This window comes from Microbacterium xerophyticum, from assembly GCF_053543555.1.
Genome location: NZ_JBLVOB010000006.1, coordinates 304,505 through 348,670 on the forward strand (window position 1 = coordinate 304,505; position 44,166 = coordinate 348,670).

37 protein-coding genes are annotated in these 44,166 nt (G+C 68.2%); all 37 read right to left on the reverse strand.

Going from position 1 to position 44,166, the window contains the following annotated elements:
- Positions 1–33: 33 nt before the first annotated feature.
- Positions 34–1,482, reverse strand: coding sequence for a pyruvate kinase (gene pyk, locus ACNPNP_RS08120; protein ID WP_448965540.1), 1,449 nt, complete (start codon positions 1,480–1,482; stop codon positions 34–36).
- Positions 1,483–1,542: 60 nt separating this feature from the next.
- The gene (locus tag ACNPNP_RS08125) at positions 1,543–3,012 is read right to left on the reverse strand and encodes a glutamate synthase subunit beta (RefSeq protein ID WP_448965541.1); all 1,470 of its coding nucleotides are present in this window, start codon (positions 3,010–3,012) and stop codon (positions 1,543–1,545) included.
- Positions 3,005–7,573 (reverse strand): glutamate synthase large subunit, encoded by a 4,569-nt coding sequence (gene gltB / locus ACNPNP_RS08130; protein WP_448965542.1) that lies wholly within the window; start codon positions 7,571–7,573, stop codon positions 3,005–3,007. The genes ACNPNP_RS08125 and gltB overlap by 8 nt, the downstream gene beginning before the upstream one ends.
- A gap of 89 nt (positions 7,574–7,662) precedes the next feature.
- Positions 7,663–8,688, reverse strand: a complete 1,026-nt coding sequence (gene lgt, locus ACNPNP_RS08135) for a prolipoprotein diacylglyceryl transferase (protein WP_448965543.1) — start codon at positions 8,686–8,688, stop codon at positions 7,663–7,665.
- Between the two features lie 10 nt (positions 8,689–8,698).
- Positions 8,699–9,502, reverse strand: a complete 804-nt coding sequence (trpA, locus tag ACNPNP_RS08140) for a tryptophan synthase subunit alpha (RefSeq protein WP_448965544.1) — start codon at positions 9,500–9,502, stop codon at positions 8,699–8,701.
- Positions 9,499–10,767 (reverse strand): tryptophan synthase subunit beta, encoded by a 1,269-nt coding sequence (trpB, locus tag ACNPNP_RS08145; RefSeq protein WP_448965545.1) that lies wholly within the window; start codon positions 10,765–10,767, stop codon positions 9,499–9,501. The genes trpA and trpB overlap by 4 nt, the downstream gene beginning before the upstream one ends.
- Entirely contained in the window at positions 10,764–11,543 is a 780-nt protein-coding gene (gene trpC / locus ACNPNP_RS08150; RefSeq protein WP_448965546.1) for an indole-3-glycerol phosphate synthase TrpC, read from the reverse strand. Before trpC ends, trpB begins: the two co-directional genes overlap by 4 nt.
- On the reverse strand, positions 11,543–11,788 hold the full coding sequence (locus ACNPNP_RS08155) for a DUF6704 family protein (protein WP_448965547.1): 246 nt from the start codon (positions 11,786–11,788) through the stop codon (positions 11,543–11,545). The genes trpC and ACNPNP_RS08155 overlap by 1 nt, the downstream gene beginning before the upstream one ends.
- Positions 11,789–11,835: 47 nt before the next feature.
- Complete coding sequence (locus ACNPNP_RS08160; protein WP_448965548.1) at positions 11,836–12,426, reverse strand: Trp biosynthesis-associated membrane protein; 591 nt, start codon at positions 12,424–12,426, stop codon at positions 11,836–11,838.
- A complete protein-coding gene (gene hisI / locus ACNPNP_RS08165) occupies positions 12,423–12,797 on the reverse strand; it encodes a phosphoribosyl-AMP cyclohydrolase (protein WP_448965549.1) in 375 nt (124 codons plus the stop codon). Before hisI ends, ACNPNP_RS08160 begins: the two co-directional genes overlap by 4 nt.
- The gene (gene hisF / locus ACNPNP_RS08170) at positions 12,794–13,555 is read right to left on the reverse strand and encodes an imidazole glycerol phosphate synthase subunit HisF (RefSeq protein ID WP_448965550.1); all 762 of its coding nucleotides are present in this window, start codon (positions 13,553–13,555) and stop codon (positions 12,794–12,796) included. Before hisF ends, hisI begins: the two co-directional genes overlap by 4 nt.
- A gap of 13 nt (positions 13,556–13,568) precedes the next feature.
- The gene (hisG, locus tag ACNPNP_RS08175) at positions 13,569–14,408 is read right to left on the reverse strand and encodes an ATP phosphoribosyltransferase (protein ID WP_448965551.1); all 840 of its coding nucleotides are present in this window, start codon (positions 14,406–14,408) and stop codon (positions 13,569–13,571) included.
- A gap of 37 nt (positions 14,409–14,445) precedes the next feature.
- Entirely contained in the window at positions 14,446–14,709 is a 264-nt protein-coding gene (locus ACNPNP_RS08180; protein ID WP_448965552.1) for a phosphoribosyl-ATP diphosphatase, read from the reverse strand.
- Positions 14,706–15,386 carry a ribulose-phosphate 3-epimerase gene (rpe, locus tag ACNPNP_RS08185; protein ID WP_448965553.1) on the reverse strand — a complete coding sequence of 227 codons (681 nt, stop codon included), beginning with the start codon at positions 15,384–15,386 and terminating at the stop codon, positions 14,706–14,708. Before rpe ends, ACNPNP_RS08180 begins: the two co-directional genes overlap by 4 nt.
- Before the next feature lie 4 nt (positions 15,387–15,390).
- A complete protein-coding gene (locus ACNPNP_RS08190) occupies positions 15,391–16,860 on the reverse strand; it encodes an RsmB/NOP family class I SAM-dependent RNA methyltransferase (RefSeq protein WP_448965554.1) in 1,470 nt (489 codons plus the stop codon).
- Positions 16,857–17,792, reverse strand: coding sequence for a methionyl-tRNA formyltransferase (gene fmt / locus ACNPNP_RS08195; protein WP_448965555.1), 936 nt, complete (start codon positions 17,790–17,792; stop codon positions 16,857–16,859). The genes ACNPNP_RS08190 and fmt overlap by 4 nt, the downstream gene beginning before the upstream one ends.
- Before the next feature lie 26 nt (positions 17,793–17,818).
- Positions 17,819–19,759 (reverse strand): primosomal protein N' family DNA-binding protein, encoded by a 1,941-nt coding sequence (locus tag ACNPNP_RS08200; protein ID WP_448965556.1) that lies wholly within the window; start codon positions 19,757–19,759, stop codon positions 17,819–17,821.
- A gap of 43 nt (positions 19,760–19,802) precedes the next feature.
- Positions 19,803–20,999: a methionine adenosyltransferase gene (gene metK, locus ACNPNP_RS08205; protein WP_448965557.1), complete on the reverse strand. Its 1,197-nt coding sequence runs from the start codon at positions 20,997–20,999 to the stop codon at positions 19,803–19,805.
- A 14-nt stretch (positions 21,000–21,013) separates the two neighbouring features.
- Positions 21,014–21,271 (reverse strand): DNA-directed RNA polymerase subunit omega, encoded by a 258-nt coding sequence (rpoZ, locus tag ACNPNP_RS08210; RefSeq protein ID WP_033107065.1) that lies wholly within the window; start codon positions 21,269–21,271, stop codon positions 21,014–21,016.
- A 65-nt stretch (positions 21,272–21,336) separates the two neighbouring features.
- On the reverse strand, positions 21,337–22,242 hold the full coding sequence (gene gmk / locus ACNPNP_RS08215; RefSeq protein ID WP_448965558.1) for a guanylate kinase: 906 nt from the start codon (positions 22,240–22,242) through the stop codon (positions 21,337–21,339).
- Positions 22,235–23,080, reverse strand: a complete 846-nt coding sequence (pyrF, locus tag ACNPNP_RS08220; RefSeq protein WP_448965559.1) for an orotidine-5'-phosphate decarboxylase — start codon at positions 23,078–23,080, stop codon at positions 22,235–22,237. The genes gmk and pyrF overlap by 8 nt, the downstream gene beginning before the upstream one ends.
- On the reverse strand, positions 23,077–26,364 hold the full coding sequence (gene carB, locus ACNPNP_RS08225) for a carbamoyl-phosphate synthase large subunit (RefSeq protein ID WP_448965560.1): 3,288 nt from the start codon (positions 26,362–26,364) through the stop codon (positions 23,077–23,079). The genes pyrF and carB overlap by 4 nt, the downstream gene beginning before the upstream one ends.
- Positions 26,364–27,506, reverse strand: a complete 1,143-nt coding sequence (gene carA / locus ACNPNP_RS08230) for a glutamine-hydrolyzing carbamoyl-phosphate synthase small subunit (protein WP_448965561.1) — start codon at positions 27,504–27,506, stop codon at positions 26,364–26,366. The genes carB and carA overlap by 1 nt, the downstream gene beginning before the upstream one ends.
- Positions 27,503–28,012: a PH-like domain-containing protein gene (locus tag ACNPNP_RS08235; RefSeq protein WP_448965562.1), complete on the reverse strand. Its 510-nt coding sequence runs from the start codon at positions 28,010–28,012 to the stop codon at positions 27,503–27,505. Before ACNPNP_RS08235 ends, carA begins: the two co-directional genes overlap by 4 nt.
- Complete coding sequence (locus ACNPNP_RS08240) at positions 28,009–29,310, reverse strand: dihydroorotase (RefSeq protein WP_448965563.1); 1,302 nt, start codon at positions 29,308–29,310, stop codon at positions 28,009–28,011. The genes ACNPNP_RS08235 and ACNPNP_RS08240 overlap by 4 nt, the downstream gene beginning before the upstream one ends.
- A complete protein-coding gene (locus ACNPNP_RS08245) occupies positions 29,310–30,275 on the reverse strand; it encodes an aspartate carbamoyltransferase catalytic subunit (RefSeq protein ID WP_448965564.1) in 966 nt (321 codons plus the stop codon). The genes ACNPNP_RS08240 and ACNPNP_RS08245 overlap by 1 nt, the downstream gene beginning before the upstream one ends.
- Positions 30,272–30,802: a bifunctional pyr operon transcriptional regulator/uracil phosphoribosyltransferase PyrR gene (pyrR, locus tag ACNPNP_RS08250; protein WP_448965565.1), complete on the reverse strand. Its 531-nt coding sequence runs from the start codon at positions 30,800–30,802 to the stop codon at positions 30,272–30,274. Before pyrR ends, ACNPNP_RS08245 begins: the two co-directional genes overlap by 4 nt.
- Before the next feature lie 70 nt (positions 30,803–30,872).
- Positions 30,873–32,450, reverse strand: a complete 1,578-nt coding sequence (locus tag ACNPNP_RS08255) for a Rieske 2Fe-2S domain-containing protein (RefSeq protein ID WP_448965566.1) — start codon at positions 32,448–32,450, stop codon at positions 30,873–30,875.
- A 93-nt stretch (positions 32,451–32,543) separates the two neighbouring features.
- Entirely contained in the window at positions 32,544–34,646 is a 2,103-nt protein-coding gene (locus tag ACNPNP_RS08260) for a molybdopterin oxidoreductase family protein (RefSeq protein ID WP_448965567.1), read from the reverse strand.
- On the reverse strand, positions 34,643–36,262 hold the full coding sequence (locus ACNPNP_RS08265) for an FAD-dependent oxidoreductase (protein WP_448965568.1): 1,620 nt from the start codon (positions 36,260–36,262) through the stop codon (positions 34,643–34,645). Before ACNPNP_RS08265 ends, ACNPNP_RS08260 begins: the two co-directional genes overlap by 4 nt.
- A 2-nt stretch (positions 36,263–36,264) precedes the next feature.
- A complete protein-coding gene (locus ACNPNP_RS08270) occupies positions 36,265–37,659 on the reverse strand; it encodes an MFS transporter (RefSeq protein ID WP_448965569.1) in 1,395 nt (464 codons plus the stop codon).
- A gap of 208 nt (positions 37,660–37,867) precedes the next feature.
- Positions 37,868–41,122, reverse strand: coding sequence for a DEAD/DEAH box helicase (locus ACNPNP_RS08275; RefSeq protein WP_448965570.1), 3,255 nt, complete (start codon positions 41,120–41,122; stop codon positions 37,868–37,870).
- A gap of 71 nt (positions 41,123–41,193) precedes the next feature.
- Positions 41,194–41,604 (reverse strand): transcription antitermination factor NusB, encoded by a 411-nt coding sequence (gene nusB / locus ACNPNP_RS08280; protein ID WP_448965571.1) that lies wholly within the window; start codon positions 41,602–41,604, stop codon positions 41,194–41,196.
- A gap of 3 nt (positions 41,605–41,607) precedes the next feature.
- Entirely contained in the window at positions 41,608–42,168 is a 561-nt protein-coding gene (gene efp / locus ACNPNP_RS08285; RefSeq protein WP_259061871.1) for an elongation factor P, read from the reverse strand.
- Between the two features lie 73 nt (positions 42,169–42,241).
- Positions 42,242–42,685: a type II 3-dehydroquinate dehydratase gene (locus ACNPNP_RS08290; RefSeq protein WP_448965572.1), complete on the reverse strand. Its 444-nt coding sequence runs from the start codon at positions 42,683–42,685 to the stop codon at positions 42,242–42,244.
- Positions 42,682–43,233: a GNAT family N-acetyltransferase gene (locus ACNPNP_RS08295; protein WP_448965573.1), complete on the reverse strand. Its 552-nt coding sequence runs from the start codon at positions 43,231–43,233 to the stop codon at positions 42,682–42,684. Before ACNPNP_RS08295 ends, ACNPNP_RS08290 begins: the two co-directional genes overlap by 4 nt.
- A partial coding sequence (gene aroB, locus ACNPNP_RS08300; RefSeq protein WP_448965574.1) for a 3-dehydroquinate synthase occupies positions 43,230–44,166 on the reverse strand: 937 nt, incomplete at its 5' end. The genes ACNPNP_RS08295 and aroB, both read right to left, overlap by 4 nt.

Consider the following 44,166-nt stretch of genomic DNA (forward strand, 5'->3'; position numbering starts at 1 on the left):
GCCCCCGCGGCTCCGCCCCTCTTCATCGTCGTCTCAGACGCCGTCCTTGTAGATCGGCGCTGCGCCGTTGACGGCGTCCCCGACCTTGTGGACGCGGATGTCGTTCGTCGAACCGATGATCCCGGGAGGGGAACCGGAGATCACGACGACCTTGTCCCCTTCCTTGGCCAGGTCATTCTTCAGCAGGTAGTCATCGACCTGCAGGAACATCAGGTCGGTGTGCTGCACGTTCTCGACGAGCTTGGAGCGGATGCCCCAGGTCAGCGCCATGCGACGGCGGATGGTCGGTTCCGGTGTGAACGCGATCATCGGAATGCGCGAGCGCAGACGCGACAGGCGACGAGCGGAGTCACCCGACTGCGTGAAGACGCACAGGAACTTCGCTTCGACGAAGTCGGCGACCTCGAGGGCGGCGAGCGTGATCGCTCCACCCTGGGTGCGCGGCTTGGCCGTGAGCGGCGCGATGCGCTCGAGACCGTGCTCCTCGGTCGACTCCACGATGCGGGCCATGGTCTCGACGACCACGATCGGGTACTCCCCCACACTGGTCTCGCCCGAGAGCATGACGGCGTCCGCGCCGTCGAGCACGGCGTTCGCGACATCGGACGTCTCGGCGCGCGTCGGCACGGGGCTGGAGATCATCGACTCGAGCATCTGCGTCGCGACGATCACGGGCTTGGCGTTGCGACGAGCGAGCTCGACCGCGCGCTTCTGCACGATCGGCACGGCCTCGAGCGGAAGCTCGACGCCCAGGTCGCCACGGGCGACCATGATGCCGTCGAACGCGTCGACGATCTCCTCGAGGGCATCGACGGCCTGCGGCTTCTCGATCTTGGCGATCACGGGCACCTTGACGCCCTCTTCGGCCATGATCTCGTGCACGCGCACGACGTCGGACGCATTGCGCACGAACGAGAGCGCGATGAGGTCGGCGCCGATCTTCAGGCCCCAGCGGAGGTCCGCTTCATCCTTCTCGCTGAGCGCGGGCACGTTGACGGCGACGCCGGGCAGGTTGATGCCCTTGTTGTTCGACACCGCGCCGGCGACGATGACACGGGTGGTGACGACGGTGCCGTCGGTCTCGACCACCTCGACGCGCACCTTTCCGTCGTCGATGAGCAGGAAGTCGCCGGGCTTGACGTCCTGCGGCAGCCCCTTGAAGGTCGTGCCGCAGATCTCACGGTTGCCGATGATGTCTTCCGTGGTGATCTTGAAGATGTCACCGGCGGCCAGCTCGTACGGTCCGTTCTCGAACTTGCCGAGGCGGATCTTCGGTCCCTGCAGGTCGACGAGCACGGCGACGGCCTTGCCCGCGTCATCCGCAGCGCGGCGGACGTTGGCGTAGTTGGCGTCATGGACGGAGTAGTCACCGTGGCTGAGGTTCAGCCGGGCGACGTCGACCCCCGCTTCGATGATCGCTCGAACGTTCTCGTAACTCGAGGTGGCCGGGCCCAGCGTGGCGACGATTTTCGCGCGTCTCAACAGATTCTCCAGGGTGAGAGTGGGGGGTGATACAGAACTGGCGACGATGCCTCCGCCAGCCTACGCGGGCTGCAGGCCGATCGCGACATCGGTGGGACGCACGGGTGCGGGCAGCACCGTCTCTCCCATGAGGAAGCGGTCGACTCCGGCAGCGGCCGCGCGGCCCTCTGCGATCGCCCACACGATGAGCGACTGCCCACGACCGGCATCGCCGGCGACGAAGACGCCCGGCTCGGTCGACTCGTAGGAGTCATCGCGCTGGAACGCGCCGCGGTCGGTGGCCAGCGGGCGCAGGTCGTCGGTGAAACCGTCCTGCTCAGGACCCGTGAAGCCCATCGCGATCAGCACGAGGTCGGCGGGGATCTCGCGCTCGGTGCCGCTCTTGGGCACGCGGCGACGACCGTCGACGTACTCGGTCTCAGCCACGCGCAGCGCACGCACCTCGCCCGCCTCGTTCGAGAGGAACTCGACCGTCGAGGCCAGGTAGTGGCGCTCTCCGCCCTCTTCATGCGCGGAGGAGACCTCGAACACGGTCGGCATCATCGGCCAGGGCTGGTGCTCGGGTCGATCGACACCGGGCTGCGTGCCGATGGCCAGGTTCGTCACGCTCAGCGCGCCCTGGCGGTGCGCGGTGCCGATGCAGTCCGCACCCGTGTCGCCACCGCCGATGACGATGACGTGCTTGCCCTCAGCGGTGATCTGGTTGTGCACGACGTCGCCGGCGACCGCATGGTTCGACTCGACGAGGTACTCCATGGCGAAGTGCACGCCGTCCAGACCGCGACCGGGGATCTTCAGGTCGCGCGGCACCGTGGAACCCGTGCAGATCACGACCGCGTCGTAGCGCGCCCTGAGATCGGCCCAGCTGATGTCCTTGCCGATCTCGACGCCGGCACGGAAGCGCGTTCCCTCTTCCTGCATCTGCCGCAGGCGCGATTCGAGGTGGCTCTTCTCCATCTTGAAATCCGGGATGCCGTAACGCAGCAGTCCGCCGATGCGGTCGTCGCGCTCGAAGACCGCCACCGTGTGCCCCGCGCGCGTCAGCTGCTGCGCGGCGGCGAGCCCGGCAGGCCCTGAGCCCACGACCGCGACGGTCTTGCCGGTGAGCCGCTCGGGCGGTTCCGGCTCGACCCAGCCCTTCGAGAAGGCCTCGTCGATGATCGACACCTCGACCTGCTTGATGGTCACGGCCGGCTGGTTGATACCGAGCACGCACGAACTCTCGCACGGCGCAGGGCACAGTCGCCCGGTGAACTCGGGGAAGTTGTTCGTCGCGTGCAGACGCTCGATCGCCGAACGGTCCTCGCCTCGCCACGTCAGGTCGTTCCATTCCGGGATCAGGTTGCCCAGGGGGCAGCCCTGGTGGCAGAAGGGCACGCCGCAGTCCATGCACCGTCCGGCCTGACGGCGCAGAACGGTCTTGTCCCCCGGCTCGTAGACCTCTTTCCAGTCCATGATCCGCACGGGGACGGGACGGCGAGCGGGAAGCTCGCGCTGCGTCACCTTCAAGAAGCCCTTGGGGTCAGCCACCGGTCACCTCCAGGATCCGGCTCCAGACGACGTCGCCGTCCGGGTCGAGCCCGTCCGCCTCCGCCTCCTGACGCATTGTCTGCACCGCGGCGAAGTCGCGCGGCAGCACCTTCACGAACTCGGACGCGACGGTCTCGAAGTCTTCCAGCATCCCCGCCGCCAGCGGAGACGCGGTGCGCTCCACGTGCTCGGTGAGCAGGCTGCGAAGCACCTCGAGGTCGGCCCGGTCCAATGTCTCCAGTCGCAGTTCGCCGCTGTCGCGGGACTGCAGGTTCACCTTCTCGGTGGACAACGCGTGGACATACGCGATGCCGCCCGACATGCCGGCTCCGAGATTGCGTCCGGTCGAACCGAGGATCACCGCGAGACCGCCCGTCATGTACTCGAGGGCGTGGTCCCCCACTCCCTCCACGACGGCGGTCGCGCCGGAGTTGCGCACCAGGAAGCGCTCTCCGACCACTCCGGAGATGAACATCGTCCCCGATGTCGCGCCGTAGCCGATCACGTTGCCCGCGATCACGTTCTCGTGCGGGGCGATGCTCGAGCCGCGCGCCGGACGGATGGTGATGTCGCCACCCGAGAGGCCCTTGCCGACGTAGTCGTTCGCGTCGCCTTCGAGCCGCAGGACGATGCCCGACGGCAGGAACGCGCCGAGCGACTGGCCGGCGGTGCCGTGCAGTGTGACGTCGATCGTCTCGCGAGCGAGTCCGGCCTCGCCGAATCGCGCGGTGACTTCGTGGCCGAGCATCGTGCCGACCGCCCGTTCCGTGTTGCGGATGGGCAGCTCCACGATGGTCGGGGCCATGTCGTTGAGCGTGCTCTGAGCCATCTCGATCAGAGGCACGTCGAAGTGCTTGTCGAGCTCGTGCTCCTGCTCGCGACCGCTGCGACGCGGCTCGGATGCCGGGAACACCGGACCCTCCAGCACGGGTGTGAGGTCGAGACCGTCTGTCTTCCAGTGCTCGATCGCGTCGTTCGCCTCGATCAGGTCGGCGCGGCCGATGACCTCGTCGAGCGAGCGGAAGCCCAGCTCTGCGAGGATCTCGCGCACCTCCTCGGCGATGAACTCCATGAAGTTCACGACGAACTCCGGCTTGCCGGTGAAGCGCTCGCGCAGGGCGGGGTTCTGCGTCGCGACGCCGACCGGGCAGGTGTCCAGATGGCATACGCGCATCATGATGCAGCCGCTGACGACGAGCGGAGCCGTCGCGAAACCGAACTCCTCGGCTCCGAGCAGCGCGCCGATGATGACGTCGCGCCCGGTCTTGAGCTGGCCGTCGACCTGCACGACCACGCGGTCGCGCATCCCGTTGAGCATGAGCGTCTGCTGCGTCTCGGCGAGGCCGAGCTCCCACGGGGTGCCGGCGTGTTTGAGCGAGTTCAGCGGGCTCGCGCCGGTGCCGCCGTCGTGGCCTGAGACCAGGATGACGTCACTGAGCGCCTTCGCGACACCTGCCGAGACCGCGCCGATCCCTGACTGACTGACGAGCTTGGTGTGGATGCGCGCGGACGGATTGGCCCGCTTGAGGTCGAAGATGAGCTGCTTGAGGTCTTCGATCGAGTAGATGTCGTGGTGCGGCGGCGGCGAGATCAGTCCGACGCCGGCCGTCGCGTGACGGGTCCGTGCAACCCACGGGTAGACCTTGGTCGGCGGCAGCTGGCCGCCCTCCCCCGGTTTCGCGCCCTGGGCGAGCTTGATCTGGATGTCATCCGACTCGGTCAGGTACAGGCTCGTGACGCCGAAACGACCGGAGGCGACCTGCTTGATCGAGCTGCGGCGTTCGGGGTCGAGCAGACGATCGACGTCTTCTCCGCCCTCGCCCGTGTTCGACTTCGCCCCGATGCTGTTCATCGCGATCGCGAGGGTCTCGTGGGCCTCGCGGGAGATCGAGCCGTAGCTCATCGCACCGGTCGAGAAGCGCTTCACGATCGCGCTCACGGGCTCGACCTCGTCGAGCGGGACCGCAGGACGCGTGCCGGTGCGCAGAGTGAACAGTCCGCGCAGGGTCTTCAGCTCCGCAGCCTGATCGTCGACGAGCTTGGTGTACTCGCGGAAGATGTCGTATCGACGGTTGCGGGTGGAGTGCTGCAGACGGAACACCGTCTCAGGGTTGAACAGGTGCGGAGAACCGTCGCGTCGCCACTGGTATTCGCCGCCCGTCCACAGGCGCTCGTGGGCGCGAGCCGCGGCATCCTCGGGATATGCGTAGTCGTGGCGCGCCTGGTTCTCGGCGAAGAGGTCCTCGATGTCGATGCCACCGAGCTTCGTCTCGGTACCGGTGAAGTAGGCGTCGATCAGCTTCTGGCTGAGACCGACGGCCTCGAACACCTGGGCGCCCGCGTACGAGGACACGGTCGAGATGCCCATCTTCGACATGATCTTGAGGACGCCCTTGCCGAGCGCGTAGATCAGGTTCTTGACGGCCTTCTCCGGAGTGATGCCGGTGATGAAACCGGTGCGCACGAGGTGCTCGACGGTCTCCATCGCCAGATAGGGGTTCACCGCGGAAGCGCCGTAGCCGATCAGCGTCGCGACGTGGTGCACCTCGCGGACGTCTCCCGCCTCGACGATCAGGCCGACCTTCATGCGGTTCTCGCGTCGGATCAGGTGGTGGTGGATCGCCGACACCATGAGCAGGGAAGGGATCGGGACGAGGTCCTTGTTGGAATCGCGGTCCGAGAGGATGATGAACTCCGCGCCGTCGGCGATGGCCTCATCGACCTCGGTGCACATCTCCTCCAGACGCTCCTGCATCGTGTGGGCGCCGGCGTCGAAGTGGTACAGCCCGCGGATCGTCACGGATGAGCGCCCTTCGAGCGCCTTGTCGATGTGACGGATCTTCGCCAGTTCGTCGTTGTCGATCACCGGGAAATCGAGGGTCACCGTTCGGGTGTGCTCCGGGCCCCAACTGAGCAGGTTCCGCTCGGGTCCGAGTCCCAGCTTCAGGCTCGTGACGACCTCTTCGCGGATGGAGTCCAGCGGCGGGTTCGTCACCTGCGCGAACTGCTGCGTGAAGTAGTCGAACAGCAGTCGGGGACGCTCACTGAGAACCGCGATCGGCGTGTCGGAGCCCATGGCGCCGAGCGGCTCCGCACCGGTCTGCCCCATCGGGGTCAGCAGGATGCGCACTTCTTCCTCGGTGTACCCGAAGGTGCGCTGACGGCGGGTGATGGATGCCGGCGGATGAACGATGTGCTCGCGCTCGGGCAGATCTGCCAGGCGTACGGCGCCGTCGTCCAGCCACTGCTGCCAGGGGTGCATGGTGGCGAGATCGTGCTTGATCTCCTCATCCTCGACGATGCGTCCGGCGGAGGTGTCGACGAGGAACATCTTGCCGGGCTGCAGGCGTCCGCGGCGCTTGATGCGCTCCGGTGCGAACTCGAGGACGCCGGTCTCGGAGCCGATGACGACGAGTCCGTCGGTGGTCTCGGTCCAGCGGCCGGGGCGCAGTCCGTTGCGGTCCAGCGTCGCGCCGACGAGAGTGCCGTCCGTGAAGATGAGTGCGGCCGGGCCGTCCCACGGCTCCATCTGGTTCGAGTGGTACTCGTAGAACGCGCGGAGCTCGGGCGAGATGTCCGCCTGCTTCTCGTACGCCTCCGGCACCATCATCATGATGGCGTGCGGCAGGCTGCGTCCGGTCAGCGTGAGCAGTTCGAGCACCTCGTCGAACGAGGCCGAGTCGCTGGCGCCCGGCGTGCAGATCGGAAGCAGAGGGCGCACATCGCCGAGCAGCTCCGATTCGAGCTGCGACTGGCGGGCGCGCATCCAGTTGCGGTTGCCGCCGACGGTGTTGATCTCGCCGTTGTGGGCGAGCATGCGCAGCGGCTGCGCGAGCGGCCATGAGGGGAAGGTGTTGGTCGAGTATCGCGAGTGGACCACGGCGAGTTCAGAGGCGAACCGCTCGTCCTGCAGGTCGGGGTAGAACGGCTCCAGCTGCAGCGTGGTGACCATGCCCTTGTAGCCGAGCGTGCGGCTGGACAGCGAAACGAAGTACGCGCCGATCTCGTGTCCTGCGCGCTTGCGCAGGCGGTAGGCGACGCGGTCGAGCGCGATTCCTGAGAGGGCGTCGCGGCCGGGCGCGGAGGCGACGAAGAGCTGTTCGAACGCGGGACGCGCCTCGTCCGCGAGTTTGCCGAGGTTCTCGTTCGCCGTGGGCACGACGCGCCAGCCGAGGACGGTGAGTCCCTCTTCGCGGGCGATCTTCTCGACCCCGGCCTTCTGGGTGCGGCGTTCGGCGGCCTGCAGCGGGAGGAAGGCGAGCCCGGCGGCGTAGTGGCCGGCATCGGGCAGTTCGAATGCGGTGACCTCACGCAGGAACTGGTCTGGCATCTGGGTGAGGATGCCCGCACCGTCTCCGGTGCCGGCATCCGAACCGATCGCACCTCGGTGCTCAAGGTTTCGCAGGGCTTCGAGCGCCAGCTGGATGATGTCATGTCCGGCTGTGCCCCGCAGGGTCGCGACCATGGCGAGGCCGCAGGCATCCTTCTCGAATGCCGGGTTGTACATGCCCTGCTTCGGGGGGTAGGCGCCGGAGGCACCGTACGGAGGCTGGAAGTACATGGGTTACCGTCCTCAGGTAATCACGTGACACCGGGGACGACGTCGGCCCGCTCGTTCAATGCAGTGGATTCCTCACTCGATGAGGAGGCTTATCGGGAGCTGTCCTCACTCGCGGGAGCAGCGGTGCTTGTGGCGGTGGCTCCGGCGGCGACTTCGACCGGAGGCTCGCTCACGTCTACGAAGTCGTCGGTGATGTCCTGCGATTCTACATCAGCGTCGGAGTCCTTCCGCGTGCGCCCTGGCGCGTACGGACCGGCCTCGCGTCCGGTGTGCCTGCGGGTCTGCACGATGAGGATGACGATGCCGACGACGATGCCGAGGATCGATGCCCACACGTTGCTGCGCAGTCCGAAGTAGATCTCGCTCGGATCGATGCGGATCGATTCCCAGACCACACGACCGGCGCTGTACCAGATGAGGTACACGGCGAAGAGCTTGCCCCACTGCAGCTGCAGTCGACGGCCGATCCAGAGCAGGAAGAGCACGCCGAGGCTGTTCCAGACGACCTCGTAGAGGAACGTCGGGTGGAACAGGGTGCCCTCTGCGAGCCCTGGCGGGAAGGCGACGTTGTCGGATTCGATCTCCAGGCCCCACGGCAGATCGGTGGGAAGACCGAACAGCTCGTGGTTGAACCAGTTTCCGAAGCGGCCCAATGCCTGCGCCAGCAGCAGTCCTGGTGCCAGGGCGTCGGCGAAGGTCCAGAATCGGATGCCGGTCCACTTGCAGCCGAGATACGCACCGACGGCGCCGCCGATGAGGGCGCCGAAGATGGCGATGCCGCCCTCCCAGATCGCCCAGACAGAGCCCGGCTCGAAGGGGTTCCAGGTGTTCTTGCCCTCGCCGAAGTAGAAGTTCGGGTGCGTGAGCACGTGGAAGATGCGTGCGCCGATGATCGCGAGCGGCACGGCGAGGATCGCGATGTCGATGACGACCCACGGCTCCGCCCCGCGCTTGGTCAGGCGGTGATTGGTCAGCAGCGTGGCCGCGATGATGCCGGCGATGATGCAGAGCGCGTAGAAGTGGATCCGCAGCGGCCCGAGGTCGATGTAGCTGACGGGAGGGCTCGGGATGCTGGTGAGCACGCCGCTGATGGCGGTGTGAAGCGCGAGGGACATGAGTGCGATTCTAGTTCTCGTGTGAGGTGGCTGCCGACGGCGTGCCTGCGGCAAGGGACTTTGTGACGGCGGCGAGGGCCTCGAGGCCTCCGTCGCGGAGTGCGCGCACCAGCGCGGTGCCGACGATGGCGCCGTCGGCGTACTCGGTGATGCCGGCGATCTGCTCGGCGGTGGAGATGCCGATTCCGACGCACGCGCGCACGGCACCGCGCTCACGCAGGCGCGAGACCAGGGTGCGCGCGGCCTTGTCGAGCTCGGCGCGCTCCCCCGTGATTCCCATCGTGGACACGGTGTAGACGAATCCGGTGGAGGATGCCACGACGAGGTCGAGGCGCTCGTCAGTGGAGGTGGGCGCGGCGAGGAAGATGCGGTCGAGTCCGGTGCGCTCGCTGGCGGCGATCCAGTCCTCGGCGGCATCCGGGGTGATGTCCGGTGTGATGAGACCAGCACCGCCGGCGGCGAGCAGGTCATCGGCGTAGCGGTCGACCCCGTACTGCATCACGGGATTCCAGTACGTCATGACGACCACCGGAACGTCGGTGGCCGCAGTGATCTCCCGAACCGCCGTGAACAGGTCGCGCATCCGGAAACCCGCGGCGAGGGCCGCCTGGGTGGCCTCCTGGATCACCAGGCCGTCCATCACCGGGTCGCTGTAGGGCGGTCCGAGTTCGATGACGTCGACACCGTTCTCGGCGAGCGTGATCGCAGCCTGGATGCTGGTCTGCAGATCGGGGAACCCCACGGGAAGATAGCCGATGAAGGCACCACGGCCCTCGTCGTGCGCCTTCTGGATCGCGGCTTCGACGCGGCTCATCGCGCAGTCCCCGCATCCGCTGCCGCCTGTGTCACGGCGTCTTTGTCGGCGGCATCGCGTTCGGCCGCCTCCCGGTCGTAGAGATCGAAATAGCGCGCTGCCGTGTCCATGTCCTTGTCCCCACGGCCGGACAGGCACACAGCGAGGATGGCTCCCGGTCCCATCTCGCGGCCGATGCGCAATGCGCCGGCGAGTGCGTGAGCGGACTCGATCGCGGGGATGATCCCCTCGGTACGGCTCAGCAGGCGCAGCGCCTGCATGGCCTCGTCGTCCGTGGCGGGTATGTAGTCGGCCCTGCCGATGTCGGCGAGCCAGGAGTGCTCGGGCCCGACGCCGGGATAGTCGAGTCCTGCCGAGATCGAATGCGACTCGATGGTCTGGCCGTCCTCGTCCTGGAGGACGTACGTCTTCGCGCCGTGCAGAACCCCGGGGCGGCCGCGCTCGATCGACGCGGCGTGCTGCTCGGTGTCGACGCCGTCGCCGGCCGCCTCCACTCCGTACAGCTTCACATCGGCATCGTCGAGGAACGCATCGAACATCCCGATCGCGTTGGATCCTCCGCCGACGCACGCGATGACCGCGTCCGGAAGCCGTCCGGTCTCGTCGAGCAGTTGCTGACGGGCCTCTTCGCCGATGATCTTCTGGAAGTCGCGCACCATCGCGGGGAACGGATGAGGGCCGGCGGCTGTTCCGAAGATGTAGTTGGTGCTCTCGACCGTGGCCACCCAGTCGCGGTACGCGTCGTTGATCGCGTCCTTCAGCGTGCGCGAGCCGGTGGTCACCGGAACGACCTCTGCGCCGAGCAACCGCATGCGGGCGACGTTCAGTGCCTGACGCTCCGTGTCGACCTCGCCCATGTAGATGGTGCAGTCCAGACCGAACAGTGCGGCCGCGGTCGCGGTGGCGACGCCGTGCTGCCCCGCGCCGGTCTCCGCGATGACCCGTGTCTTGCCCAGGCGCTTCGTGAGCAGAGCCTGCCCGAGGACATTGTTGATCTTGTGGCTGCCGGTGTGGTTGAGGTCTTCGCGCTTCAGGAAGATTCGTGCGCCTCCTGCATGCGCAGCGAACCGCTGCACCTCGGTGAGTGCGGACGGGCGGCCGGCGTAGGAGCTGAGCAGTCCGGCGAGCTCCGCGCGGAAGTCAGGATCCGCGATGGCCTCCTCGTACGCGACGGTGAGCTCGTCGATCGCCGCGATGAGGGATTCCGGCATGTACCTGCCACCGAACTCGCCGTAGAACGGCCCCGGCTGGTCTCGAAGACTCATGCGTCCACCTCCAGGAAGCTCTTCAACGTGGCGACCGGATCGCCGGTGACCAGCGCTTCGCCGATCAGGACGACGTCGGCGCCCGCCGAACGGTAATGGGCGACATCGGCGGGGCTCAGCACCGCGGACTCGGCGATCTTCACGGCATCGGACGGGATGCGGTCGACGAGCCTGCCGAACAGGTCGCGGTCGAGTTCGAGGGTCTTCAGGTCGCGGGCGTTCACGCCGATCAGTCGTGAACCGAGATCGATCGCAGCCTCCAGTTCATCCGCGGAGTGCGTCTCGACGAGAGCGGTCATGCCGAGCTCTCCGATGAGGACGAACAGTTCCTGGAGCACCTTGGGCTCGAGGCCGGCGACGATCAGCAGCGCGAGGTCGGCTCCCGCCGCACGTGCCTCCAGCACCTGATACGGCGTGGCGATGAAGTCCTTGCGCAGAACGGGCAGCGACACACGTGCGGTGACCGCCTCGAGGTCGGCGAGGCTGCCTCCGAATCGTCGTTCCTCGGTGAGGACGCTGATCGCGGATGCTCCACCGGTCTCGTAGAGCGATGCCTGATGCGCGGGATCGGGGATGTCGGCGAGGGCACCGCGCGAGGGGCTCGCGCGCTTGACCTCTGCGATGATCTTGACGCGCTCGGACGGGGCGAGCGCGGCGAGTGCGTCCTTGGCCGCTGGACGCGCCAGCGCGGCGCGTTCGACCTCGGCGAGCGGGCGCGTCCGCGCACGGCGTTCGGCGTCTTCGACTGCGCCGGCCGTCAGGTCGGCGAGAACCACTAGTGCCCCTTCGGCGAGTACTTGGGGCCCTTCACGCCGTAGCCGGCCTTGGCCAGGATCCAGCCGAGCAGCATGCCGACGACGATGATGCCGACCGAGACCCAGACGATGGGGGGCCAGATCGGGCTGAACTCCGCGAGGCAGAACGCGACGGTGCCCAGCGTGAAGCCGAACAGCATGACCACCACAGCGGTCCACGCCGCAGGTGAGTGTCCGTGGCCGGGGTCAGCGATCGGGTTGGTCATGGTCTCCTCCGAAGCGGTCGTTGATAAGCGCATTCAGTCTATCGGGGTCACCGGGTCGGATCCGTGCCGCGCGACAGGTCGTCCCATGAATCGATCGCATCGACGGTGCCGTCGGTCTCGCCATGCGCGGCCGTATCGGTGCGGAAACGCTTCCCTCCGGTCTTCCAGCGGTTCGCGGTGACGAGCGTGAACCCGGCTGCCACGATCAGCAGCACCCACCCGATCAGTGCCAGCATCGGCCAGAAGGTCACGGTGATGGAGGCGATGACATCTGTCACCGCGGTACCGCCCGCGAGCCCCGTGGTCTCCGTGACGGTCGCGGCGACCGCCGACACGGGCGCTGTGAACACGATCTCCGCTGTCCACCAGGCCAGGAGCGCACCGCCCAGCAGCGCCAGCGTCGCGAACACATGACGCAGAGTCCGCCCGACCAGTGCGAGCGCCGCTCCCAGGGCGAGGACGGCGAGGCTCAACGGGGCGAGCAGGGCCAGGGCATCGGCACCGGGAACCAGGATCGGTTCTCCGGCGTCCGCCCTGGTGACGCTCAACCATGTCTGCGTGGACGAGATGATGCCGATGCCGCCCGCGAGCAGGAATGCGACGACGGCGGTGCTGCGCCCGCGGCGGCGGAACGTCATTGCGCTCCCGACTCCGCGGCGACCACGCCGCCGACGGCCCCGAGATCAGCGGCGTCGAAGCACGTACGGGTCCCGGTGTGGCAGGCGGGGCCGGTCTGATCGACCAGCAGCAGGATCGCGTCGCCGTCGCAGTCCAGCCGCGCTTCGCGGACGCGCTGGATGTTCCCGGAGGTGTCACCCTTGCGCCAGTACTCCTGGCGCGATCGCGACCAGTAGGCCGCCCGACCGGAGGTGAGCGTGCGGCGCAGCGCCTCGGCATCCACCCAGGCGAGCATCAGCACCTCGCGGGTGTCCCATTGCTGCACGATCGCAGGGGTGAGTCCGTCGGCGTTCCAGGCCACCTGTGCGATCCGTGTCTCGACCTCGCTCATCGCACCAGGATCCCTTCTGCACTCATCGCTTGCTTGACCTCGCCGACGGTCAGCGCGCCCGAGTGGAACACACTCGCCGCGAGGACCGCGTCCGCTCCTGCGTGGATCGCAGGTGCGAAGTCGTTCACGTCACCGGCACCGCCTGAGGCGATGACCGGTACGGACGACACTTCCCGCATGAGACGGACGAGTTCGAGGTCGAAGCCGTCGCGTGTGCCGTCGGCGTCGATCGAGTTGACGAGCAGTTCGCCTGCTCCGCGTTCGATCGCCTCCCGCGCCCACTCCACGGCATCGAGCGACGTCTCCGTGCGTCCGCCGTGCGTCGTGACCACGAAGCCGGAGGCCGTGGTCTGCGCGCGTTTGACGTCGAGCGAGAGAACCAGCACCTGGGCGCCGAACCGATCGGCGATCTCCCCGATGAGCTCGGGACGGGCGATCGCCGCGGAGTTCACGCCCACCTTGTCGGCGCCGACGCCCTGCAGCCTCGCGACGTCATCGACGCTGCGCACGCCTCCGCCGACGGTGAGCGGCACGAAGACGTGCTCGGCGGTGCGCTGCACCACGTCGTACGTGGTGGCGCGTGCGTCGACCGTGGCTGTCACATCGAGGAAGGTGATCTCGTCGGCACCTTGGGCGGCGTAGTGCGCCGCCAGCTCGACCGGATCGCCCATGTCTCGGAGGTTCTCGAAGTTCACGCCCTTGACGACGCGTCCTGCGGCGACATCGAGGCACGGGATGACACGACTCGTGAGAGTCATCTGAATCCCCCGATCACAATCTTGCGGCGTGGATGGCGGTGACCAGGAGCGCGCGGGCTCCGATGGCGTACAGGTCGTCCATCACCTGATTGATGCCGGTGCGCGGCAGCATCACGCGCACCGCGACCCACTTCGGATCCTGCAGCGGCGAGATCGTCGGCGACTCACGGCCGGATGCGATCGCCGTCGCCTTGTCGATCAGCTCGACGGGAAGGTCGTAGTCGAGCAGCACGTACTGGCGGGCCACGATGACGCCCCGGAGCCGGCGCAGCAGCCGCTCGGTGCCCTCGGCATCGCCGGGGCGGCTGATCAGCACGGCCTCCGACTCGATGATGACCGGTCCGAAGATCTCGAGGCCGGCCTGCCTGAGCGTGGTGCCGGTCTCGACGACGTCGGCGATCGCGTCGGCGACGCCGAGCTGCACGGCCGACTCCACAGCGCCGTCGAGCGGCACGAGCGTCGCCTCGACGCCGTGCTCACGCAGGAACGCGTCGACGAGGCCGGGGTACGCGGATGCGACCCGCACACCGGCCAGATCCTCGATCGTGCTGTAGCGGCCGGCCGGCGCCGCGAAGCGGAAGGTCGAGCGGGCGAAGCCGAGTGCCTGCACCTCGCGCGCCTGCTCGGGGGCGTCGCGCAGCAGATCACGGCCGGTGATCCCGACGTCGAGAGCGCCGGAGGCGACGTAGATCGCGATGTCGCGCGGGCGGAGGAAGAAGAACTCGACGTCGTTGCCGGCGTCGATCACGTGCAGGGTCTTGGAGTCTCGGCGACCGGCGTATCCGGCTTCGGCGAGCATCTCGGCGGCGGTCTCGGCGAGCGAGCCCTTGTTGGGAACGGCAATGCGCAGCATGGGGAGCTTTCAGATCAGAGGAACAGGACGGCGCGCATCAGAGATGTCGGTACACGTCCTCGAGGCTCAGCCCCTTCGCGATCATCATCACCTGCACGTGGTAGAGCAGCTGGGAGATCTCTTCTGCCGCCTCGGCGTCGGATTCGTATTCGGAGGCCATCCACACTTCGGCGGCCTCCTCCACGATCTTCTTCCCGATCGTGTGCACGCCGGCGTCGAGCTCTGCGACCGTGCCGGAACCTGCGGGGCGGGTCTCGGCTTTGACGCTGAGCTCAGCGAACAGCTCGTCGAAAGTCTTCACGCTTCAAGGCTAGCGGCTCGCGCGCGCTCTCGAAGCCCGACGATCGCGGCTTCGACGTCAGCGGCCCCGTAGACCGCGGAACCTGCGACGAAGGTGTCGGCGCCGGCTGCAGCGGCCTGCGCGATCGTGTCATCTGCGATGCCGCCGTCGACCTGGAACCAGACGTCGGATCCGCGCCGTCGCGCCTCATCGGAGAGTGCACGCAGCTTCGGCATGGTCTCGGTCATGAAGCTCTGGCCGCCGAAGCCCGGCTCGACGGTCATCACGAGTATCTGGTCGAACTCGTCGAACAGCTCGTAAAGGCTCTCCCCCGCCGTGCCCGGCTTGAGCGCCACTCCGGCGCGCGCACCGATCGAGCGCAGACGTCGGGCGAGCGCGACAGGATCGTCGGCGGCCTCCAGGTGGAAGGTGACGCTGGCCACGCCGAGTTCGGCGTAGCCGGGCGCCCACCGATCGGGGTCCGTGATCATCAGATGCACATCGAGCGGTATCGGACTCGTCGCCTGGATGCGCTCGACCATCTGCGGACCGAATGTCAGATTCGGCACGAAGTGGTTGTCCATGACGTCGATGTGCGCGAAGTCCGCGGTCCGGATGCGGGCGAGATCCGCCTGCATGTTGACGAAGTCGGCTGACAGGACGCTCGGGTTGATGCGCGGTGCCGCTGGAAGGCTCATGTGATCATTCTCCCGTCTCAGTGGTGGTCTTCGCCTCGTCCGAGCGCTGGAGCAGAGCGAGGAACATGGCGTCGGTGCCGTGGCGGTGCGGCCACAGCTGCACCCTGCCGCTGCCGTCGGATGCGAGGTCGATGGGGCTCTGCGCGAGCGCCGACAGCACGGCCGCGGCATCCAGTTCGATCACGTCGTCGCGACCGCGCACCACCGTCGACACCACGCCCGACGTCTCGGCGAGGTGCGGCGAGCATGTGACGTAGGCGACGATGCCTCCCGGCGCGAGCGCGTCCAGCGCCCCGGTGAGCAGCTCCTCCTGCAGCGGGACGAGATCGGCGACGTCGGCCGGAGTCTTGCGCCATCGCGCCTCAGGGCGCCTGCGCAGTGCGCCGAGGCCGGTGCACGGCGCATCGACAAGGATGCGGTCGTAACGTCCGTGATTGGCGGCGGTGAGACCGCGGCCGTCCTCTTCGTGGACGGTGACCTCGCCGGGTACCGCCTTCAGGGCGTTGCGCACCAGGCGGGCGCGCGTCGGCACGACCTCGTTCGCCTCGAGGGTCACATCCTGCTGCCGGGCGATCGCGGCGAGCAGCGCCGTCTTGCCGCCTGGGCCGGCGCACAGATCGAGCCACTGCTCACCCGCGCGGATCGGCGCGGCGCCGGCGAGTGCGAGCGCGACGAGCTGAGACCCCTCATCCTGCACGCGGACCGTGCCGCCGGACGCGTCGATGACGGTGTGCGGGTCACCGCCGGGCGAACCGAACGCTGTCGAGGCGTACGGCCTGGCCGGAGTGCCGCGTTCGGACAGGCCTGGCAGCGCGACCAGAGTAACCTCCGGTGACACGTTGTCGGCCTCGAGCAGGGCTTCGAGCTCATCTTCCCTGTCCTCTGCCGCCAGGGCGCGCCGCAGAGCGCGGATGATCCACACCGGATGCGCAGTTCGCAGACCGAGGCGTTCGTCGTCCGAGCGCGCTTCGCGCTCGATGCGCTCCTGCCACTGCCCCGGTGTGTCGCGCGATATGCGACGGAGGACGGCGTTCGCGAACCCCGACGGTCCTCTTCCTGCTTCGGCTGCGACGAGGTTCACCGACTCGTTGACCGCCGCGTGCGATGCGACCCTGGTCGCGAGCAGCTGATGCGTCGCGAGTCGCAGCGCATCGAGCACGGTCTCGTCGATATCGTCGCTCGGTCGTCCAGCGGCCGACGCGATGATCGCGTCGTAGGTGCCACGACGACGCAGCGTGCCGTACGTCAGTTCGGTGGCGAGAGCCGCATCCTGAGGGTTCAGCGCGGCGTCGGCGATCGCGGTCGGCAGCAGCAGGTTCGCGTACGCGTCCGATCCGCTCACCGCGCGCAGAACGTCATAGGCGACCCTGCGTGCCGGCTGCACGTTGCGTGCACCGCGCGCGGAGTTCTGCCGGGGCACGCCGCCGCGGCGCTGAGCCCCGGTGTGCGGCCACGCGCGCCTCTCATCGCTCATGCGCCGGCCCGGATCGTGTCGTCGCCGTTCAGCGCGGCGCCTCTGAATCCGCGCCACCAGTCGGTCGCGCTCATCGCCGCCTTGCCCGCGGGCTGCACGCGCCGCACTTCCAGGGGCGTCGTCGCGGTACCGATCAGCAACGACTGCTTGGTCGCGGTGATCTCCCCCGCGGCCGACGGCTCGGCGCCCTCCGCCGGGCGCGCGTCCAGGATCTTCACCCGCAGTCCCGCGACCGTGGTGTGGGCACCGGGTTCCGGCGTGACTCCGCGGAACCGCGCGTAGACCGACTCGACGGGAAGCGTCCAGTCCAGCACGCCGTCGTCGATCGTGAGCTTCGGCGCCAGCGACACCTCACCCTCTTGTGCCACGGCGACCGCGGTGCCGTCGGCGATGCCCGCGACGACGTCCGCCGTGAGAGCGGCGCCGTCCTGCGCGAGGATCTCGAGCGCGGTGTCCGCCGTGGCGTCCGCCGGGATCGGCACGACCCGCGAGGCGAACACGTCTCCGGCATCCAGCGCAGCGACGAGTCGGAAGACGCTCGCCCCCAGCTCGGGATCTCCGGCCATGAGCGCGCGCTGCACGGGTGCGGCGCCTCGCCAGGCCGGCAGGAGTGAGAAGTGCAGGTTGACCCAGCCATGATCGGGAGTCGACAGCAGGGGCTCCCGGACGAGTCCTCCGTACGCGACGATCACGCCGAGCTCCGGCCGCAGCGCGGCGATCCGGCCGGTGGCCTCGTCGTCCAGGCGTGCGGCCTTGATGGTGGGCAGCCCGAGCTCCGCCGCCGCCTGCGCGACGGGAGACGGCGTCAGGACGCGCTTGCGCCCCAGCGGCGCATCCGGTCGCGTGACGACCGCCACTATCTCGTGGGATTGCGCGAGTGCGCGCAGTGTGGGAATGGCGGCGGCGGGTGTGCCGGCGAAGACGAGTCGCATGAAATGTTCTCCGGATGGAATGGGTGTCACAGCTCAGGATCGAGGATATCGAGGCGAAGCGAGAGCGGGCTGCGGTTGCTCTGCCCTCGGCCACGGCGACGCTTCACGGCCTCCGCGACGACGGCGGCGCGAAGACTCGTCGCGACGGCGTTGCCCGCAGCGTACTCGAAGCGCACCAGGGCACGCACGCGGCCCTCGTCGCTCTCGATGGGAACGGGGCCGAGGATCGCGTCCGTCGGCAACGGCAGCGCGCGAAGATCTGCCATGGCGCGCTCCACGGATGCCGGGAGACCTTCGACCAGCGCGACGCGGGTGGCCGGAGGCATGTGCAACGGCGCGCGCTCCTCGAGCTCCGAGCGGGCATACCCGGCCTGGTTCCACGTCGCCAATGCCCGTCCGACGGGTCCGTCCACACCGACGAGATGCACGGGAGCCCCCGGGGCCGCAAGAGCGGCGGCGTTGGACCACCACCGCAGACATGACTCGCCGACGCGCAGATCGGGTGCCTGCAGCATCCTGGAACCGTCGAGAAGCACGACGGCGCGGTAGCCGCCGTCGGCGACCGGCTCCGCCCCGCGCGTCGCGACCACCAGTGCCGGCTTGTCCGAGACCTGCTCGACCGGGTGAGCGCCGTCCGCGACGATCACGCGCACGCCGGGGAAGGCGCGCCCGAGCTCGTCGGCCGTCCGTTCGCTCCCGGAGGAGGCGAGGCGCAGCTTCGTCGAAGAGCACGCGGGGCACGCCCATGCGCGCGCAGATCGTCCGCACCATCCGCACACCGGCACGGCCCCGCGGTGCCTGGCCCCGAGGGGACCGCCGCACGGTCCGCAGCGCGCCGGCGCACGACAGTCGGCGCAGACGAGCGTCGGTGAGAACCCAGGGCGCGACACCTGCACCAGCACCGGGCCCTCCTCCGTCGCCCTGCGCGCACTCGCGAACGCACTGGAGTGCACGCGCTGCGTGTGCTGCTCCATCTCCTGAGGAGTGCTCAGCACGACCTTGGGCAGTACGCGGCGTGCGGCACGGACATCCTTCAGCCACCCGCGAGCCACGAGCCGCTCGACGTCGGTCGTGCGGGTGTGCCCCGCCAGGATCAGCGCGGAGCCCTCCTGCTCCTGTCGCAGCAGCGCGGCGTCGCGCGAATGCACGTACGGGGCGAGCGGCTCGCCGAGAAGCGGGTCGCCGTCATCCCAGATCGCGACCAGGCCTGCCTGCACCGGCGAGTACACGGCGGATCGATTGCCGACCACGACGCAGGGAGCGTCGTCGAGCGTGCGCAGGAAGGCCCGATAGCGGTCGGGGTTCGTCTGCCGGGAGTCGTGGCGCACGATCGCCTCGGCGGGCAGGAACGATTCCAGCGTCGTCAGCAGCCGGTCGAGGTCTCGGTGATCAGGCACGACGACGATGGTGGAGCGTCCGGAGGCGAGCGTCCGCGTCGCAGCCGCGGCGAGAAGCTCTGTCCATCGCAGCACACCGTCGCGGATGCCGGGGATCGCCTCGACGGCACCGCGCTCACCGTCATCGAGTACGGCCGCGAGGGCGTCGTACTCGGCGAGCACGGCGTCCGCGCGCTCGATCGCATCGGCGGCCGGCATCGGCGCCTCGGCATCGCGCTTCCACGCCTTCTCGACCCGCACCTGCCGCTTGGGGATGACGAGGCGGAGGATGTCGCTCGCCGATCCCGCCGCGCGGTCCGCCGTCCGTCGAGCGAGTCGGTAGAGCCGTTCCGGAAGCACAGAGGCGGTGGAGACGACGGTCTCGACCGTCGAGAGCGGCCGCTCGGCGTCATCCTCCTCGGCCACCTCGACCACGTACGCGTCGATCATCCGACCGGCGGTGCGCAGCGGCACGCGCACGCGCACGCCTACCGGCACGTCGCCGAGCTCGTCGGGCAGCGCGTAGTCGAACAGGCGATCCAGCTGAGGCAGCGGGGAGTCCAGGAGCACCCGAGCGATGCGCCGGCTCACGGTCGCGCTCCGCGCAGGGGCACCCGCGCCCCGCGCCCGCGCATCAGAGTCCGGCTGCGCGGCGGAGCTCGTCGGCGCGGTCCGTGCGCTCCCAGGTGAAGTCCGCGAGTTCGCGTCCGAAGTGGCCGTACGCGGCCGTCTGGCGATAGATCGGGCGCAGCAGGTCGAGCTGCTCGATGATCGCCTGCGGGCGCAGATCGAACACCTGACGGATCGCGTCGGTGATGACCTCGTTCGAGACCTTGCCCGTGCCGAACGTCTCGACGTACAGGCCGACGGGGCGAGCGACGCCGATCGCGTACGCCACCTGCACCTCGAGCCGGTCCGCGAGACCGGCGGCGACGGCGTTCTTGGCCACCCATCGCATCGCATAGGCGCCGGAGCGGTCGACCTTCGAAGGGTCCTTGCCGCTGAATGCGCCTCCGCCGTGCCGTGCGGCGCCGCCGTAGGTGTCGATGATGATCTTGCGGCCGGTCAGACCGGCATCGCCCTTCGGTCCGCCGGTGACGAACGGGCCGGCCGGGTTGATGAAGTAGCGGTCGTCGGCCGGCATCTCGAGTCCTGTGCCCTCGAGCACGGGGTCGATGACGAGGCGCCTGACCTGCTCCTTGAGCTCGTCCTGCGAGATGTCAGGGTGATGCTGCGTCGAGAGCACGACGGCGTCGATGGTCTTGGGCGTGAAGCCCTCGTAGCCGAGCGTCACCTGCGTCTTGCCGTCTGGCCGCAGATACGCCAGCTCGCCGGAGCGACGCACTTCGGTGAGGCGCTCCGCGATGCGGTGCGCTGTATGCCCGGCCATCGGCATGAGCTCGGGCGTCTCGATCGTCGCGAACCCGAACATGATGCCCTGGTCGCCGGCGCCGAGACTGTCGAGCGCATCGACGGAACTGCCGTCGCGCTGCTCCTGGGCCTGGTCGACGCCGTGCGCGATGTCGCTCGACTGCTCCCCCACTGAGACGCTGACGCCGCAGGAGTCGCCGTCGAAGCCCGTCTCACTCGATGTGTAGCCGATCCCGTTGACGACCTGACGGACGATCGTGGGGATGTCGACGTACGCCTCGGTGCGGATCTCACCCGCGACGTGCACGAGTCCCGTCGTGACGAGGGTCTCCACGGCGACGCGGGAACCGGTGTCCTGGGCGATCAGGCCGTCGAGGATGCTGTCCGAGATCTGATCGCAGATCTTGTCGGGGTGCCCCTCGGTGACGGACTCAGAGGTGAAAAGGCGCAGTGCGCTCATCGAGGAAGCCGCCCTCACTCAGCGTGGCGAAGGCGCAGCTTGTCCTCGTTGATCTCGTGGAGCGCGATGGTGAGCGGCTTGTCCTCGACAGACGAGTCCACCAGCGGTCCGACGTTGTCGAACAGGTTGCCCTCGTGGAGGTCTGCGTAGTAGTCGTTGATCTGGCGCGCGCGCTTGGACGCGTAGATGACCAGTTCGTACTTCGACTCGACGCGGTCGAGCAGGTTGTCGATCGGCGGGTCGATGATGCCCTTGGTGTGGTGTCCGGCCATGGTGGGACCTCCAGATCAGGCGACGGGTTCGTCGCGAAGTCGAAACGGCGGGCGCGCGAATACCCTCAGCGCGCAGTCGCCTCAGACAATTCTACGACCTCGCGAGCGGCAGTGGCGACGTCCTCGTTCACAATGCGGTAATCGAACTCGCTCTGGGCGGCCAATTCGACCTTGGCGGTGCGCAGTCTGCGAGCCCGTTCCTCCTCGTCCTCGGTGCCGCGGCCGACCAGCCGGTGGACCAGCTCGTCCCATGAGGGCGGCAGCAGGAAGATGAGCGTGGCCGAGGGCTCGGCGGCGCGCACCTGTCGCGCTCCCTGCAGATCGATCTCGAGGAGCACGGTCCTGCCCTCGGCGAGAGCCTTGTCGATCGGCGCGCGCGGCGTGCCGTAACGCGAACGGTTGTGCACGATCGCGTGCTCCAGCAGTGCGTCCTCGGCGATGAGCCTGTCGAACTCGGCGTCGTCGACGAAGAAGTAGTGCACCCCGTCGATCTCGCCGGGACGCGGCGGACGCGTGGTGGCGGAGATGGACAGATGGATCTCCGGATGATTCTCGCGGATGTGCGCGGCCACAGTGCCCTTGCCCACGGCCGTCGGGCCCGCCAGCACCAGCAGACGGCTGCGTCCTGAACGCGGCCCCTGCACCGGGAACCGCTCGTCGAGCCAGCGCTGAAGGCTGACCCGCTGACGCACGCCGAGGCCGCCGAGGCGCTTCACCGGTGAGATGTCCAGTTCGACGAGGATGCGGTCGCGCTTGCCGACGCCGATCGCGGGCAGCGCCAGCAGGAAGTCGGTGATGCGCATGGATCCTGCGACGGAGTCGGCATCGTCGAACGCGCGCGCCGCGACGTCCTGCGGTGCGACGACGCGCATCGTCAGGTCGCGCTTGAGCGCGGCTCTCGCTCGACGACGTTCGACAGCACGCCGCGCCGCGGCGGCGCGGTCGACCTCTGGCACACGGCGTTCAGACATTCAGGGCCTCCCGGTACTCCGCTGCGCGCGCATCGATCGTGGCGGCGAGTCGGTCAGGACCTGCCGACAGGATGCTGCGGCTCTCGGATGCGATCACCGTGGCGACGTGTCCGCCGAACCGGGCGGGAAGATCTGCGGGACCGGCGCCCTGTGCGCCGAAACCGGGGCCGAGGATGGGAGCAGCCGGCGCGAACGGGGTGATCCCGGCATCCGTCCAGTCGACGGTCGCTCCGATCACGAACCCCAGGCTCGCCCACTGCCCGTCGGGCGTCGAGAGCGCGTTGCGCGCGCTGACCTCGTCGATGACCGACGCGGACACCGTGGCATCGGCACTCGCACGTGCGCGCTGCACGGATGCCGCCTCCGGGTTGCTGGTCGCGGCGAGCACGAAGACGCCCTTGCCGGCATCCTCGGCGAGAGCGAAGGTGCTCTCCAGCGCGCCGACACCGAGGAACGGGTTCACGGTGAGCGCGTCCGCCTCGAGGGACGATCCTGCGGTGAGCCACGCGGCGGCGTACGCGTCCATCGTCGTGCCGATGTCACCGCGCTTCGCGTCGGCGATCACGATCAGCCCGGCCGCGCGCGCAGCTGCGAGCACATCTTCCAGGGCGGCGAATCCCGCCGAGCCGAATCGCTCGAAGAACGACACCTGCGCTTTGACGGTCCCCACTCGTCCTGCCGCGGCATCCACTGTGCGCAGACCGAACTCGCGCACACCGGTCGCGGAGTCGTCCAACCCCCACGAGGCGAGGAGCCCCTGGTGCGGATCGATGCCGACGCAGAGGGGTCCATGGGCGCTGAGCGCCGCCCTGACCCGCTCCCCGAAGCGTTCGCTCATAGGGCGGCCTTCCGGTCGATCGCGTACTCCTGCAGGCTCTTGACCTCGAAGCCCTCGTCGGCGGCGTCCATACCGCTGACCGCGGCGCCGAGCACAGCCATCGTGGTGAACAGCGCCTTGTCCGCGGCGACGGCCGCGGCCCGGATCTCGTAGCCGTCCGCACGTGCGGCCCCGCCCGACGGGGTGTTCACGATGATGTCGATCTCACCGTCGTTGATGAGGTCGACGATGTTCTGCTCGCCGCTGTCGAGCGTCTCACTGTACTTCGACACCACGGTGACGGCGATGCCGTTGCGCGACAGGATCTCGGCGGTGCCCTCGGTGGCCACCAGGTGGAACCCGAGCTGCTGCAGACGGTGCGCCGGTAGGATCACCGCGCGCTTGTCGGCATCGGCGACCGAGATGAACACCGTTCCCGACGTCGGCATGCCGCCGTAGGCTGCGGCCTGGCTCTTCGCGAACGCGGTCGGGAAGTCCTTGTCGATGCCCATGACCTCGCCGGTCGAACGCATCTCAGGGCCGAGGACGGAATCGACGATCTTGCCGTCCCTGGTGCGGAAGCGCTTGAACGGGAGGACGGCCTCCTTGACCGCGACCGGCGCACCCAGGGGCACGCGGGAGCCGTCGGAGACCGGCAGCAGCCCCTCGCGCTTGAGCTCGTCGATCGTCGCACCGACCATGATGCGGCTCGCGGCCTTCGCGAGAGGGATGCCGAGCGCCTTCGACACGAACGGCACCGTACGGCTGGCGCGCGGGTTCGCCTCGATCACGTAGAGCACGCCGGCGCTGATCGCGAACTGCACGTTCAGCAGGCCCCGCACGCCCACGCCCTCGGCGATCGCGAGCGTCGCGATGCGGATGCGGTCGATGTCGCTGCGTCCGAGCGAGATGGGAGGCAGCGTGCAGCTGGAGTCGCCGGAGTGGATGCCCGCCTCCTCCAGGTGCTCCATCACTCCGCCGATGTACAGCTCGTCGCCGTCGTACAGGGCGTCGACGTCGAGCTCGATCGCGTCGTCGAGGAAGCGGTCGACGAGCAGCGGCGTGCCTGGTCCGACGATGACCTCGCCGGCGGTGCGCACGAAGTAGTCGCGCAGGCTCGGCGTGTCGTAGACGATCTCCATGCCGCGTCCGCCGAGCACGAAGCTCGGGCGCACGAGCACGGGGTAGCCGATGTCCTCGGCGATCGCGACGGCGCCCTCGACGTCGACCGCGGTACCGTGACGCGGGGCGACGAGGCCGGCGGAGTTCAGCAGCTGCGAGAACAACTCGCGCTCCTCGGCGATGTCGATCGCCTCGGGGCTCGTGCCGAGCACGGTGTAGCCGGCCGCTTCGATGCCCTTGGCGAGTCCGAGCGGGGTCTGACCGCCGAGCTGGCAGACGACACCGAGGATCGTGCCGCTCGCGGCTTCGGCGTCGAGCACCTCGAGGACATCCTCGAGCGTGAGCGGTTCGAAGTACAGCCGGTCCGAGGTGTCGTAGTCGGTCGAGACCGTCTCGGGGTTGCAGTTGACCATCACGGTCTCGTAGCCGGCGTCCGACAGCGCGAACGACGCGTGCACGCAGGAGTAGTCGAACTCGACGCCCTGACCGATGCGGTTCGGGCCGGAGCCGATGATGACGACCTTGGTGCGCTCGGAGGGTGCGACCTCGGTCTCGAAGTCGTAGCTCGAGTAGTGGTACGGCGTGAGCGCGGGGAACTCCCCCGCGCACGTGTCGACCGTCTTGTACACCGGGCGGATGCCGAGGCCGTGACGGGCGCTGCGCACCTCTGCCTCGCCGGTGCCGCGGATCTCGGCCAGCTGCGCGTCGGAGAAGCCGTGCTCCTTGGCATAGCGGAGCGTATCGGCGTCCAGCTCGTCGGCCGTGCGCACGGTCTCTGCGACCTCGTTGATCAGCACGATCTGGTCGAGGAACCACGGATCGATGGCCGTGGCGTCGAATGCCTGCTCGATCGTCGCGCCCTTGCGCAGCGCCTGCTGAAGCACGACGATGCGTCCGTCGGTCGGGGTCGTCGAGATCTCGAGCAGCTCGTCCACCGTGCGCGTCTCCTCGCCCCAGTGGAAACTGGAGCCGCGCTTCTCGAGCGAGCGGAGAGCCTTCTGCAGGGCGGTGGCGTAGTTGCGGCCGATCGCCATCGCCTCGCCCACCGACTTCATGGTCGTGGTCAGCGTCGGATCCGCCGCCGGGAACTTCTCGAAAGCGAAGCGCGGTACCTTGACGACCACGTAGTCGAGCGTCGGCTCGAAGCTGGCCGGTGTGACGCCGGTGATGTCGTTCGGGATCTCGTCGAGGCGGTAGCCGAGTGCGAGCTTCGCTGCCAGCTTCGCGATCGGGAAGCCGGTGGCCTTCGACGCCAGCGCACTGGAGCGCGAGACACGCGGGTTCATCTCGATCACGATGATGCGGCCGTCCGCCGGATCGATCGCGAACTGGATGTTGCAGCCGCCCGTGTCCACGCCGACGGCACGGATGATGTCGATGCCGATGTCGCGGAGCTTCTGGTACTCGCGGTCGGTGAGGGTCAGCGCCGGCGCGACCGTGATGGAGTCGCCGGTGTGCACTCCGACGGGGTCGACGTTCTCGATCGAGCAGACGACGACCGTGTTGTCGGCGGTGTCGCGCATGAGCTCGAGTTCGTACTCCTTCCAGCCGAGGATCGACTCCTCCAGGAGCACCTCGCTGGTCGGCGAGTCGTGAAGACCCGCTCCCGCCATACGGCGGAGGTCCTTCTCGTCGTAGGCGAAACCGGAACCGAGGCCACCCATCGTGAAGCTCGGACGCACCACCAGCGGGTAGCCGAGCTCGTCCGCCGCGGCGAGCACCTCGTCCATCGTGTGCGCGATGCGGCTCTTCGCCACGTCGGCGCCGGCGTCGAGCACCAGTTGCTTGAAGATCTGGCGGTCCTCGCCCTTGTTGATGGCCTCGAAGCTCGCGCCGATCAGCTCGACGTCGTACTTCTCGAGGATGCCGTGGTTGTGCAGCTCGATCGCGGCGTTGAGCGCCGTCTGGCCACCCAGCGTCGGAAGGATCGCGTCGGGCTTCTCCTTCGCGATGATCGTCTCGATGACCTGCCAGGTGATCGGCTCGATGTAGGTCGCATCGGCGAAGTCCGGGTCGGTCATGATCGTGGCGGGGTTGGAGTTGACGAGGATGACCCGCACGCCCTCCTCGCGCAGCACGCGGCAGGCCTGGGTGCCGGAGTAGTCGAACTCGCAGGCCTGGCCGATGACGATCGGGCCGGATCCGATGACGAGGACGGAATTGATGTCGTCGCGCTTGGGCATTACTTCTTGTCTCCCTGGGTGGCGATGACCAGATCACGGAACCGGTCGAAGAGGTAGTTGGCGTCGTGCGGGCCTGCGGCCGCTTCGGGGTGGTACTGCACCGAGAACGCGGGGATGTCGAGGGCGCGAAGGCCCTCGACGACGTTGTCGTTGAGGCCGATGTGACTGACCTCGACCTTGCCGTAGCCGTTCGGGCTGTCGAAGGCGCCATCCAGCGGCGCCTCGACCGCGAAACCGTGGTTGTGCGCGGTGATCTCGACCTTGCCGGTGCTCTTGTCGAGCACGGGCTGGTTGATGCCGCGGTGGCCGAAGGGCAGCTTGTAGGTGCCGAGACCCAGCGCGCGCCCGAGCAGCTGGTTGCCGAAGCAGATGCCGAAGAAGGGCAATCCCTGGTCGAGCACGTCGCGCAGCAGCGCCACGTGGTCGCCCGACGCGGCCGGGTCACCTGGACCGTTGGAGTAGAACACCGCGACCGGCTCTACCGCGAGGATGTCCTGGATCGTGGCGGACTGCGGCAGAACGTGCACCTCGAAGCCGCGGGCGGCCAGGTTGTCGATCGTTGCCTGCTTCACGCCGAGGTCGAGTACGGCGAGATTGCCGATGCGCTCCCCCACCGCCGTCGTGACCTCGGCGAGCTCGACCGAGACCTGGGCGGACAGGTTCTGACCGCTCATCTCGGGTGCCTGCTGCACGATCCGCAGCTGCTCGTCAGCATCCTTCGCCGCATCCGGACCGGAGAAGATGCCGCCTCGCATGGAACCGTCGGAGCGGATGTGGCGGGTGACCGCACGCGTGTCGATGCCGCTGATGCCGATGATGCCGTCGCGGACGAGGATCTCGTCCAGCGAGGCGTTCGCTCGCCAGTTCGACACGACGCGGGAGGGGTCTCGGACGATGTAGCCGGACACCCAGATGCGCCGGGACTCGGTGTCCTCGTCGTTCATGCCGGTGTTGCCGATGTGGGGTGCGGTCTGCAGCACGATCTGACCGGCGTACGAGGGGTCGGTCAGCGTCTCCTGGTACCCGCTCATGCCGGTCGAGAAGACGACCTCGCCGAGCGTCGTGCCCTGTGCGCCGTAAGCACGACCGGTGTATCGGGTGCCGTCTTCGAGGACGAGGACGGCGGGGGCTGGGAGTGTCATGATTCGGCTCCTGTGTCTGTCGCGGGGATGAGCCGCTGAAGTTCTGAGATGAGGTTCTGGGGGTCGCCGGTCGTGACGCGCAGGTAGGAATCGACGATCGTGTCGTCGGACACCTTCCAGGCGAGTCGCACGAGACCGTTCGGCTCGACCACTCGATCGATCGTGACCGTGGCGCGGTCGACCTGCACGAGCTTCGCTGAGGCGAGGAACACGGTCGGCGCGCCGTCGAGGCAGAGGGCAGCCCCGCGATCCGTCACCGCCACCTCGCCACGGGCCCGATATGCGAGCGGCGTGATGGCCAGGCGTTCGAGCGGCTGATCGTGACGAGTGGTCGAGACGTACAGCACCTCGTGCCTGGTGAGGACCTCGGCGTGCTCCGGAACGCCCAGCGGGGCCGTGTGCACGCCGTCGCGGCGCAGACGTCGTCGCCATGCGAGATACATGGACAGGAGTATCAGCACCGCCACCACGATCGTGATGGCGACCGCGATGTCACGCATGCTCATGCGGTGAGCTCTTCGACGACGGCGCCTGCGGCGACGGTGACGACGCCTCCGTGGATCGTCCACTCGACGCGCCCTGGCAGGTCACGCCCGAGGTACGGCGAGTTGTGGCTGCGTCCGTGCAGGTCGGCGGCGGTGAAAGTGCCTTCGCGCGAGGCGTCGTACAGCGCGATGTGCGCCGGCCGACCCACCTCGAGCGGGGTGCCGTGACCGTCGAGCAGACCGATGCGCGCCGGCGTCGCGCTCATGACCCTCGCGACGTCCGACCACCCGATCAGTCCGGTCTGCACCATCGACTGGTGCACGACGCGCAGAGCGCTCTCGAGGCCCACCATCCCGTTCGCGGCCGCCTGCCACTCGCATGCCTTGTTCTCGCTCGGGTGCGGCGCGTGGTCGGTGGCGACGATGTCGATCGTGCCGTCGGCGAGGCCCTCCCGGACCGCGAGCACATCCTCTTCGCGACGAAGCGGCGGGTTGACCTTGTACTTCGCGTCATAGCCGCGGACCAGTTCGTCCGTCAGCAGCAGGTGGTGCGGGGTGACCTCCGCGGTCACGTCGATCCCCCGCTTCTTGGCCCAGCGGATGATGTCGACCGAGCCCGCAGTGGACAGGTGGCAGACGTGCAGGCGGGAGCCGACGTGCTCGGCGAGGAGCACATCGCGCGCGATGATCGACTCCTCGGCGACGGCCGGCCATCCGGCGAGTCCCAGCTCCGCGGAGACGACGCCCTCATTCATCTGGGCGCCCTCGGTCAGCCGGGGGTCCTGCGCGTGCTGCGCGATGACACCGCCGAAGGACTTCACGTACTCGAGGGCGCGGCGCATGATCAGCGGATCGAAGACGCAGAAGCCGTCGTCGCTGAAGACGCGCACCTTGGCGCGCGAGGTGGCCATCGCGCCCAGCTCTGCGAGCCGCTCGCCGTTCTGCCCTACGGTGACGGCGCCGATGGGCTGCACCGTGGCATAGCCGGCGGCCTCGCCGAGCGCGAGCTCCTGCTCGACGACCCCGGCCGAGTCGGCCACCGGCGAGGTGTTCGGCATCGCGAAGACGGCGGTGAAGCCGCCGGCAGCGGCCGCGCGCGTTCCCGTGAGGATCGTCTCGGATGCCTCATAGCCGGGCTCGCGCAGATGAGTGTGGAGGTCGACGAGCCCAGGGAGTGCCACGAGCCCGTCCGCGTCGATGACGCGCGCGCCGGTGCGGCTGAGCCCCGTGCCGATCTCGGCGATGACGCCGTTCTCCACCACGATGTCGGCGGCCCTGTCTCCCAGAAGCTGCGCCCCGGTGATCACGAGGGTGTCCATCAACTGCCTTCTCCTCGTTCGTCGTCTCGTTCTCCTGCCAGCAGCAGGTAAAGCACCGCCATGCGCACTGACACTCCGTTGGTGACCTGTTCCAGCACTGTCGAGCGCGGCGAGTCCGCGGCTTCGGCGGAGATCTCCAGGCCGCGATTCATGGGTCCGGGGTGCATCACAATGCTATCGCCAGGAAGGGTCGCTGCACGCATCGCATCCAGCCCCCATCGCCGAGAATACTCCCGCTCACTCGGGAAATACGCGGCGTTCATGCGTTCGAGCTGGATGCGCAGCATCATCACGGCATCCGGACCGTCCGCCAGTGCCTCGTCGAGGTCGTACAGCACGCGGACCGGCCACTGCGAGACGTTCTGCGGCACCAGCGTCGGCGGCGACACCAGGGTGACCTCTGCGCCGAGCGTCGTGAGCAGCCAGACGTTCGAGCGCGCGCCCCTGGAGTGCAGCACGTCGCCCACGATCACGACACGGGTGCCGGAGAGATCACGGCCCCGGCTGTCGGCGCCGAATCGGCGCTTGCGAATGGTGAAGGCGTCGAGCAGCGCCTGGGTCGGATGCTCGTGCGTGCCGTCGCCCGCATTGACCACGCCGGCTGAGATCCAGCCGCTGGTCGCGAGCGTGCGCGGCGCGCCTGAGGCGTGATGACGGATGACGACGGCATCCGCTCCCATCGCCTGAAGTGTCTGCGCGGTGTCCTTGAGGCTCTCGCCCTTGGAGACGCTGGAACCCTTCGCGGCGAAGTTGATGACGTCGGCCGACAGTCGCTTGGCTGCGGCCTCGAACGAGATGCGCGTGCGCGTCGAGTCTTCGAAGAACAGGTTCACCACGGTCTTGCCGCGCAGCGTCGGCAGCTTCCGGTTCTCGCGGGACTGCGTGTCGGACATGTCCTCTGCGACGTCGAGGATGCGCAGGGCGCCCTCACGATCGAGGGTGTGAGTGTCGAGGAGGTGTCTCATTCTCCGATCGTCACCTCCTCGGCGCCGTCGTAGTCGAACAGGCGCACATTGACGCGCTCCTGCCGGGATGACGGGATGTTCTTGCCGACGAAGTCGGGACGGATGGGCAGTTCACGGTGCCCGCGATCGACGAGGATCGCCAGGCGCACAATCGCCGGACGTCCGATCGATTGGATCGCGTCGAGGGCGGCACGGATGCTTCGACCGGAGAAGAGCACGTCGTCGACGAGCACGACCGTCTTGCCATCGATGCCGCCGGCGGGGATGTCGGTGGGGTGCGGCGACCTGGTCGGCTGTTTCGCCAGGTCATCGCGGAACAGCGTCACATCGAGCGAGCCCGTCGCGACCGAGGTCTGCGAGATGCTGCTGATCAGTGCGCCGAGACGATGAGCGAGAGCGACGCCCCTGGTCGGGATGCCCAGCAGGACGAGGTCGTCGGCGCCGCGGTTGGATTCGAGGATCTCGTGCGCGATACGGGTCAGAGCCCGCGAGATATCGGCTTCGTGCAGCACAGTGCGTGCGCTCATCCACCGCTCCCTTCTCCGCCTCTCTGGACGGTGTTAAAGGTTGCTTGCAGGATTCAGTCTAGCGTGCGCCTCAGGCGCCCAGTCGAAGGGCCGCGTCCGTGACCTCGTCGGCCTTCGCCGCCCTGATCGGGTGGCCGGTGGTGGTGAGGCACTTCCCGGTCTTCAGGTCCCACTTCCAATCGTGCATGCTGCACGTGAGGACGCCTTCCTCGTCGACCTTGCCCGTCTTGGTGAGGTCGGCACGCAGATGCGGGCAACGGCGTTGCACGACCCAGTCGCCGATCTCGGCGTCCTCGGTCTGATCGGTCTGCTCCGAGTACCAGTTCTCGACGTACTCGATGCGGTCGACCGAGAGGCACTTGAGGAACGTCGTCAGGAACTCGTTGAACTTGCCGCTGCGGCCCACGTGGAACTGCATCGACAGGAAGATCGAGTTCGACCAGTCGATCTCGTGATCACGGATGTTGGTGGAGACCAGATCGGCGGGGATCGTGTACCAGTAGATGCACTCCTCCCCCGCGTACTCGCGCACCTTCGCCCGTGGGAAGTCGACCACCATGTCGAGGTCGCCGATGCGGAACCGCACGCAGCCGCCGACGCCGAGGCGGATGGTGCGCGACTTCTTGAGCAGCGGCTCCCACCACGCCTTGATCGTGGCCAGCATCTCATCCGGCGGGATGATCTCGGCACGAGAGGCCTCCTCGTCGCGGATCTCCTGCTGCCGACTCGCGCGCTGCGATTCGAGGTACTCCCACTTGTCATCGAAGATGTGGGCGATCTCCGCATCCGTGTAGAGCGTCTGGGTGATCGTCATGTCCGCGTGGTCCAGTTCGACCACCGTGCCCGGCACGAACAGCTGACCGTCGTACTGCGGCGCCTGCTCCTCGAGATGCGCCAGGAACTGCTTCTGATCCGTGAAGATCGAGTCGTCATCGAGCCCGAAGCCGTTGTACTTGAACAGCTCGTCGCGCAGGAACATCGGCGGACCGGCCATCGGGAACACGTGCGGCGCGTCTACCTTCTCGATGTAGAACATCGCACGCTTGTTCTGCGCCTCGCGCTTGAGGCGGGCGAAGTTCTGCTTCGCGTCCTGCGGGAGGTCGTAGACCATGGGCCACCAGATCGCTCCGGAGGTCTGCGTGAAGTACGCGTCGGGCTTGCCGAAGCTCAGCAGCTTCTCGAGATCCAGCGGATGCGAATCGTTCTGGTTGAGCACGGATGCCGTGCCGTCGTCGACGCTGAGGGAGGAGTCGCCGATCGGGCCGTCGCTGGGAGCGCGCAACGGCGTGATCATGATCTTGAGCTCACCGCGCCGGATGACCTCACCGGCGGGTGCGTAGGTGATGTTCTCGTACCCGAGCGCCCTGATGTCCTTCTCGAGGTCGTCGATCGGATAGTCGGGAAGCAGCACTTCGATGTCCTTGCGGATGTAGCGCTCGAGAAGCGCGGGATCGAAGTGATCGCGGTGACGGTGCGAGATGTAGAGGAAGTCGGCCTCGCGGCCGAGCTTCTCCCAGTCGAGTCCGCGATTGTCGGGGAACGGGAACCAGGAGCCGTAGAAGGAAGGGCCCATCACCGGGTCGCAGATGATGTTTCCGCCGACCGTCTCGATGAACATTCCGGCGTGGCCGAGCCCCGTGATCCGCATTGCGCTCCTTCTGAGATTGACCTCACGATTGTACCCGGGGGCCACTGAGCGCACGCGGAGGCTCGACCGGGCGGCGGCACTGCGATCGACGCGTCAGAGGGTCGGCACGGCGCTCACGCGTACGACGGCCGATTTGAACTCCGGCATGCCGGAGACCGGATCGGTGGCATCGATCGTCAGCAGATTCGCGCTGTGCGCGTCGGCGAAATGGAAGGGCAGGAACACGGTGTCAGGACGGATGGCCACCGTCGTCGAGACCTTCGCCGTCACCAGGCCGCGGCTGTTCTCGAGAACCGCGTCGTCGCCGTCCCTGAGGCCGCGGTCGGCGGCGGTCGACGGATGCATCGTCACCTCGAGGACGCTGCGCGCGGCCATCAGCTCCGGCACCCTTCGCGTCTGCGCACCGGACTGGTAGTGCTCCAGCAGACGGCCGGTGATGAGAGTGAGCTGGTCACCGGCCGGCGCGTTCTCCGCGCGCGCGGCGACGGAGACCGGAACGATGCGTGCGCGCCCGTCCGGATGCCGGTACCCGTCGGCGAGGGGCCGCGGCGTGCCTTCGCTGCCGCTCGGATACGGCCAGTACGCCTCACGACCGTCATCGAGCAGGTCATGGCTGAGTCCGGAGTAGTCGGCGACGCCACCCGCCGACGCGCGCGCCAATTCGTCGAACACCAGAGCCGGATCGAGGTCGAAGCGCCCTGGGGCACCCAGTCGACGTGCGAGCTCGGAGAAGATCCACAGCTCGCTGCGCACACCGGCAGGCGGTTCGACCGCACACCTGCGACGGATCACCCTGCCTTCGAGGTTCGTCATCGTGCCCTCCTCCTCGGCCCACTGCGTGACCGGCAGGACGATGTCGGCCATCGCGGCGGTCTCCGAGAGGAAGAAGTCGCAGACCACGAGAAGGTCGAGTCGCTCGAGGCGCCGACGTACCGCTCCCGCATCGGGTGCGGAGACGACGGGGTTGGACCCGTGCACCAGCAGCGCACGGATGCCGTCCGCCTCGTCGATGGAGGCCAGCATCTGCACTGCAGGCAGACCGGGTCCCGGCAGATCCTCTGCCGGCACGCCCCACACTGCAGCGACATGGGCTCGTGCGACCGGATCCGTGATCTTGCGGTACCCGGGCAGTTGATCGCATTTCTGACCGTGCTCCCGTCCGCCTTGACCGTTGCCCTGGCCGGTGAGCGTGCCGTAGCCGCTGCCGGCTCGCGTCGGCAGTCCGAGGATCAGCGCGAGGTTGATCGCGGCGGTCGCCGTGTCGGTGCCGTTCGCGTGCTGCTCGACGCCGCGCCCGGTGAGGATGAAGGTCTCCGACTCGGACGAGAGGCGCCGCGCCACATCTCGCAGCACGGCGACCGGCACCCCCGTCACCTGCTGCACTCGGGCCGGCCACCACGCCGCCACGCTGCGGCGCAGATCGTCGAATCCCCTGGTGCGCTGCTCGACGCCGTCGGCGTCGTACAGGTGCTCCGCGATCACGATGTGCGTGAGGCCCAGCAGCAGCTCGAGATCTGTACCGGGGGCGGGTGCCACGTGAATCCCCTGCCCCTCTTCCGTCAGCCGCGCGGTCGCACTGCGACGAGGATCGACCACGATGAGGCCGCCTGCACCGCGCGCTCCGGCGAGGTGCGACAGGAACGGCGGCATGGTCGCAGCGACGTTCGAGCCCAGCAGCAGTACGGTCTTCGCGGCATCCAGATCGGTCAGCGGGAACGGCAGACCCCGGTCGATCCCGAACGCGCGGTTCGCCGCGGCGGCTGCGGACGACATGCAGAAGCGTCCGTTGTAGTCGATGCGGGATGTGCCGAGCGCGACTCGCGCGAACTTGCCCAGTTGATAGGCCTTCTCGTTGGTGAGGCCGCCACCGCCGAACACGCCGATGCTGTCCCGTCCGCGTTCGACCTGCAGCGCACGGATGCGCTGAGCGAGGATGTCGAGCGCGGTGGTCCACTCCACCGTCACGAGGTCGCCGTTCTCGTCACGGACGAGAGGTGTGCGGATGCGGTCTACCGAGTCGAGCAGGGTCGAAGAGGTCCAACCCTTCCTGCACAGACCTCCGCGATTGGTCGGGAAGGAGCGCCCGCTGACCGTGAGGGACGGTTCGTCGATCGGGGCGTCCAGCGCTCTGGGCGTGAGCGTCATCGCGCACTGCAGCGCGCAGTACGGGCAATGCGTGTGCGTGTCGACGTTCATGCCGGTGCAGCCTGTGCGGATGACGCGAACCGTTCGATGAGCTCGGCGAGACGCGGCTTGCATCCGCCGCAACCGGTGCCTGCTCTGGTGTCCCGCCCCAGGCAGGCGACCGTGTCATTGCCTCTGATCACCGATTCCCCGATCGACTGCACATCCACGCCGTTGCACACGCACACGGTGGTGCCGGGAGCGAAAGCATCCGAACGCGCCAGCTCGCTGTCGTCCGCGCCGTCCATGCGCAGCAGCAGTGAACGATCTGCCGGCAGTTCGCCTCGACGGTCGTACAGGAGCGTCAGCTCGGCCGCCGTGCGCGGCATCCCGACGCTGGCGAAGGCCTCGAGAACGCCGCCCCTGGTGACCAGTTTGAGGTAGCGGCCGTGCTGAGGATCGGCCCACTCGGCGACGTGGCGCAGCGGCGCGGAGTCGTCGGGCGGCGACGCATCCCAGATGTCGACGTCGACGTCACCCGCCGCCGCGACATCGACCCCGTCCGCCTTCAGCATGACGACGGAGCCCCTCTCCGCCGGTGGTGGGTCAGGAAGGGCGGTGCCGGCGGCATCCGCAGTGAGCCGGCGGGCGAGCCAGCCCGCCTGCCTCCATCCCGGACCGATCAGTCCTGCTGGCGCCCCCGGCAGGCGCGTCAGCGCATCCGTCTCGACCGTGCGCTCCACGATGTGCGCGCAGTCGCCGATCGCGAAGACATCGTCATCGCTCCAGGAACGCAGCTGTTCGTCGACCACGATCCCGGCCGCCGTGCGCATGCCCGACGTGGTCGCGAGTTCAGCTCGCGCGCCGACTCCGCACGAGAGCACCAGCAGGTCGCCGCGGACGTAGTTGCCGTCTGCAGTGATCAGCGCGTCGAACGCCGGTGCACCGTCGGAGCCTGTGCGGAAGCCGACGGATTCGGCGCGGCTGTGCGCGTACACCTCGACGCCGCCCGCCCGCAGCACGCGGGAGAGCACGATGCCCGCGCCCCGGTCAAGGCTGCGGGGCATGGGCGTCGCCCCGTGGTGCACCACCGCGACCTCGGCGCCGGCGCCGGCCGCCAGCAGAGCGAACTCCAGACCGAGCACGCCGGCACCCAGCACGACCACTCTCGCGCGTTCACTCATCACCGCGCGAATGCGCTCGGCGTCGACGAGGTCGCGCAGCACCGTCACTCCGTTCGGCAGATCGGGGTCCGCGCCGATGACGTCGGCGCCCGATCTGGCCAGCGACGCCATGTCGAAGGCGGGTCGGTCGATACCGGTCAGCGTGGGTACGTTGGCGCGTGCGCCGGTCGCGAGCACCAAGCGGTCGTAGGCCAGTTGCTCACCTGTCGCGAGCTCTACCCGCTTGGTCGCCCTGTCGACGCTGACGACCCTGGTCCCGAGACGCACATCCACTCCCGCTCGCACGCTCTCCTGCGGATCGTGCAGGGTGATACCGGCGGCATCCGCTCTGCCGACCGCCATTTCGGCCACGAGAACACGGTTGTACGGCGCATCCGGCTCGGCGCCGATGACAGTGAGGGCGACCGAGCCCGCCTTGACCACCGGCAGCAGCTCTTCGCACAGCCGCGCACCGACCGGGCCGAAACCGACGACCACCACCCGAAGCGGTGCGCCGTGCGGCACGCTCAGATCCGCCGTCCGTCGAGTGCGGCACGGGGCACGGCGTAGACGACGACCGTGATGACGAGGAGCACGAGGTACACGACACCGAATCCGACGAAGGCGGCGTCGTAGCCGCCCGACGCGAGCTGCGATGCATTCAGCACCTGCGGCACGAGGAACCCGCCGTATGCTCCCAGGCCGGAGATGAGGCCGAGTGCCGCCGCAGCCCGCCGCGCCACCATCGCGCCGTCGCCTTCCCGTCGCGCGACCGCCCTGGCGGAGAAGACGATCGGGATCATCCGGTACGTCGAGCCGTTGCCGACTCCGGTGGCGGCGAAGAGAACCAGGAAGCACACGAGGAACAGCCAGAACTCCCCGAGCGCGAGCACGCCGAGAATCCCGAACGCGCCGAGAGCCATCACCGCGAAAGCCACGATCGTCACGCGTGCGCCGCCGAAACGGTCTGCCAGTCGGCCTCCCAGCGGCCGGAACAACGATCCCACAAGAGCGCCGAGGAACGCGAGGGAGACCACTGCGGTGCCGATGTTCAGTCCGGCGAACTCGGGGAACACGTCCACGATGAGTTTCGGGAACACGCTGGAGAACCCGATGAACGAGCCGAAGGTGCCGACGTACAGCAGCGCGAGCAGCCACAGGTGCGGCTCTCGAAGCGCGGAGGCCGAGCCTGCGAGGTCGGCCCTCGCCGACGAGAGATTGTCCATGTACCGCCAGGCGCCCCATGCCGCGATGAGGATGAAGGGCACCCACATCCAGCCGGCCACCGGTAAGCCGAAGCCGACGACGGCGGTGACCGACACCACGATCGGCACGAAGAACTGCGCCACCGACGTACCGAGGTTGCCTCCGGCGGCGTTGAGGCCGAGCGCCCAGCCCTTCTCCCGCTGGGGGAAGAAGTAGGTGATGTTCGCCATGGAGCTGGCGAAGTTCCCGCCGCCGAACCCCGCGAGACCGGCGATCACCAGCATGAGCCAGAACGGCGTGTCAGGATCGCCGACGGCGACAGCGAGCAGGGAGGCGGGAATCAGCAGCAGCAGCGCCGAGACGATGGTCCAGTTGCGACCGCCGAAGCGGGGCACCATGAACGTGTACGGGAACCGCAGGGTCGCACCGACCAGGCTCGGCACGGACAGCAGCCAGAAGGTCTCCGCGCTCGAGAACGTGAAACCGGCGGCCGGCAGCAGCACGACCACTACGCTCCACAGCTGCCAGACGATGAAGCCGAGGAACTCCGCATAGATCGACCAGCCGAGATTGCGCCGCGCGATCGTACGGCCGGTGGTGCGCCAGAACTCCGCGTTCTCGGGATCGAACCCATCCACCCATCGACCGGGTCGGCGGGTGAGCGCGACGGGGCCTGTGTGCTGTTCCTGTGATGCGGCGACGGGCGAGATGACCATGGCTGACTCCCTGAGACACACGGGTCCGAGACTTCCGGACGGTACGTCATCGACGATAGGAGCGCGCTGTTTCGGACGTTCGCTGGATACGTTTCCGTCGAGTCACTTCTGCGTCACCGGCGCGATCGGGCGGCGTGAGGGGCGCGTCACACGGCCGTAACACCTGACGCCGTGACACGTCGCGCCGTGATGCGCGGGATGCGCACGGTCAGCTCTCGAAAAGGCCGCGGATGTCGTCGGCGGTGAGCGACTGGGCGAACATCTCCTCATCGTCCATGACGGCTGTGAACAGGCGCGCCTTGCGCTCCTGGAGGGCGAGCACCTTCTCCTCGATGGTGCCGGAGGAGATCATCCGGTACACCATCACCGGATTCTGCTGTCCGATGCGGTGCGTGCGATCGACGGCCTGCGCCTCCGCGGCCGGATTCCACCACGGATCCAGCAGGAACACGTAGTCCGCTTCCGTGAGCGTGAGCCCGAATCCGCCGGCTTTGAGACTGATCAGGAAGACCGGCTGCTCGCCGGCTCGGAAGCCGTCGATGACCTGTGCGCGCTTCGTCGTGGACCCGTCCAGATATGCGTAGGCGATCCCGGCCTGGTCGAGCCGCGCTGCCGCCTCCTGCAGGTAGGAGGTGAACTGACTGAAGACGAGAGCGCGGTGCCCCTTGGCCTGCAGCTCCTGCACGTGCTCGAGCAGCGCATCCAGTTTGCGCGATCCGATCTTCGCGTCGGCGGGATCGACGAGACCCGGCGACAGGCTCAGCAGGCGCAGCATCGTGAGGGAGCGGAACACGATGAAGCGGTTGCGGTCGAGGTCCTGCAGCAGCCCGAGCACCTTCTGCCGCTCGCGCTGGAGCACCGTGTCGTACAGAATTCGGTGCGCAGGGCTGAGCTCGACGTGCAGATGCTGTTCCTGCTTCTCCGGCAGATCTGCGGCGACCAGCTGCTTGGTGCGGCGGAGCATGAGCGGACGGATGCGCCGGCGCAGCCGCTCGAGACGTCTCTGACGGTATGCGCCGCCCTCTTCGTTCTCCGGCACTTTGCCCTTCTCGATCGGCTGCACGTACTCCTCGCCGAATCTACGGGCGGAGGCGAACAGCCCTGGAGCGGCGAGCTTCAGCAGCGCCCAGAGGTCGGTGAGGCTGTTCTCCATCGGCGTGCCGCTGACGGCGTACACGACGTCGGCGTTCAACGCGGCGACGGCACGGTGCTGCTTCGTCCGGGGATTCTTGACGAACTGCGCCTCGTCGAGGATGACGCCGGCCCACGCCGCCTCGGCGAACTCCTTCTCATCGAGACGCACCAGCGTGTACGAGGTGATGACGAGGTCGGCGTCGCGGGCGGCATCCGCCATCGCGTCCCGCTTGACGCTGCTGCTGTCCACGACTCGCACGCGCAGGCCGGGGGCGAAGCGCTCCGCCTCGCTGCGCCACGACCCGAGCACGGAGGTCGGCGCGACGACGAGGAACGGACGCTCCTCCCCCGCCTGCTTGGCGTGCAGGACGAGCGAGAGCAGCTGGATCGTCTTGCCGAGGCCCATGTCATCGGCGAGGATGCCGCCCAGCCGATGCGCCCACAGGAACGCCAGCCAGTCGAACCCGGCCTTCTGGTACGGCCGCAGTTCGGCACAGAGCCCCTCCGGCACCGGCGTCTGCGGCACCTCGGTCGCCTGCCGAAGCCCCTCGGCCGTTGCGCGCCAGCTCACCGCCGGAACCGCCTCGTCGGCGAGGTCTTCGAACTCCTCCCACAGATCCGTCTGGTAACGGCTGATGCGCGGTGCGGTCTCCCATTCCTGCAGCTCGGACGCCTCGTCGATGAGCTCGCGCAGCCGGTCGAGCGCCGGATGGTTCAGAGACAGATAGCTGCCGTCGACCAGAAGCAGCTTGCGTCGTCCTTTCGTCATCGCGGTGAACAGCGGCGTGAACGGGATCGTCCTCCCGTCGATCTTCACGAGGACGCCGAGATCGAACCAGTCCGCGTCCGCGCTCTCGACCGTCGTCACCGTGATCTCCAGGATGCCGGTGAGCTCGTGATACTGCTTGCGGGTGCCCTGTTCCACGACGCTGACGCCGTGCTCCTGGAACGCGGGGATGACATGCGCGACGAACTCTGCGGCGTCGACATCGTGCAGGGTGCCGGTGGCCGCGAACACCGCGTCGGAGAGCGTTCCCCATAGCTGCTCCAGCTCCCGCTGACGCTCCCGCTCCGCATCGTCGTCGCGTACGGCATCCGCGCTCGAGGAGAGAGGGAAGCGCTCGAACCCCTTGTACGTCCATTCGAACGCGTAATCGACAGTGTCCGACGGGCGGAATGCGACCACGAGGGTCGGCTGCGGCAGCGGAACGGTCGGCAGTTTCACGGTGCCGACGGTGCGGATCGGTGCGCGACGCGCCAGCGCCGGATACGCCTCACGGAGGAACGCCGCTTCGTCGGCCTGTGAGACGGTGATCTCCCCCGGCGTCTTCAGCAGCGCGTGCACGGGCTCGCCGAGTTCGACCTCGGCCAGTGTGAGGGCGATGCGACTGCCGATGGATTCTGCCGTGTAGACACCGGAGTGCCCGATCGTGCGAACGGATGCCGTTGGGACGTGCCGGTCGTCGACGATGACCTCGGCGCCGATGCGCAGCGAACCGTCATCCGCTCTGCGGAACTGCGCCGACACCACGGCCGATTCTCCGAGAGCGACCGTGGTGCTCTTCTGGGTCGGGATCAGCGCGATGCCGAGATCGCGCCCCTGACGGAGATGGCCCCACAGCAGTGACGACTCGATCAGATCCATGGCGAGCCAGTCACCCGCCGTGCCCGAGAGCAGCGAGTCGCGCGAGAGGCTGAGCAGGTCGGCGAACCACCGCACGCGCTCACGTCCGAACACGCCGGCCGACCGGCGCACGGAGTCCCACGACACGTCGCCCTGGATCCACGCACCGGTCGCCGCGCTGCGCATGAGCGGACGGATGCCGAGCAGCAGTTCGCCCGTTGCCTTGGCCAGATCGCGCGGGGTCACGGCGCGCACCGGGCGCGGCGCCCAGTGCCGCCCGTCGCTGTGCGCGCGTTGACGCAGTTCGACACCGAGCGCTATCGGTGTGATGGCATCGGCCGCCGCAGACGGGACCAGCGTCCGCCACGCCGCCGGCGCATGTCGCTCAGGCGTGCGCGATTCCGACAGCACGGCATCGTCATTGTTGACCAGGAGCGTGGCGATGACGTGCTTGCACGACTGCGGTACAGGACAGCTGCACGACGTGGACGCGACGTCGGCGGAGATACCGGTCGTGCCGAACCGTATCGCGCAGCGATAGCTGTGCTCGCCCGAGCCGCTGACGACCGACGTCAGCACTCGTTCCGCGTCGTCCCAAGACGTCCGGCTGACCATGCCGGAGCGCTGGTACGACACGCCCCGCTGATAGCCGCCCTCGTCGGTCAGCCGACGGATGACAGCGGGATCGACGTACGGCGCTGGCATATCGGTATCCTCTCAGCGAGCACCGACACGGCACCGCCGATGTGACGCACTCCCGCGCGCCCATCGGCTGGTCAGCTGGCGCGTGCCACCCTGGCGAGCACGCCGTGCACGAAGGCGCCGGAGTCGTCCGTCGAGAACTCCTTGGCGAGCTCGACGGCCTCGTCGATCGCGACAGCGGTCGGGACCTCGTCGTTGTGCAGGATCTCCCACACGCCGATGCGCAGCAGCGCACGATCGACGGCGGGCATCCGCTCGATCTTCCAATCGCGACTGTGCGTCACGATGTGCTCGTCGATCTCATCGCGGTGATCGACGATGCCGTCGACGATCTCGCGTGCGTAGAGCCAGGACGCCTCGCGAGCGGGCTCGCTCGCGGCTCGCGCGGCCTCTGCGGCGAGAGCGACCGGGAGATCGTCACCGCGGACGTCGGCGGAGAAGAGGATGTCGAGTGCGCGCTTGCGCGCCTTCGTACGAGCGCCCACGCCTTACTTCTCGCGACCGAGGTAATCACCCGTGCGGGTGTCGACCTTGATCTTCGTTCCGGCCTCGATGAACAGCGGCACCTGCATCTCGTAACCGGTCTCGACCGTCGCGGGCTTGGTTCCTGCCGAGGAGCGATCCCCCTGCAGACCCGGTTCGGTGTAGGTCACCTCGAGGGTGACGGACGCGGGGAGATCGATGTAGAGCGGGTTGCCGTTGTTGAGGGCGATCGTGACCTGCTGGTTCTCCAGGAGGAAGTTCTTCGCGTCGCCGACCGTCGCGGCCCCCACGGTGATCTGGTCGTAGTCGGTCGTGTCCATGAACACGAATCCGTCGCCGTCTGCGTACAGGTAGGTGAAGTCACGGCGATCGACGTTCTCGATCTCGATCTTGGCGCCGGCGTTGTACGTGCGGTCCACGGTCTTGCCCGAGACGACGTTCTTCAGCTTGGTGCGCACGAACGCGCCGCCCTTGCCGGGCTTGACGTGCTGGAACTCGATGACGTTCCAGAGCTGTCCGTCGATGCTGAGGACGACGCCGTTCTTGATGTCTGCGGTGGATGCCATGCGCTGAAAGTTCCGTTTCCGTTGATGAATGACCGATCACTGAGCGTGTCGAAGTGTCGGCCGACAGTCGATTCTACGGGATGAGCGCCGTGAGCTGACGAACGGCGTTCGCGTAGCCGTCCACGCCCTCACCGATGACCCGCACCGCGGCCACGTCCTCGAGGTAGGAGAAGTGGCGGAACTGCTCTCTGGCGTGCACGTCGGAGACATGCACTTCAGCGAACGGCAGTGAGACACCGGTGAGAGCGTCTCTCAGCGCGATGGACGTGTGCGTGAGCCCGCCCGGGTTGATCACGATGCCGGCGCAGTCCTCACGGGCGGCATGGATCGCGTCGATGAGCACGCCCTCGTGGTTGCTCTGGAGGCTGCGCACCTCGAAGCCTGCCGCTGCCGCGGCGTCCTCGGTGATCCGCACGGCATCCGCCAGCGTGGCGGTGCCGTAGACGCTGGGTTCCCGGGTGCCGAGCAGATTGAGGTTCGGCCCGTTGACGAGCAGGATGCGGCGCTTCTCGGTCACGACTGAACCCTATCGCCGTCGGTGATCTCACGCGCCATCTCGATCTCATCGCCGATGGATGCGGTGAACTGCACGCCCGTGTCGGCGAATCCGGCGCGACGATACGCAGCCTGGGCGCGTGCGTTGTCGACGTGGACGTCGAGGGTCAGCGCGGAGTCGCCCAAAGAGGCAGCCCACCTCGCTGCGGCGTCGAAGAGTGCCTCGACGATCCCGCGGCCGCGGTGCTCCTGCCGGATGAAGACGCCCACGACATCTCCGCGTGCGGCCGTGACGGGCCGGCCGTGGTGGTCGACCGATCCGGCAGGACGCCGCAGCACAGTGGCGGTGCCGACCCACTCTCCGTCCGACTCCGCCACGAACTGCGCGACCGCCTCGCCCGACGCCGCGCCCGTCGTGCGTTCCTGCCAGAAGGCGTCATCGTGCGCCGATTCCTCCTCGAAGGAGTGCAGGAAGGCGATCGCCGCTGCGGGGTCGCGCACGGCGTCGAGTCGAAGATCCCGCACGCGTTCCCATTCGTCCGGGCGCACGCGGCGGACGTCGACGCTCATGCGCCCACCTCCTGGTACGCGGCGAACAGGAGGGACTCGTCCGGCGCCTGCAGCACGGTGGGCTTGGCGATGTCGTCGAGCACGATGAAGCGCAGCATCCCGCCGCGGCTCTTCTTGTCGCGCTGCATCGTCGCCAGCAACGTGTTCCAGGCACCGGCCCGGTAACTGGTGGGCAGACCGAGTGATTCGAGGATGGTGCGGTGACGATCCGCGGCTTCGTCGGACAGACGTCCGGCGAGCCGGGAGATCTCGGCGGCGAACAGCATGCCGACGGAGATCGCGGCGCCGTGACGCCAGCGGTAGCGCTCTGCGTGCTCGATCGCGTGCCCGAGAGTGTGACCGTAGTTGAGGATCTCGCGCTGCCCGTCCTCACGGAAGTCGTCCGACACGACGCGCGCCTTCATGTCGATCGCGAGTTCGACCGCGCGCCGGAACTCCTGCGTCGTCGAGTCCACCGCCCGGGCGGGGTCGGCCTCGATGATGTCGAGGATCTCGGGCGACCAGATGAATCCGGCCTTCACGACCTCGGCGAATCCTGCCGTGGCTTCATGCGCGCTGAGGCTCGTGAGTTCGTCGAGATCGCCGATCACGGCCTGCGGCGCCCAGAAAGCACCGACGAGGTTCTTCCCCTCGGCCGTGTTGACACCGGTCTTGCCGCCCACGGAAGCGTCGACGAGTCCGAGCACGGTGGTCGGCACCTGCACGACCTGCACGCCGCGCAGCCAGGTCGCGGCGACGAATCCGGCGAGATCGGTGACGGCACCGCCGCCGTAGCCGACGACGGCATCCGTGCGCGTGAAGTCGGACTGTCCCATGATCTGCCAGCAGAACGCCGCGACCTCGATGCGCTTGCCCTGCTCGGCGTCCGGCACCTCGGCCAGCAGCACCTCGCGCTGGCCCTCGGAAGTGTCGGCGAGGAGACGGTCGCGCCGC

What these genes read in the sequence shown, in the direction of transcription:
- gltB (WP_448965542.1), bottom strand. Translation starts at nt 7,573, where the DNA reads ATGTACTTCCAGCCTCCGTACGGTGCCTCCGGCGCCTACCCCCCGAAG.
- lgt (WP_448965543.1), bottom strand. Translation starts at nt 8,688, where the DNA reads ATGTCCCTCGCGCTTCACACCGCCATCAGCGGCGTGCTCACCAGCATC.
- trpA (WP_448965544.1), bottom strand. Translation starts at nt 9,502, where the DNA reads ATGAGCCGCGTCGAAGCCGCGATCCAGAAGGCGCACGACGAGGGCCGT.
- trpB (WP_448965545.1), bottom strand. Translation starts at nt 10,767, where the DNA reads ATGAGTCTTCGAGACCAGCCGGGGCCGTTCTACGGCGAGTTCGGTGGC.
- ACNPNP_RS08155 (WP_448965547.1), bottom strand. Translation starts at nt 11,788, where the DNA reads ATGACCAACCCGATCGCTGACCCCGGCCACGGACACTCACCTGCGGCG.
- ACNPNP_RS08160 (WP_448965548.1), bottom strand. Translation starts at nt 12,426, where the DNA reads ATGACGTTCCGCCGCCGCGGGCGCAGCACCGCCGTCGTCGCATTCCTG.
- hisI (WP_448965549.1), bottom strand. Translation starts at nt 12,797, where the DNA reads ATGAGCGAGGTCGAGACACGGATCGCACAGGTGGCCTGGAACGCCGAC.
- hisF (WP_448965550.1), bottom strand. Translation starts at nt 13,555, where the DNA reads ATGACTCTCACGAGTCGTGTCATCCCGTGCCTCGATGTCGCCGCAGGA.
- hisG (WP_448965551.1), bottom strand. Translation starts at nt 14,408, where the DNA reads ATGCTGCGCATTGCCGTTCCCAACAAGGGCTCGCTCGCCGAGACCGCC.
- rpe (WP_448965553.1), bottom strand. Translation starts at nt 15,386, where the DNA reads ATGAGCCTTCCAGCGGCACCGCGCATCAACCCGAGCGTCCTGTCAGCC.
- ACNPNP_RS08190 (WP_448965554.1), bottom strand. Translation starts at nt 16,860, where the DNA reads ATGAGCGATGAGAGGCGCGCGTGGCCGCACACCGGGGCTCAGCGCCGC.
- fmt (WP_448965555.1), bottom strand. Translation starts at nt 17,792, where the DNA reads ATGCGACTCGTCTTCGCCGGCACACCCGCCGCCGCCATTCCCACACTG.
- metK (WP_448965557.1), bottom strand. Translation starts at nt 20,999, where the DNA reads ATGAGCGCACTGCGCCTTTTCACCTCTGAGTCCGTCACCGAGGGGCAC.
- rpoZ (WP_033107065.1), bottom strand. Translation starts at nt 21,271, where the DNA reads ATGGCCGGACACCACACCAAGGGCATCATCGACCCGCCGATCGACAAC.
- gmk (WP_448965558.1), bottom strand. Translation starts at nt 22,242, where the DNA reads ATGTCTGAACGCCGTGTGCCAGAGGTCGACCGCGCCGCCGCGGCGCGG.
- pyrF (WP_448965559.1), bottom strand. Translation starts at nt 23,080, where the DNA reads ATGAGCGAACGCTTCGGGGAGCGGGTCAGGGCGGCGCTCAGCGCCCAT.
- carB (WP_448965560.1), bottom strand. Translation starts at nt 26,364, where the DNA reads ATGCCCAAGCGCGACGACATCAATTCCGTCCTCGTCATCGGATCCGGC.
- carA (WP_448965561.1), bottom strand. Translation starts at nt 27,506, where the DNA reads ATGACACTCCCAGCCCCCGCCGTCCTCGTCCTCGAAGACGGCACCCGA.
- ACNPNP_RS08235 (WP_448965562.1), bottom strand. Translation starts at nt 28,012, where the DNA reads ATGAGCATGCGTGACATCGCGGTCGCCATCACGATCGTGGTGGCGGTG.
- ACNPNP_RS08240 (WP_448965563.1), bottom strand. Translation starts at nt 29,310, where the DNA reads ATGGACACCCTCGTGATCACCGGGGCGCAGCTTCTGGGAGACAGGGCC.
- ACNPNP_RS08245 (WP_448965564.1), bottom strand. Translation starts at nt 30,275, where the DNA reads ATGAGACACCTCCTCGACACTCACACCCTCGATCGTGAGGGCGCCCTG.
- pyrR (WP_448965565.1), bottom strand. Translation starts at nt 30,802, where the DNA reads ATGAGCGCACGCACTGTGCTGCACGAAGCCGATATCTCGCGGGCTCTG.
- ACNPNP_RS08255 (WP_448965566.1), bottom strand. Translation starts at nt 32,450, where the DNA reads ATGCGGATCACGGGGCTCGGCCACGCCGGAATGTTCATCGAGACGGTC.
- ACNPNP_RS08260 (WP_448965567.1), bottom strand. Translation starts at nt 34,646, where the DNA reads ATGAACGTCGACACGCACACGCATTGCCCGTACTGCGCGCTGCAGTGC.
- ACNPNP_RS08270 (WP_448965569.1), bottom strand. Translation starts at nt 37,659, where the DNA reads ATGGTCATCTCGCCCGTCGCCGCATCACAGGAACAGCACACAGGCCCC.
- ACNPNP_RS08275 (WP_448965570.1), bottom strand. Translation starts at nt 41,122, where the DNA reads ATGCCAGCGCCGTACGTCGATCCCGCTGTCATCCGTCGGCTGACCGAC.
- efp (WP_259061871.1), bottom strand. Translation starts at nt 42,168, where the DNA reads ATGGCATCCACCGCAGACATCAAGAACGGCGTCGTCCTCAGCATCGAC.
- ACNPNP_RS08295 (WP_448965573.1), bottom strand. Translation starts at nt 43,233, where the DNA reads ATGAGCGTCGACGTCCGCCGCGTGCGCCCGGACGAATGGGAACGCGTG.